Raw genomic sequence first — 55,150 nt, 5'->3', positions numbered from 1 at the left:
GCCGAGGTCGGTTACGACCTGCTGGTCTCGTTCCAGAATGTCGAGAACAACTGGCAGGCCGATTATGAGGACAGCCACCGCGCCGACGGGCTGATCCTGCTGGGTTATGGCGACTATGCCGATTATCGCGAGCAGCTGGACCAATTGGTGGCGCGCGGCACCCATTTCGTGCGCTGGGGATCGGTGACGCCGGACCAGCCGGGGCTGACCATCGGATGCGACAATCATGCGGGCGCGCTGGCCGCGACCCGGCATCTGATCGCGCAAGGCCGACGGCGTATCGCCTTTCTGGGCGACGCGACCGACCATTATCCCGAATTCCACGACCGCTATCGCGGCTATCGCGACGCGCTGGCCGAGGCGGACCTGCCTTGCGACCCCGCGCTTCAGGTCGGCGCGATTTCCAGCGAGGAGGAGGGCGAGCGCGCGGCGCGCGCGCTGCTGGCGCGGGGGCGGGCGTTCGACGGGATCATGGCGGCCAGCGACCTGATCGCGCTCGCCGCGATGCGCGTGCTGGCCGAGGCGGGGATGCGCGTGCCCGCCGATGTGTCGGTGGTCGGCTTCGACGATATTCCCGCCGCCAGCTTCGCGCACCCGCCGCTGACCACCGTGTTGCAGGACGCCTCCGCCGCCGGGCGATTGCTGGTCCGCGCGCTGCTGGCGGAGATTGCGGGCAAGCCGCGTGTCACCGCGCTGCTGCCCGCGACGCTGGTCGTGCGCGGATCGAGCATCCGGCCGTAAAGACAAATAAAACAAATGATTGGGACAGGATATGGAGAAGCCGCGTCAGGGCTTTTGGGGCTTGTGGAACACCTCGTTCGGCTTTTTCGGCATCCAGATCGGCTTTGCCCTGCAAAATGCCAATGTCAGCCGCATCTTCCAGTCGCTGGGCACCGCCGAGAAGGATCTGGCGTTTCTGTGGATCGCGGCCCCGCTGACCGGACTGCTCGTCCAGCCGGTGATCGGCCATTATAGCGACCGGACCTGGGGGCGTTTCGGGCGGCGGCGGCCCTATTTCCTGGCGGGGGCGGTGCTGGCGACGCTGGCGCTGGTGGGCATGCCCAATGCCGGTGGGCTGGTCGCGGCGGCGATGCTGCTATGGCTGCTCGACGCGTCGCTCAACGTCTCGATGGAGCCGTTCCGCGCCTTTGTCGGCGACATGCTGCCCGGTCGGCAGCGCACGGCGGGCTATGCCTTCCAGACCGGGTTCATCGGTGCGGGCGCGGTGCTGGGATCGCTGGCGCCGATGGTGCTGACCGATGTCTTTCACGTCGCCAATGTCGCCGAACCGGGCGAGGTGCCTCCCTCGGTGCGCTACGGCTTCTATATCGGCGCGGCGGCGCTGTTCGTCGCGGTGATGTGGACGGTCCTGACCACGCGCGAATATTCGCCCGAACAGATCGCCGCCTTTGCCGATGGCGATGCGCAGCAGGCCAGCCATGGCGACGCCCCGCCGTCTCGCGCCATGGGGGCGGCGGCGCTCTGGATCGCGGCCGGGCTGGCGATCGTCGCAGGCGTCGGCTGGCTGGGGCTCGACAAGCCGGTCTATCTGCTGGGCGGCGGGCTGGTCGCCTTCGGCCTGGCGAAGATCGTCAGCGCCGCGCTGGTGCGCAGCGGGCGCGGCGGCAATGCGCTCAGCCAGATCCTGGCCGATCTCGCGGCGATGCCCGCGACGATGAAGCGGCTGGCGCTGGTCCAGTTCTTCACCTGGTCGGCGCTGTTCATCATGTGGATCTATACCACCCCGATCGTCGCCGATCGGGTGTTCCATACCAGCGACCCGAGCAGCGCGGCGTTCAACGAGGGCGCGAACTGGGTCGGGGTGCTCTTTGCGGTCTATAGCGGGGTGGCGACGCTCTGGGCCTTTGTCCTGCCCCGGCTGGCGCGGGCGATCGGGCGGCGCAATACGCATGTCCTGGGGTTGCTGTGCGGCGCGGCGGGGTTCGCGTCGTTCCTGGTGATCCGCGATGCCTGGTGGCTGCTCGGCGCGATGGTGCTGGTGGGGATCGCCTGGGCGTCGATCCTGACCATGCCCTATGCGATCCTGTCAGCCGCGCTTCCGGCGGAAAAACTGGGTATCTACATGGGGTTGTTCAACATCTTTATCGTGCTGCCACAGCTTATCGTATCGTCGGTGATGGGCGCTGTGGTCGGGCATTTCTTTCCCGGCAACCTGGTCTGGGCGATGGCGATCGCGGCGGGGGTCATGGTGCTGGCGGCGGCGGCGATGCTGCGGGTGGCGCGCGACGCCTGATCAGCGGGGCAGGGTGATCGTCGCCGCCAGCCCGCCTTCGGGCCGGTTGGCCAGGCGGATATCGCCCCCCGCCTCGCGCACGATCGACCGCGCCAGCGCCAGCCCCAGCCCGATCCCGCCGGTATCGCGGTTGCGCGAATGCTCCAGCCGGATGAAAGGGTCGAACACCGTTTCCAGCTGGTCGACGGCGATGCCGGGGCCGCGATCGGCGACGATGATCGCGATCCGGTCGGGCAGCGCGTCGATGCGGACATCGGCGGAATGGCCATATTTGACCGCATTCTCGATCAGGTTGCGCACCGCACGCCGCATCAGCGAGGGCCGCAGCTTCAGCCGAAGCCGCCCGCGCTCCTCGAAGCTGACATCCTGCCCCAGGTCATGGAAATCGGCGACCACGGCATCGACCAGCGCGTTCAGGTCGACATCGGTTTCCGCCTCGCTGGGCCGCCCGACGCGCGCGAGCGAGAGGATGTCCTCCAGCGTCTTGTTCATCTCGGCGATGGTATCGGCCATGCGCAGCCGGTTGTGTTCGTCCTCGACCGACTCGATCCGCACGCGCAGCGCGGCCAGCGGGGTGCGCAGGTCGTGGCCGATCGCGCCGAGCATCCGGTCCTTCTCCTCCAGCATCGCGCCGATCCGCAGGCGAAGGGCGTTGAACGCGGCGATCAGCGCCGACACGTCCAGCGGGCCCTGTTCGGGCATGGGCTCGCCCTTCTCGCGCGGATCGAAGCCCTCTGCGGCGCGGGTCAGGTCGCGCAAGGGGCGCGAGATGCGACGCCCGATCCACAGCACGGGCAGCAGGATGACGCCGTAGAGGATCAGCGTCTGCGCGATCAGCCGCCAGACCAGGAACAGGCCGTCATGCGGCCAGAAGGATCGCGTGACCAACCAGCCGCCGCCCTTGCGCTCGACCGCGATCAGCAATTCCTCGGCGGGGATGCGACGGCGGTCGCCCCGGCGGCGGGGCCAGTCGAAATCCTCCGGATTGAAGGGGCGCACGCCGGTCACCACCCGGACGACGGGATGGCCGGTCTCGGCGAGCCCGTCGCGGATCAGCGCCTCGACCTCCTTCACGCGCGGCAGGTCGGGGCGGATCGGATTGGTCGCCGAGGCCCGCACCCGCCCGCGATCGGGGGGAAGCGGCTTGCCGCTGGCGGCGCGCTCAATGGCGTCGTTCAGGCGCGCGATGGCGGGGCCGGAGGTCTGTTCGAGCTGGAGGCTGCGCCGCTCGCGCAGCAGCAGGGTGAAGCTGATCGCCTGCGCCACGAACAGCGCGATGGCGAGCAGCAGCGCCATCTGCCCCGCCAGCCGACGCGGCCAGAGCCGGACGGTCATCGGCGGGCGGTCACAGGCGGGTGACTTCGGCGGCCAGCGTATAGCCGCCGCCCCAGACCGTCTTGATGATCTCGGGCGATTTGGGATCGGTCTCGATCTTGCGGCGCAGGCGGCTGACCTGATTGTCGATCGCGCGGTCGAAGGCAGCGGCCTCGCGCCCTTGCGTCAGGTCGAGCAGCTGGTCGCGGGTCAGCACCTGGCGCGGGCGGCTGACCAGCGCGAGGAGGAGGTTGTATTCGCCGGTCGACAGCATCACCGACACGCCCTCGCGATCGACCAGCGACCGCTCGCCCGATTTCAGCACCCAGCCCGCAAAGGCATAGGAGCCGCTGTCGGGCGCATGCAGCCGCGCGCCACCGGACTGGGTCCGGCGCAGCACGACCTTGGCGCGGGTCGCCAGTTCGCGCGGGGAGAAGGGCTTCACCACATAATCGTCCGCGCCCATCTCCAGCCCGACGATGCGGTCGGTCTCCTCGGCGCGCGCGGTCAGCAGGATGACCGGCACCTCGCTGGTCGCGGCGATATGGCGGCACAGCGACAGGCCGTCCTCGCCGGGCATCATGATGTCGAGGATGACGAGGTCGATCGCATAGGCGGCCAGCCGCGTCCGGGCCGAGGCGGCATCGCCCGCCTGGGTCACGCGAAAACCCTGTTTGGTCAGATAGACGGCCAGCGGTTCGCGGATCGAACGCTCGTCGTCGACGAGCAGCAAATGCGGCGTATCGGACATGATCTCTGGGTCTAGCATGGCGGGCGCGGCTCGCAAGCGGGGCGGCCGTTGGGAGAATCGGTCGCCCCGCCTGACGGCTCAGTGGTCCTGCGGCGCAGGCTGAGGGGGAGGGGGCAGGTCGCCCGGACGGTCATGGCCGAAGCGGCGGCCGCCGAAACGGGGCGCGGCGGCGCGTTCCGTCGCATCGATCCTGCCGTCGTGATTGGTGTCCAGCCGGTCGAATATGACGAGCGCGCGCGCCCGGAACGCATCGGCGGTGATCGGTCGCGGTGCGGGCCTGCCGGGGCGCTCCCCCTCGGGGCGCTCGCCCCTGGAGCTGGGCCCTTCGGGGCGGCGCTGCTGCCATTCGGCGCGACGCCGGGCGTGATAGGCCTGCATTTCCTCGGGCGTGACCGTGCCGTCATGATCGGCATCCATGTCGGCGAAGCGCCGGTCGGCGTCGGCGATGGCGGCGGCGCGGGTGATATTGCCGTTCGCGTCGGGTCGCACCCCCATCATGCCGCCGGGCGGGGGAGGGGGCATGTCGTCCTGCGCATAGGCGGCGGTGCTGCCGAGCAGCGCGGCGAAGGAAAGGCCGATCAGGGTCTTTCGCATGGAGGGAGCATTCCTTCTGGACGGAAGGGCCATTCCCTCCGGTCATGCCCCCTTGTCGCACCGTCCTGTCGCCGGATCATGTCGCGCCGCCCGGCATATTGTCGCAAAATGTGCGGAGAGGGCGCGGCGTCAGTCCAGCAGCCGGTCGTCGAACAGGCCGTAGAGGATGGTCGAGGCATAGAGCGCGATCGCATGCGGCCGCTCCATGGTGCTGGCCCATTTGCGCATGTCGAAGGCGGCGTTCTGGAGCGCCATCAACGCCTGTGCGGCGATCAGCGCATCGACCGGGCGCATCGAGCCCTCGGCCACGCCGTCCATGATCGTCCCCGCATAACGGCGTGCGATCCGGTTGGACCGTTCGACCATCGCGGCGCGCTCGTCCCCCGCCAGGCTGGACAGCGCCGAGGTGCGCAGCAGCGGCCCGCGCTCGGCGAACTGGATGTCGAGCAGCGTGGCGATCGCGCTCGACAGCCTGTGCCAATGGCTGCCCCCCGCCGCATCGGCCAGTTGCTGCGCGCCGGTGATCGTGTCGAAGCTGCGGCGATAACAGGCGGCGACCAGATCGTCCTTGGCGTCGAGATGGTGGTAGAAGCTGCCCTTGGTCACGTTCAGCTCGGACGCGATCCGCTGCACGCTGGCGCCGCGATAGCCGAGCTGGTTGATGAGCCGCGTCGCCGCCAGCAGGAACGCCTCGCGCCCCGGCTCCGACGCGCTGGCCCGGTGTTGCTCCAGGTCGAGCAGGGTGGGACGCCAGGCCGATCCCCGTGCCGCGACGCCATGGGTCAGCACGTCGAGCAGCCGCGCCTCGACCCGGTCATATTGGTCGGGTTCGTACCGGCCCAGCCATACGGGCAGCCAGAAGGTGTTTTCGAGCAGGACATGCGCCCGCGCGCCGTACAGGTCGGTATGCGCGCGGCTGGCGGGCGGGCCCCACAGGCTGCGCGTGGCGCGGAAGACTTTCTGCCACCCGGCCATCAACCGGCCGCGAATGGGCTCCTCCATCGCGCGCAGGTCGGACAGCACGGCGAAGGGCGTTTCCTCGCCCCGCTCGATCCGTGCCAGCCGGGCCATGTTGATCGAGACATAGCGCGCGACCCGCGCCTGCGGCGTCGGCTCCTCGGCGGCGGTCGCCAGCATCTCCAGCAGCCGCTCGAGCGTGTTCTCGAACGCGGCGGCGGCCAGTTCCTCCTTGCGGCGGAAATAATAGGTGACGCTGGTGGTGTTCAGCCCGACCCGGCGCGCGACATCGGCGAAGGTCATGCCCTTGGCCGACTGTTCGTTGATCGCCTGCGCCGCCGCCGCCAGGATGGCGTCGCGCTTCTGGCGATAGCGTTCGGTATTCAGCCCTTCGCCGACGGGCATCGCGGTCATCGCGTCGAGTTCCTCATGGTCGTGTAACGGGGTCGTGTAATCGCCGATTAGAAGAAAAAGTGTTGCCGGTCATCGCCCTTCTTGCCGTTTCGCGGGGCAGGTGGGGCAGGGACGGCGGCGTTTCCAAAGATCGGGTATGTCCGGCGGGCCTTTAGTCGCGCAGCCGGATCAGCCCCTCCTGCGCGACGCTGGCGACCAGTCGGCCCTCGGCGGTGAAGATGCGCCCCCGGTTGAACCCGCGCGCATGGCCGGCCCAGGGGCTGTCGGTGGTGTAGAGCAGCCACTGGTCGGCGCGGAACGGCTCGTGCAGCCACAGCGCGTGGTCCAGGCTGGCGGTCTGCATATTGTCGATCAGCCAGTTCACCCCGTGCGGCAGCGTCGAGGTGCCGAGCAGCGCGAAGTCGCTGGCATAGGCCAGCACCGCGCGGTGCAGCGTCGGATCGTCGCCGATCGGCGCCACCAGCCGGAACCAGATCGCCTGGGTCGGCTCGCGCGGTTCGGGCTGGAGCAACTGGCGCGGATCGACCGGGCGCAGCTCGATCGGACGCGGTCGGCTGAGAAAGGCGCGGATCGGTGCGGGCACCCGGTCGCCCAGCGAGGCCAGGAGATCGCGTTCGGATGCCAGACTGTCCGGCATCGGGACATCGGGCATCGCGTCCTGATGGTGCAGACCGTCCTCGGGCGTCTGGAACGAGCAGGCGAGGTTGAGGATCGGCTTGCCCTTCTGCATCGCGATCACGCGCCGCGTCGCGAAGCTGCGTCCCTCGAAATCCCGCTCGACCCGGTAGATGATCGGATAGCGTTCGTCCCCTGCGCGCATGAAATAGGCGTGGAGCGAATGCGCCGCGCGCGGGACCTCGGTCGAGCGTTGTGCGGCCTGGAGCGCCTGCGCGATCACCTGTCCGCCAAAGACCCGGCCCTCGCCGCCCGGTCGGCGGGCGCCGCGATACAGATCGGTGTCGATCTCCTCGACGTCGAGCAGGGCGACCAGCCCCCTGGCAAGCGCTTCGGGCGAGGGGGCGGAGGGCTTGGCATGGTCCATCCGTCCTTGATGGATTCCGCTAACGTAAACGTCAATGGAGCGATGGGCAAAAGATACTATCGCGCCCCTGGGGTGCCCGCTACACAGTTCGCGTCGACGAGAAGATCGGGAGATGGCGATGGAAGTCTTGAACGAAGATGGCGCCTCGGAGCGTGCCGAGCTGCACTTCCTGGCCGCGTTGACCGACGAATTGATGCGGCACCTGATGGATGCGGGTGTGTTGAACCGCACCCAGCTCCAGTCGATCGAGAATGCGGTCGCGGAGCGGACGGGCGGGATTCCCCGCGCCTGGTGACGGTGCCGCCGCCCTCCGTTGGCGGCAGGGTGCGGACCCATGCGCGCCGCATGACGCAAACGTCATGAAACGGCGCGGTTAGCGGCTTTTCAGCTTGGGGAAAGCCGCTAACGTGACCGGATGAGTGACGCGCAAGATGACGGGGTCGGCACGGGTCGGCCGGTCGGTGATTCGATCCTGGGGGTGCCGGTCGGCATGGGGCAGCGCGATGCGGTGCGGATCGCGATGCGCCGTGACCGGCTGCTCGCCGGGCTGACCCTGACGGCGGGGGCGGGGTTCATCCTCGCGCTGCCGTTCGCGCTGAGGGAAGGGGCGGAGTTCTTCCTGCCGCTGACCACCGCGCTGGTCATCGCGATCGCGCTGGTGCCGATCCTGGAGTGGCTGGAGCGGCGTCGCGTGCCGTCGCCGCTCGCCGCATTGCTGTGCGTCCTGCTGTTCCTGGTGGTCGCCAATATCGCGCTGGCGGCGATCGTGGTGCCCGCCACCGACTTCTTCCGCCTGCTGCCCAGCCGGATCGGGCGGATCCAGGACAATCTGGCGCCGCTGCTCGATCTCTATTCCAGCCTCGAACGCTATGTGAACAAGGCGCTGCGGCAGGTCGCCGCGACCCCGATCCGCCAGGCGCAGACGGCGGCCGTCTCGCCGCCCAGCTCGATCCTGGAGCTGGCGGCGACCTCCGCGCCGGGGCTGATCGTCCAGTTCCTCTTTGGCGTCCTCGTCGTCTTCTTCGTGCTGTCGGGCTGGACCCGGATGCGGCGCGAGACGATTCGTGGGCGGACGAGCTTCGACGGCGCGATGGCCACCGCGCGGGTGATCCAGGACGTGGTCGACGACGTGTCGGCCTATCTGGGCACCATCACCATCATCAACCTGGCGCTGGGCGGTGCGGTGGCGGGGGCGCTGTCGCTGTTCGGCATGCCCTATCCGTTGATGTGGGGCGGTATCGTCGCGCTGCTGAACTATATCCCCTATTTCGGGCCGGTGATCGGCGCGCTGTTGCTGGCGGTGGGCGGGCTGATGACGTTCAGCGACATCTGGGTCGCGCTGGCGCCCCCCGCCATCATGTACGGCATGCATCTGGTGGAGGCGAATTTGATCACCCCGCTGATCGTCGGGCACCGCCTGACCATCAGTCCGATCCTGATCCTCGTCTCGCTCAGCTTCTGGGGATGGGTGTGGGGGACGCTGGGCGCGTTGCTGGCCGTGCCGCTGCTCATCATCCTCCAGACCGTGCTCAAGGCGGCGGGCAAGCCCGACATTGCGGGCTTCCTGTTCGAGCATGGAACGCTCACCCATCTCGACCGCGACAGCGACCCGGCGGACGTTCCGCAAGAAAAATGAAATGATGCGTTGACAGGTCGGGAACGCTCGCCTAGTTGGCGCGCCTCGACGCTTTCAGCGGGTGTAGCTCAGTTGGTTAGAGCGCCGGCCTGTCACGCCGGAGGTCGCGGGTTCGAGCCCCGTCACTCGCGCCACTCTCCTCGGAGAATGGCTGAAAATATCGAAATCCCCACTAGGGGCCGATGCCGATCTTGGTTGGCATACCATGGCTTTCAAGCGGGTGTAGCTCAGTTGGTTAGAGCGCCGGCCTGTCACGCCGGAGGTCGCGGGTTCGAGCCCCGTCACTCGCGCCATCCTTCGGGATGGCGCTTTTGTTTTCAGCACAGACATTGCCGGTTTGGTTGTGAGCGCAGGGCATGCGCTTCGACTTCGCTCAGCGCGAACGGGCGTTGGTCTTCGTGGCCGATGGCTTTCCGGAAAACCCGCCTCCTGTGCCCATCCCTCCCTTCGGCCTCAGTGAACGGGGTCGGCGAGCGAAGATGCGGTGGCAGGTGCAGCAGGCAGGGCTGGTTCCCTGGCGCCCCCTCAGCCCCCTCCACCCTCCATCCAGCGCAGCAGCGGCTTCATCGGCGTGATCCACACGATCCCCGCGACGACATAGAAAAGCAGCTGCAACACCCAATGCCACCCCCCGACCACGCCGGACAGGCTGGCGACCAGCATCGCCCAGACGATGATGATTGCGACGATCAGCAGCATTCCGGCGGGTTTGCGCCAGCTGGGGGTCATGGGACGATCCATTCCGATTCGGTGGCGATGGCGTGGAGCGGCACGTCCCAGCTGTCGGGCGTCAGTTCCTCGACCTCCTGCGCGCTCCAGGCGATGCCGACCCGCCAGGCGTCGGGATGGGCGGCGAAGGCGCGGTCATAATGGCCGGCGCCCTGGCCCAGCCGATTGCCGTGTCGGTCGAAGCCGACCAGCGGCGTCAGGATGATGTCGGGGGCGCATTCTGGGGCGTCGGGGGAGGGCTGGTGAAGCCCGAAGGCGCCGATGGCCAGATTTTGTCCCTGCGACCACCGCAGGAAGCGGATCGGGCTCGCCCGGTCCACCACATGGGGCAGGGCGATCGTTGCGCCTGCGTGCAGTGCCGCCTCGACCCACAAGGCCGGATCGGCCTCCGACCCCAGCGGTCGATAGGCCGCGACGATCTGTCCGGGCAGCAGCCGGTCGAGAAAAGGGCGTGCGACCGGCAGCAGGCCGGGGCCATGCGCGGCGCGAACCGCCCGCATCCGGGCGCGCAGGGCACGTTTGTCGGTCATGTCGGAAGAAAGCGGGTGGCGGGACCGCCATGGCCGTTTGCCGTAATATCCACCGACGCCCAATACGTCAGGTGGGGACCATGTACGTCGGACCAGGGTCCGGGCAGGGACAGCCCCCTTGGATGAAGAATAGCCTCAGGGATTATCGTGGCTCGTACCGGGCAGAGCCCGCCGCCGACCCATGTAGGCGAGGACTCCGCGTTACTCAAGGGCGGCCGTTCCCGGATCGCCCTTCTTCGTCCAGTGCATCGGCCAGCCCCTCCAGCCGCTCGGCGATCCGCGCGAGCGCGGCCTCGCTGACCGCGGCCCCGGCGGGCGGTCGCCGCTCGGCCTCCTCCAGCGCGTCGGCCAGCATCAGCGAGACGAAGAGCAGCGCCCGTTCGCCATTATGCCCGCCCGAGGCGCGCAGCGCGGCCGACCAGCGCTGGTCGAGCATCTGGCCCAGCATCCGGACGCGCGCCTCGCCGCCGTCCTGGCAATAGACGGTGTGCGGACGGTCGCCGACCAGGATCGTCACTTCGGCCATCAGGCGGCGCTCCCCCGGCTGATCACGTCGTCCAGCGCGGTGACCGCGTCGGCCATGCGCGCCTTCAGCGCGGCATGGCGGCGGGCGAGCGCGTCTTCCTTGGCCGCGCGGGTGCGGATCGCCTGTTCGATACGGGCGATCGCGCGGTCGATCCGCTCGACGGAGGAGAGGACATCGTCGACAATGGGTTCGGGCATGAATGCGGCTTAGCAGGATGGCTCCATGCGGCAACCCGGAATTGGATCGTCCGGGGCCGAGGGGCGGTTGACAGCGGCCCGATCGGCCCCGAAAGGCGAGCGCGAACGGTGGAATTCGGCGGCACGGGCCGCTACATCCCCCACCGAACCCGGGGCCGGGCGTCCAGTCATCGGCCCGACGTGAAAGACAGGAGATTGCTGGCATGACGGTCAAGGTTGCAATCAATGGCTTCGGCCGCATCGGCCGCCTGGTCGCGCGCGCCATCCTCGAGCGGGGCGGCGACGCGCTGGAACTGGTCGCGATCAACGATCTGGCCGATGCCAAGTCGAACGCCTGGCTGTTCAGCCGCGACAGCGTCCATGGCCGCTATCCGGGCGAGGTGTCGGCCGACGGCAACGACATCGTGATCGACGGCAAGCGCATCCGCGTCACCGCCGAGCGCGATCCGGCGAACCTGCCGCACAAGGAACTGGGCGTCGACCTGGTCCTGGAGTGCACCGGCTTCTTCACCGACAAGGCGTCGTGCGAGAAGCACATCGCGGCGGGCGCGAAGAAGGTGCTGATCTCGGCCCCCGGCAAGAATGTCGACCTGACCGTCGTGTACGGCGTCAACCATGACAAGCTGACCGCTGATCACACCATCGTGTCGAACGCCTCGTGCACCACCAACTGCCTGGCGCCGGTCGCCAAGGTGCTGAACGACGCGATCGGGATCGAGCGCGGCCTGATGACCACGGTCCACGCCTATACCAACGACCAGAAGATCCTCGACCAGATCCACCCCGATCTGCGTCGCGCCCGCGCCGCCGCCATGTCGATGATCCCGACCACCACGGGTGCTGCCCGCGCGGTGGGCGAGGTTCTGCCGGAACTGAAGGGCAAGCTGGACGGCTCGGCCATCCGCGTGCCGGTGCCCGACGTCAGCCTGGTCGACCTGACCTTCACCCCGGCGCGCGACACGACCAAGGAAGAGGTCAACGCGATCCTGAAGGCGGCGTCGGAAGACGGTCCGTTGAAGGGCGTGCTGGTCTTCTCGGACGAGCCGCTGGTGTCGATCGACCTGATGCACTCGCCGCAGTCCTCGACCGTCGACAGCCTGGAGACGGCGGTGATCGACGGCAAGCTGGTGCGCGTCGTGTCCTGGTACGACAATGAATGGGGCTTCTCGAACCGCATGGTCGACACCGCGACCGCGATGGCGAAGTTCCTCTGATGACGACGGGGCGGGCGATGACCGGGCATCTGGCCGGCATCGCCCGCCATGCCGTACCCAAGGGGCCGATGGAGGTGATCGACACCGCCAGCGTCACCCTGGCGGGCGGCGTCGAAGGCGATTGTCGCGGGCGGGTCAAGCCCGGCGGGCGCGGGCGGCGTCAGGTGACGCTGATCGAGCGGACCGACTGGGACGCCGCACTTGCCGAGATCGACCGCGACATCCCCTGGCAGGCGCGCCGTGCGAACCTGCTGGTCGAGGATTTCGACCTTCCCCAAATTCCGGGCACCCGGCTGCGTATCGGGCCCGTCCTTCTGGAAATCACCATGGAATGCGATCCGTGCCACCGCATGGACGCGATCGCCGACGGATTGCAGGCGGCCCTCAGGCCCGACTGGCGCGGTGGCGTATGCACCCGCGTGATCGAGGGCGGCACGATCCGCATCGGCGATAACATCAGGATCGAGGAATCATGACCAAGGCCTTCAAGACGCTCGACGATATGGGCGATGTCCAGGGCAAGCGCGTGCTGGTCCGCGAGGATCTGAACGTGCCGATGGCCGATGGCCGCGTGACCGACGACACGCGCCTGCGCGCGACGATCGCGACCGTGACCGAACTGGCCGACAAGGGCGCGATCGTCTTGGTCCTCGCCCATTTCGGCCGCCCCAAGGGGCAGCGTAACCCCGACTATTCGCTGGCGATGCTGACCCAGCCCTATAGCGACGTGCTGGGCCGTCCGGTCCGCTTCATCGACGATGTCGCGGGCGAGGCGGCGGAGGCGGCGGTCGCGACGCTGAACCCCGGCGATATCGCGATCCTGGAAAACACCCGCTTCCACGCGGGCGAGGAAAAGAACGACCCCGAACTGGCGGCGCAGATCGCGAAGCTGGGCGACCTGTACGTCAACGACGCCTTCTCGGCGGCGCACCGCGCGCATGTCTCGACCGAGGGTCTGGCGCGCCAGCTTCCGGCGTTCGCGGGACGCGCGATGGAGGCCGAACTCGACGCGCTGGAAAAGGCGCTGGGCAATCCGCAGCATCCGGTCGCGGCGGTGGTCGGCGGGGCCAAGGTCTCGACCAAGCTCGCCGTGCTCAAGCATCTGGTCGGTAAGGTCGACCACCTCATCATCGGCGGCGGCATGGCCAACACCTTCCTGGCCGCGCGCGGGGTCGATGTGGGCAAGTCGCTGTGCGAGCATGACCTGACCGGCACCGCCGAGGAGATCCTCGACGCCGCCGACAAGGCGGGCTGCACCGTCCACCTGCCCTATGACGTGGTGGTCGCCAAGGAGTTCAAGCCGAACCCCGCGACGCGCACCGTCAACGTGCACGAGGTCGCCGCCGACGAGATGATCCTCGATCTCGGCCCCAATGCGGTCGAGGCGCTGGGCGATGTGCTCAAGAACTGCCGCACGCTCGTCTGGAACGGTCCGCTCGGCGCGTTCGAGACGCCGCCCTTCGACATGGCGACCGTCGCGCTCGCCAAGACGGCGGCGGCGCTGACCCAGGATGGCAGCCTCGTCTCGGTCGCGGGCGGTGGCGATACCGTCGCCGCGCTGAACCAGGCGGGCGTGGGGACGCAGTTCAGCTTCGTGTCGACCGCGGGCGGCGCGTTCCTGGAATGGATGGAAGGCCAGGACCTGCCCGGCGTCGCCGCGCTGATCGCGGGGTAATATCGCCGCCCCGGCTGTGCCGGGGTGACGCCGGGAAATTACGACCCCGCCGCCTCTGGCGGCGGGGTTTCTTTCAACAGCGGCACGAGCAGCGCGTTGAGTTCCTGAAGGTCGAACGCCGCCGCTTTGGCGTAGCGAACCCTCCCGCTGCGATCGATAATGTAATTGGTCGGCACGGCCCCCAATATATCATAAGGCCCCTTGATCCGCCGCGCGGAGGGGATCGCCATGGCGGCGAACAGCGGCTTCAGCTGATAGAGGGGCAGGGAGTCCTCGGTCGCGACCGCGAAGACCTTCAGGCCGTGCTTGCCCTGGACCCGGTAGTAATTGTCGAGCAGCGGCAGTTCCGCCCGACACGGCCCACACCATGTCGCCCAGAAGTTCAACACGACCACCTGCCCACGCAGGTCCGACAGGCGGACATGGCTGCCGTCGATCAGCGTCAGGTCGAAATCGGGCGCGATGTCGCCGACCTTGGGCGTGGATCTGGCGAGGGTCGGGGACGCAACGGGCGTCACGGCCAGCATCGCGGCCCCTGCAAAGCGCAACCATTTCATCCCGAGACTCCCCCATCTGCCCCGCATCAGAATGATCGTGCACACTTTATGCCGTCAAGGGCGCTTGATCCGACTTGTCGGACTTGCTACGTTGAACGTGTTAAACGAAGGAATGGCGATGCTCGGCGTTCGTCTCGACACCGAATTGGAAGAGCGGCTGGCGGCCGTCGCGCGGACGCAGGGCCGCAGCAAGAGCGACATCGCGCGCGAGGCGGTGCGGCGCTATGTCGACCTGCATGACGAGGCGTATCGCCGCGAGGCCCGTCGGCAGTCGACTCGCGCGTCGAAGCGCGACACGCCGGAGGATTTCGCCTTCTGGAACGCGCTGGCGCAGGAGGCGGAGGCGTGAAGATCTCGCACGCCGCCATCGTGCTCGCGACAACGGGCGAGGGGGGCGACCACCGCCCGTTCCTGGTCGTCCAGTCCGACCTTTACAACGAGACGCACAGTACGATCACCGTCTGTCCGATGACCTCGGTCGTCGGCGGCGAGGCGCTGTTCCGCGTCGCCTTTTCCCCGCGCGAGCATACCGGCCTGACCGTCGAGTGCGAGGTGCAGGTGGACAAGATCCTGTCCATCCCGCGCAATCATATCGTCAAACTGCTCGGCCATGCTTCGCCCACCCGGATGGAGCAGGTCGACCAGGCGCTGCGCCGCTGGCTGATGCTCTGACCTATTCCCCGAACCCAATCCGGAGAGAATCGATGACCCCGATCGTGAAGGCCATTCTCGACAAGTACGAAGCCACGCCGGCGGCCGTGAAGGCCAATCTGGCGCGTATCCTGATGCAGGGGCGGCTGGGGGGCACCGGCAAGCTCATCATCCTGCCGGTCGACCAGGGGTTCGAACACGGGCCCGCGCGCAGCTTCGCGATCAATCCGCCCGCCTATGACCCGCATTACCATTTCCAGCTGGCGATCGATGCCGGGCTGTCCGCCTATGCCGCACCGCTGGGGATGCTGGAGGCCGGGGCGGACACGTTCGCGGGCCAGATCCCGACCATCCTGAAGATCAACAGCTCGAACAGCTGGGGTACCTCTATCACGCAGGCCGTGACGGGCAGCGTGCAGGACGCGGTGCGGCTGGGCTGCGCGGCGATCGGCTTCACAATCTATCCCGGTTCGGACGGCATTTTCGACGCGATGGACCAGATCGCGATCCTGACGGCCGAAGCGCGCGAGGCGGGGCTCGCCACCGTGATCTGGAGCTATCCGCGCGGCGGCAAGCTGACCAAGGACGGCGAACTGGCGCTCGACGTCGGGGCCTATGCGGCGCACATGGCCGCGCAGCTCGGCGCGCACATCATCAAGGTGAAGCTGCCCACCGACCATATCGAACAGGCCGAGGCCAAATCCGCCTATGAGGGCACCGACTGGTCCCACCAGGCCGACCGGGTGCGCCACGTCGTCCAGTCCAGCTTCGCGGGCCGTCGGATCGTCGTCTTCTCGGGCGGCGCGGCCAAGGGGGCGGACGCCGTCTATCAGGATGCGCGCGACATTCGCGACGGCGGCGGCAACGGCTCGATCATCGGCCGCAACACCTTCCAGCGTCCGCGCGACGAGGCGCTGGCGATGCTCGACAAGCTGGTCGCGATCTACAAGAACGAGGAATAAGTTCTTGGCAGGCTTGGGCGTTCCGGTTGGGGAACCGGGACGCCCATTCCACCATGCGCCGCCCCCAGGTGACGGACGCCGCGTCACGCGCTAGGGGGACAGGCATGACGCTTGAAGACGATCCCCTCGGTCCGCTCGATCCCGAATTCGCCCGCGCCTTCGTGCGCGACATGCGGCGGCCGCCATGCCAGCTCTATCTGATCTCGCCGCTCGACGTGGCCGGGGCGTTCCCCGACCGTCTGGCGCGCGCGCTCGACGCGGGGCCGGTCGCGGCATTCCAGTTCCGCGTGAAGGACATGGACCAGCACGCCGCCGCCAAGCTCGCCGAGCCGCTCCAGCGTATCTGCGCGGATCGCGAGGTGGCCTTCGTCGTCAATGACAGCATCAGCCTGGCCAAGCGGCTCGGCGCGGATGGCGTCCATCTGGGGCAGGAGGATGGCGACGCGCGCGAGGCGCGCGACGTGCTGGGCCCGACGGTGCAGATCGGCTTGACCTGTCACGACAGCCGCCATCTTGCGATGGAAGCGGGCGAGGCGGGCGCGGATTATGTCGCGTTCGGCGCCTTCTACCCGACCACGACCAAGGAAACCAAGCACCAGGCCGAGCCGGTCGTCCTGTCCTGGTGGTCGACGCTGTTCGAGCTGCCCTGCGTCGCGATCGGCGGGATCACCCCGGCCAATGCCGCGCCGCTGGTCCGGGCGGGGGCCGATTTCCTCGCCGTGTCGGGCGCGGTGTGGAACGGCGACGAGGCCGCCGCGGTGAAGGCCTTTGCCGAGGTGCTGAAATAATATCGCCGCTTCGCCCCCACCCTGTGGCGGGGGCGAAGGGTGGTCGAGAACCCTCCCATCCGTTGCGTTTCGGAAACAAGCGTCCCTCCTCGCGTTTGCTTGGGGATGGGCGGCCGGATTCGAAGGAGGGGGCATGAAGCAGAGCGGGGGCAGGGGGCCGTTATCGCGCTTCGGCTGGGTGATGCTGGCGCTGATCGTGATCGGGGTCGGCGGCTTCCTGTCGATGCTGTCGTTCGGGCCGGGCCGGGTGGTGGTGCCCGAGGTCGCGGCCCCCGCCCGCCAGGCGGTGGCGGGCAGTTCGGCGGCGCTGGCCATGCCGATCGCGCATTATCCGCTGGGGTCGCTGCATCATGATTGGGGCGATCCGCGCGAAGGCGGCAAGCGCAAGCATGAGGGGATCGACCTGATCGCCCCCGCCGGTACCCCGGTCGTCGCGGCGCTGGCCGGCACGATCGAGAAGCTGTTCGACAGCGATCGCGGCGGGCATACTCTTTATATCCGTTCGCGGGACGGCCGCTGGAGCCTCTATTACGCGCATCTTCAGGGCTATGCGCCGGGCATTGCGGAGGGCGTGCCGGTCCGCCAGGGGCAGGTGGTCGGCTATGTCGGCGACAGCGGCAATGCCGGGGCGGGCAACACCCATCTCCATTTCGCGATCAGCTGGATGCGCGCCGGGGACGGCTGGTGGCAGGGCGAGCCGGTCGATCCCTATCCGCTGCTTGCCGGAAAGACCGCTTCGAGCTAAGGCAGGCCACACGGACTGCCGTGCGGCGCCACGCCCCGGCATCCTTTGCTCTTTCCAGCAGGTTGAAGACCCATGAAGATCAGCGGCGTGGACATTCGTCCCGGCAACATCATCGAGTATGAAGGCGGCATCTGGCGCGCCGTGAAGATTCAGCACACCCAGCCCGGCAAGGGCGGTGCGTATATGCAGGTCGAGATGAAGAACCTCATCGACGGCCGCAAGACGAACGTCCGCTTCCGCTCCGCCGAGACGGTCGAGCGCGTTCGCCTCGACACCAAGGACTTCCAGTTCCTGTTCGCCGAGGGTGACGACCTGACCTTCATGGACAAGGAAAGCTACGAGCAGATCACGCTCCCGCGCGACCTGCTGGGCGACGCCGCCGCGTTTCTTCAGGACGGCATGGACGTCGTGATGGAACTGCACGAGGAAAAGCCGATCTCGGTCCAGCTTCCCGACCAGATCGAAGCCACCATCGTCGAGGCGGACGCGGTGGTGAAGGGGCAGACCGCTTCCTCGTCGTACAAGCCCGCCATCCTCGACAATGGCGTCCGCGTGATGGTGCCGCCGCACATCGCCAGCGGCACGCGCATCGTCGTCGACGTGTACGAACAGACCTACGTCCGCCGCGCGGACTAATCGGTATCGGCGGATGACCGGCGCGGCTTGAGCGCGACACCGTCATCCGCCGTCCCGGCCCGTCGTTCGCGGCGGGCCTTTTCACTTCCAGCGCCCGAGATGCAGAGGCGCCACCGAAAGGACGATCATGGCCTCGCACTCCGGGCTTCTCACCATCATGGAACGCGCCGCGCGCAAGGCCGCGCCGCGTCTTCGCCGCGACTTCAACGAGGTCCAGCACCTCCAGGTCAGCCGCAAGGGGCCCGCCGACTTCGTGTCGATGGCCGACAAGCGCGCCGAGGAAACCGTCTTCGAGGAACTGAAGAAGGCGCGTCCCGACTGGAACTTCCTCATGGAGGAGGGCGGCGAGATCAAGGGCGATCCGTCCAAGCCGCGCTTCATCATCGATCCGCTCGACGGCACCTCCAACTTCCTGCACGGCATCCCGCACTTCGCCATCTCGATCGCGGTCGAGGAGCCGCTGGCGAACGGCAAGCGCGAGGTGACGACCGGCCTGATCTATCAGCCGCTGACCGACGAGAGCTTCTGGGCCGAAAAGGGCCGGGGTGCCTGGTTGCAGGACGGCCGCCTGCGCGTGTCGTCGCGCCGCGATCTGTCGGAGGCGCTGATCGCCACCGGCATCCCGTTCCTGGGGCATGGCGATTTCGTCCAGTGGAGCCGCATTTTCGGTGCGATCGCGCCGCAGGTCGCCGGTATCCGCCGCTTCGGCTCGGCCGCGCTCGACCTCGCCTGGGTCGCCGCCGGTCGTTACGACGGTTTCTGGGAGTCGGGCCTGAAGCCCTGGGACGCGGCGGCGGGCATGCTGCTGGTGCGAGAGGCGGGCGGTTTCGTCAGCGACTTCCGCGGTTCGGACAAGTCGCTCGAGCGCGGCGAGTATCTGGCGGCCAATGAGGGCCTGCATTCCAAGCTGCACAAGCTGCTGGCCAACGCGCTGCGTTAAGAATTTGGTGGGATTTGAACGCAAGGGGCCATGCCTCTTGCGTTCAAGCCACTGAATTACCATCTGAAAATTCGAGGATGAGGGCGGGTGAGGGCGTTCACTTGCGATTCATTCTCATGCCTCCGCTGGCTTGCTCCGGCCGACCCATCGGCCTAAAGCCAATCGCATCCAGTTCCGCATCTGCGAGAGAAAAACTTGGTCGATCTGTCGCAATATCTGCCGATCCTCCTGTTCCTGGGCGTTGCCCTGGTTCTGTCGACGGCCTTCGTGTTTCTGCCGATGCTCGTGGCGCGCCTGACGGGTGCCCATAAGCCCAACGAGCAGAAGCTGTCCGAATATGAATGCGGCTTCCCCGCGTTCGAAGACCCGCGCAGCCAGTTCGACGTGCGTTTCTATCTCGTCGCGATCCTGTTCATCGTCTTCGATCTGGAAGCGGCGTTTCTGTACCCCTGGGCGGTCAGCGTCTTCAGCCTCGGCTGGACCGCCTGGTTTTCGATGATGATCTTCATCGGCGAGCTCGCGCTGGGTCTCGTCTATGCGTGGAAGAAGGGAGCGTTGGATTGGGAGTAAATCTTCACTCCGGTCCGGTTGAGTTCAAGCCGCAGGCCCATGGCGGACCCGCCCATGATGCCCAGGCCGTCATTCAGCCCGATCAGGGCTTTTTCGACGGGCTGAACGGCGAGCTGACCGACAAGGGCTTCCTCGTCACCTCGACCGAGGAGCTGTTCCAGTGGGCGCGCACCGGCTCGCTCTGGTGGATGACCTTCGGTCTGGCGTGCTGCGCGGTGGAGATGATCCACGTGAACATGCCGCGTTACGATCTGGAGCGCTTCGGCGCCGCGCCGCGCGCGTCGCCGCGCCAGTCGGACGTGATGATCGTGGCGGGTACGCTGTGCAACAAGATGGCCCCGGCGCTGCGTCGTGTGTACGACCAGATGTCGAACCCGAAATACGTCATCTCGATGGGCAGCTGCGCCAACGGCGGCGGCTATTACCATTACAGCTATTCGGTGGTGCGCGGCTGTGACCGGATCGTGCCCGTGGACATCTATGTCCCCGGCTGCCCGCCGACCGCCGAGGCGCTGCTGTACGGTGTGATGCAGTTGCAGCGGAAGATCCGCCGTGCCGGGAGCATCGAACGGTGAGGGCGCCTGCTCCCCGTTTCGCCGCGAATGACGGCGTGATCGATGCGGCCCGCGCCGCGCTCGGCCCCTGGCTGCTCGACGCGCGCGAGCATGTCGGCGAGGTCGCGCTGGTCGTCGACCGTGCGAATCTGGTTCCCGCGATGATCGCGCTGCGCGACACCAAGGGGCTGGAATATCAGCAGCTGATGGAGATTGCGGGCGTCGACTATCCCGAGCGCGACGAGCGTTTCGAGGTGGTCTATTGCCTGTTGTCGCTGACCCGTAACCACCGCCTGCATGTCCATGTCTCGACCGACGAGGACAAGCCGGTGCCGTCGGTGACGGGCCTGTGGCCGGTCGCGGGCTGGCTGGAGCGTGAGGTCTATGACCTGTACGGCGTGCTGTTCTCAGGCAATAGCGACCTGCGTCGCATCCTGACCGATTACGGCTTCCGCGGCCATCCGCTGCGCAAGGACTTCCCGCTGACCGGCTATACCGAGCTGCGGTACTCGGAAGAAGAGAAGCGCGTCGTCTATGAGCCGGTGAAGCTGGCGCAGGACTTCCGCAACTTCGACTTCCAGAGCCCGTGGGAAGGCGCCGAATATGTGCTTCCCGGCGACGAGAAGGGCGCGCAGCCCGAAGGCAAGGGCGCGCAGACCCCGGCCAGCGCCGATGCGGTCAAGAAGGCCGGTGCCGAGCCGGACAAGACCGCCGCGCCGCGTGCCGCCGACGTGAAGACTACCGAAAGCCCCAAGCAGACGGGTGCGGGCGAACCGCATCCGGGCAACAAGGCCGAGGGCAAGCCCCAGGATCCGGACGTCGTGCCGGGCAAGGGTGGAGGACAGAATCAGTGAGCGACTACGTCGACGAACTGCTCCACAAGACCGACGCCGTCGACCCGACCACGGGTGACGTGTCGATCCAGAACTATACGATCAACTTCGGCCCGCAGCATCCGGCGGCGCACGGCGTGCTTCGCCTCGTCATGGAGCTGGACGGTGAGATCGTCGAGCGGGTCGATCCGCATGTCGGCCTGCTGCATCGCGGCACCGAGAAGCTGATCGAATACAAGACCTATTCGCAGGCGCTGCCCTATTTCGACCGCCTCGATTACTGCTCGCCGATGTGCATGGAGCACAGCTATGTGCTCGCGGTCGAGAAGCTGCTCGACCTGGAAGTGCCGCTGCGCGCGCAATATCTGCGGACGTTCTTCGCGGAACTGACGCGCATCTCGAACCACATGCTCAACATCGGCAGCCACGTCATGGACGTCGGCGCGATGACGCCGAACCTGTGGCTGTTCGAAATTCGCGAAGACTGCATGAACTTCTATGAGCGGGCCTCGGGCGCGCGCATGCATGCGAATTACTTCCGCGTCGGTGGCGTCCATCAGGACGTGCCGCTGAAGCTGCTGACCGATATCGCCGACTGGCTCGACACCCGTCTGCCGCGCCTGTTCGAGGACGCGATCGGCCTGGTGGCGAACAACCGCATCTTCAAGCAGCGCAACGTCGACATCGCGGTGGTCAACCGCGAGGACGCGATCAAGTGGGGCTTCTCCGGCCCGATGATCCGCGGCTCGGGCATCCCGTGGGACCTGCGCAAGTCGCAGCCTTACGACGCCTATGACAAGGTCGACTTCGACGTGCCGGTCGGCACCAGCGGCGACTGCTATGACCGGTTCATGGTGCGCGTCGAGGAAGTGCGCCAGTCGGCCCGGATCATGAAGCAGTGCCTGGCGCAGATGCCCGAAGGTCCCGTGCTGGCCAGCGATCGCAAGGTCGCACCGCCCAAGCGCGGTGAGATGAAGCGCTCGATGGAAGCGCTGATTCACCACTTCAAGCTCTATACCGAAGGGTATCACGTCCCCGCCGGTGAGGTGTATGTCGCGACCGAAAGCCCCAAGGGCGAGTTCGGCGTGTATCTCGTCTCCGACGGATCGAACAAACCCTATCGCTGCAAGATCCGGCCGACCGCGTTCAGCCATCTCCAGGCCATGGAGTTCATGTCCAAGGGGCATATGCTGGCCGACACGACCGCGATCCTGGGCGCGATGGACATCGTGTTCGGGGAGTGCGACCGTTGAGCGAGGTCGACACCGCCCGGCGCGTCGCGATCGCGCGTGAGATGATCGCGCATTACAATGCGCAGGACGCCGATGCCTATGTCGCGCTGATGACCGAGGATGCCTGCGAAGCGGGCTATCGCGGTGCCGTCCTGCGCGACGGGCGCGAGGGCGTGCGTTCGGGGCTGAAGGCGATGTTCGCGCAATTCCCGCAGAACCGCGCCGAGATCGTCGCCGACCAGGCATTCGGCGAGACCGTGCTGCTGCATGAAAAGGTCGAACGCGCGCCAGGTGGCGAGGCGTTCGAGGTCATGTCCATCTATTCCTTCGAGAACGACAAGGTGTCGCGCGTGGAGTTCATTCGCTAATGGCCGACGCAGCCATCATTCCCGACGAGGCCGAAGTTCGCGCCCGCTGGGGCAATTTCGCCTGGACGGACGAGAACCAGAAGAAGGCGAACGAGATCCTCGCGCGCTATCCCAAGGGTCGCGAACAGTCCTGCTCGATCCCGTTCCTCGATCTGGCGCAGCGCCAGGTGGGGGCGGAGACGCAGACGCAAGGCTGGTTGCCCGTGCCGGTGATCGAGTTCGTCGCGCGTCAGCTGGGCGTCGCCTATATGCGCATCTATGAGGTCGCGACCTTCTACACGATGTTCAACCTGGCGCCGGTCGGCCGCTATCACGTTCAGGTGTGCGGCACGACGCCGTGCATGCTGCGCGGGTCGGACGACGTGCTGGCGGCGTGCAAGAACAAGGGGCTGATCAAGGGCAAGACCACGCCCGATGGCCTGTTCACGCTGACCGAGGTCGAGTGCATGGGCAATTGCGCCTCCGCGCCGATGGTCCAGATCAACGACGACAATTACGAGGATCTGGATTACGACCGCACGGTCACGATCCTGGAAGCGCTGGCACGCGGCGAGAGCCCCAAGACCGGCACGCAGGAGCCGGGTCGCCACACGGTCGAGCCGCTGGGCGGTCCGACCACGCTGACCGCCATGGTCGGCGACAATCACGACTATCGCGGGGAGTGGGGCGCATAATGCTCGCTGACAAGGACCGCATTTTCACCAATCTCTACGGCTATCAGCCGTGGAACGTCGACGCGGCGATGAAGCGCGGCGATTGGGACAATACCAAGGCGCTGCTCGAGCTGGGCCAGGACAAGATCATCGACGTCATCAAGGCGTCGGGTCTGCGCGGGCGCGGCGGTGCGGGCTTCCCGACCGGCATGAAGTGGAGCTTCATGCCCAAGGAACCGCGCCCCGACCGGCCGAGCTTCCTGGTCATCAACGCCGACGAGTCCGAGCCGGGTTCGTGCAAGGACCGCGAGATCATCCGCCACGATCCGCACAAGCTGATCGAGGGCGCGCTGGTCGCGGGCTTCGCGATGCGCGCGCGGGCGGCCTATATCTATATTCGCGGTGAATATATCCGCGAGGCCGAGACGCTGTTCGCAGCCGTGGCCGAGGCGTATGACCGGGGTTTCCTGGGCAAGAATGCCTGTGGCTCGGGCTATGACTTCGACGTCTTCGTCCATCGCGGCGCGGGCGCCTATATCTGCGGCGAAGAAACCGCGATGATCGAAAGCCTGGAGGGCAAGAAGGGCCAGCCGCGCCTCAAGCCGCCTTTCCCGGCGGGGGCGGGCCTTTATGGCTGCCCGACCACGGTCAACAATGTCGAGTCGATCGCGGTCGCCCCGACGATCCTGCGGCGCGGCGCCGAGTGGTTCTCCTCCTTCGGGCGCGAGAACAATAAGGGCACCAAGCTCTTCCAGATCTCGGGCCATGTCGATCGTCCCTGCGTGGTCGAGGAAAGCATGTCGATCAGCTTCCGCGAGCTGATCGAGCGCCATTGCGGCGGCATTCGCGGCGGCTGGGACAATCTGCTCGCGGTGATCCCGGGCGGTTCGTCGGTGCCTTTGGTGCCCGCCGCTGAGATCATGGATGCGCCGATGGATTTCGACGGCCTGAAGGCGGTCGGATCGGGTCTCGGCACGGCGGCCGTGATCGTCATGGACAAGTCGACCGACATCGTCCGCGCGATCAGCCGTCTGTCCTATTTCTACAAGCATGAGAGCTGCGGCCAGTGCACCCCGTGCCGGGAAGGCACCGGCTGGATGTGGCGCGTGATGGAGCGGATGCGCACCGGCGATGCCGACGTCTCCGAGATCGACACGCTGTTCCAGGTGACGAAGCAGGTCGAAGGCCACACCATCTGCGCGCTCGGCGACGCGGCGGCCTGGCCGATCCAGGGCCTGATCCGCCACTTCCGCCCGGAGATGGAACGCCGCATTCGCGAACGCAAAGGCGAGACGGGCGGCAACGCCCCGATGATGGAAGCTGCCGAATAATGCCTAAGGTCAAAGTCGACGGCGTCGAGATCGAGGTGCCCCAGGGCGCCACCGTGCTGCAGGCCTGTGAGCTTGCGGGCAAGGAAATCCCGCGCTTCTGCTATCATGAGCGGCTGTCCATCGCGGGCAATTGCCGCATGTGCCTGGTCGAGGTGAAGCCTGGGCCCCCCAAGCCGCAGGCGTCGTGTGCGCTTCCGGCGGCGGAGAATCAGGAAATCTTCACCACCACCCCAATGGTGAAGGCCGCGCGCGAAGGCGTGATGGAATTCCTGCTGATCAACCACCCGCTGGACTGCCCGATCTGCGATCAGGGCGGCGAGTGCGACCTGCAGGACCAGTCCATGGCCTATGGCAAGGGCCATAGCCGCTATGACGAGAACAAGCGGGCCGTCACCGAGAAATATATGGGTCCGATCGTCAAGACGGTCATGACCCGCTGCATCCAGTGCACCCGCTGCGTCCGCTTCGCCGAAGAGGTCGCGGGCGTGGAGGAAATCGGCGCGATCTATCGCGGCGAGAACATGCAGATCACGTCCTATCTCGAACAGGCCGTGTCGAGCGAGCTGTCGGGCAATGTCGTCGACCTGTGCCCGGTGGGCGCGCTGACGTCCAAGCCCTATGCGTTCGAGGCGCGTCCCTGGGAGCTGAAGAAGACGCTCGCCATCGACGTGATGGACGCGGTCGGCACCAATATCCGCCTCGACAGCCGTGGTCGTCAGGTGCTGCGCTGCGTGCCGCGCATCAACGACGAGGTGAACGAGGAGTGGGCGAGCGACAAGACGCGTCACGCGATCGACGGCCTGGTCCGTCGTCGTCTCGACCGTCCGTTCATCCGCCGCGACGGCAAGCTGGTGCCTGCGACCTGGGACGAGGCCTTCGCCGCGATCCGTGACGTGAATGCCGGTTCGAGCGTTGCCGCGATCGCCGGCGATCAGGTCGATTGCGAGACGATGTTCGCCGCGAAGGCGCTGCTGGCCAAGATGGGCTCGAGCCTGCTCGAGGGCCGCCAGACCGGCATGGATTATGACACGTCGAGCCTGGCCGCGGTCAACTTCAACACGACCATCGCGGGCGTCGAGCGCGCCGATGCGATCCTGCTGATCGGCACCAATCTGCGCTGGGAAGCGCCGCTGGTGAACACCCGTATCCGCAAGGCGATCAAGAAGGGCGCCAAGGTCTTCGCGATCGGCCCCGAAACCGACCTGACCTACAAGGTCGAGTGGTTGGGCGCCGACCTGTCGGTGCTGGGCAACCTGCCCGAGGCGGTGACCGAGCTGTTCGGCAAGGCCGCGCGTCCGATGGTCATCCTCGGTGGCGGTGCGATCAAGGGCGCGCATGGCGCGAGCCTGAAGCTGGTCGACCAGTTCAATCTGGTGCGGACGCTGGAAGACGGTTCGGCCTGGAACGGCTATAATGTCGTCCACATGGCGGCCGCGCGCATGGGCGGGCTGATGCTCGGCTATGCGCAGAAGGGCGGTATCGCCGACGTGGTCGCGGCCGCGCCGAAGCTTGCCTTCTTCCTGGGCGCCGACGAGGTCGACTTCGCCAAGTTCGGCAGCAGCTTCAAGGTGTTCGTCGGCCATCATGGCGACAAGGGTGCGCATCACGCCGATGTCATCCTGCCGGGCGCGACCTATGCCGAGAAGTCGGGCACCTGGGTCAACCTCGAGGGCCGGGTGCAGCGCGGCGAGCGCGCGGTGTTCGCACCGGGCGACGCGCGCGACGACTGGACGATCTTCCGCGCGCTGTCCGAGGTTCTGGGCCAGACCCTGAAGTTCGACACGCTGGACGAACTCCGCGCCGCCATGGCCGCCGAGGTTCCGGCGCTGGGCCAGGTCGGTCTCGTCACCTTCGACTGGGCCGCGCCGTCGCTGAACGCAACCGCGTCGGGCACGATCGAGGGCTATCCGATCAAGGACTTCTACCTCACCAACGCGATCTGCCGCGCCAGCCCGACGATGCAGCGCTGCTCGGCCGAACTGGTCCATGGTGAGAGCTATGCGGAGGCAGCGGAGTGACCGCGTTTTTTAACACGACGCTCGGCCTTCCTTATGGCTGGGCCTGGACGATCGCGACCTTGGTCGGGATCCTGGCGATCGCGCTGCCGCTGATGCTGGCGGTCGCGATGGTCATCTATGTCGACCGCAAGATCTGGGCCGCGATGGCGCTGCGCCGTGGTCCGAACGTGGTCGGCCCCTTCGGTCTGCTCCAGTCCTTCGCCGACGGTCTGAAGGTCTTCCTTCAGGAGACCATCGTTCCGGCCGCCGCCAATCGCGGGCTGTTCCTGCTGGCGCCGATCATCACCTTCACGGTTGCGCTGATCGTCTGGGCGGTGGTGCCGTTCCAGCCGGGCGTGGTCGTCGCCAACATCAATGTCGGCCTGCTGTACGTCCTCGCCGCCTCGTCGCTCGGCGTGTACGGCGTGATCCTGTCGGGCTGGGCCTCGAACTCGAAATATCCCTTCTACTCGGCGCTTCGTGCGGCCGCGCAGATGGTGTCCTATGAAGTCGCGATCGGCTTCATCCTGATTTCGGTCGTGATGTGGTCGGGCAGCTTCAACCTGACCGACATCGTCGAGGCGCAGAAGAGCGTGTTGGGGATTCCGGTCAACGGCTTCTTCCTCAACCCGCTGCTGTTCCCGATGGCGGTGATGTTCTTCATCTCGGCGCTGGCCGAGACGCAGCGCGCGCCGTTCGATCTGACCGAAGCGGAGTCGGAGCTCGTCGCGGGTTACCAGACCGAGTATAGCTCGATGTCGTTCGCGCTGTTCTGGCTGGGCGAATATGCCAACGTCATCCTGATGTGCGCGCTGAACGCGATCCTGTTCTGGGGTGGCTATCTGCCGCCGCTCGACTGGGCGCCGCTTTACGCCGTGCCGGGGATCGTCTGGCTGCTCTTGAAGATGTGCTTCTTCTTCTTCGTCTTTTCGTGGGTGAAGGCGACCGTACCGCGCTATCGGTACGACCAGCTGATGCGGCTGGGCTGGAAGGTGTTCCTGCCGGTGTCGCTGTTCTGGGTATTCTTGGTGTCTGGCGTGCTGATGTATGCGCGCGTGGGAGTTCCGGCATGAGCGTCGCTCAGTACGTCAAGGCTTTTACGCTGTGGGAGTTCGTGAAGGGGCATGCGCTGACCCTTCGCTACTTCTTTAAGCCGAAGGCGACGATCAACTATCCGTTCGAGAAGAACCCCATCTCTCCGCGCTTCCGGGGGGAGCACGCGCTGCGTCGCTACCCCAATGGCGAGGAGCGGTGCATCGCGTGCAAGCTGTGCGAGGCGATCTGCCCCGCCCAGGCGATCACGATCGAGGCGGAACCCCGCGACGACGGCAGCCGCCGCACGACGCGCTATGACATCGACATGACCAAGTGCATCTATTGCGGGCTGTGCCAGGAGGCTTGCCCGGTCGATGCGATCGTCGAGGGTCCGAACTTCGAATTTTCGACCGAGACCCGCGAAGAGCTGATCTACGACAAGTCGAAGTTGCTCGATAACGGTGACCGCTGGGAAAGCGCGATCGCGGCGAACCTTGCCGCCGATGCGCCGTACCGTTAAAGCCCGCGACCAACGGTTCGGGGCGGACAGAAAAGGGGCCTGACAGGCAGTGATACAGGCTATCGCCTTCTATATTTTCGCGACCGTGGTGATCGTGTCCGCAGGGCTCACGATCGCGTCGCGCAATCCGGTGCACTCGGTCATGTGGCTGATCCTGGCGTTCTTCAACGCTGCGGGCCTCATGGTGCTGTGCGGGGCCGAGTTCATCGCGATGCTGCTCGTCATCGTCTATGTGGGCGCGGTCGCGGTGTTGTTCCTCTTCGTCGTCATGATGCTCGATATCGAGGTCGCGGCGATGCGGGCGGGCTTTGCGCGCTATCTGCCGCTGGGCCTGGCACTCGCCGTCGCCCTGCTGGCCGAGGTCATCATCGCCTTTCAGGCCTGGAGCGTCGGCGGCGTGCAGCTGGCGGCCCGTGCGGCCCCGATCGCGCCCGAGGTGTCCAACATCCAGGCGATCGGCAACCTGCTGTACACGCGCTACCTGTTCATCTTCGAGGGTGCGGGGCTTGTCCTGCTCGTCGCGATGATCGGTGCGATCGTGCTCACGCATCGCAAGCGCGGCGGTGTCCGTCCGCAGAATATCGCCAAGCAGAATGCGCGTCAGCCGCATGAGGCGATCCGCAACATCAATCAGCCCATCGGGCAGGGGGTGGAACTGTGACGATCGGTCTCGTCCATTATCTGGTCGTCGCAGCGATCCTGTTCACCATGGGGGTGCTGGGTATCTTCCTGAACCGGAAGAACCTGATCGTCATCCTCATGGCGATCGAGCTCATCCTGCTCGCCGTGAACCTGAACCTCGTCGCCTTCTCGGCCGCGCTTCAGGATCTGGTGGGGCAGGTCTTCGCCATGTTCGTGCTGACCGTAGCCGCCGGTGAATCGGCGATCGGTCTGGCGATCCTGGTCATCTATTTCCGTGGCCGCGGCACCATCGCGGTCGACGACGTCAACCGGATGAAGGGGTAATCGGGTTGATCCTCGCTATCGTCTTCCTGCCGTTGCTGGCCGCCGCCATTGCGGGGTTCGGCAACAAGGCTATCGGGAACGTGCCCGCCAAGGTCGTCACGACCGGCGCGCTGTTCATTTCCTGCGCGCTGTCCTGGCCGATCTTCATCGGCTATCTGTCGGGCGCCAATGTCGCGACGGTCACGCCGGTGCTCCACTGGATCACCAGCGGCGACATGTCGGTCGACTGGGCGCTGCGCGTCGACTCGCTGACCGCGATCATGCTGGTGGTCATCACCAGCGTCTCGGCGCTCGTCCACCTCTATAGCTGGGGCTATATGAGCGAGGAGCCGGATCAGCCGCGCTTCTTCGCCTATCTCTGCCTCTTCACCTTCGCGATGCTGATGCTCGTGACGGCGGACAATCTGGTCCAGATGTTCTTCGGCTGGGAAGGCGTGGGTCTCGCGTCCTACCTGCTGATCGGCTTCTGGTTCCGTAAGCCGTCGGCCAACGCGGCCGCGATCAAGGCGTTCGTCGTCAACCGCGTCGGCGACCTGGGCTTCATGCTCGGCATCTTCGGCACCTTCCTGGTGTTCAAGACGGTGTCGATCCCCGAAATCCTGGCGGCCGCGCCGACCATGGCGGGGTCGACCATCGGGTTCCTCGGCTATCGCTTCGACACGATGACCGTGCTCTGCCTGCTGCTGTTCGTCGGTGCGATGGGCAAGTCGGCGCAGCTGGGTCTCCACACCTGGCTGCCGGACGCGATGGAAGGCCCGACCCCGGTGTCGGCGCTGATCCACGCCGCGACCATGGTGACTGCGGGCGTGTTCATGGTGTGCCGCCTGTCGCCGATGTTCGAGACGTCGCCGACCGCGTTGGGCGTGATCACCGTGATTGGTGCATGCACCTGCTTCTTCGCCGCGACCGTCGGCACGGTGCAGACCGACATCAAGCGCGTCATCGCCTATTCGACCTGTTCGCAGCTGGGCTATATGTTCTTCGCGGCCGGCGTCGGCGCGTATGGCGCGGCGATGTTCCACCTGTTCACCCACGCCTTCTTCAAGGCGCTGCTGTTCCTGGGGGCCGGCTCGGTGATCCATGCGATGCATCACGAGCAGGACATGCGCTATTATGGTGGCCTGCGCCGCCACATCCCGCTCACCTTCTGGGCGATGATGATGGGCACGCTGGCGATCACCGGCGTCGGTATCCCGGCTCTGTTCGGCAATCCGATGGCGTTCGGTTTTGCGGGCTTCCACTCGAAGGACGCGATCATCGAGGTCGCCTATGCGGGTGGTTCGGGCTTCGCGTTCTGGGCGGGCGTGATCGCCGCGCTGCTGACCAGCTTCTATTCGTGGCGCCTGATGTTCCTGACCTTCTGGGGCAAGCCGCGCTGGACCGGGTCGGAGCATATCCAGCACGCGCTGCACGACGCGCATGGCCATGGCCATGACGATCATGCGCACGGGGCGGCTCATGATGCGCACCACAATGACGCGCATTCGGAAGATGCCGGTCATGAGCCGCACGTCCACAGCGCGGGCCATGCCGATATGCCCGAGGGCACCGGCGGCTATCACCCGCATGAAAGCCCGCTGGTCATGCTGATCCCGCTGATCGTCCTGTCGATCGGCGCGATCGCGGCGGGCTTCGTCTTCCACGGCTGGTTCATCGAGCCGGAGGCGGGCGAGAGCTATTGGAAGGGCGCGATCGCCTTCAATGAGCACCTCATGCACTCGATGCACGGCGTGCCGGTGTGGGTGAAGCTGTCGGCGACGGTGGTGATGCTGCTCGGTCTGCTGACCGCGTATCTGACCTATATCCGTGCGCCGGAATTCCCGGCCAAGTTCGCGGACCAGTTCCGCATCCTGTACCGCTTCCTCCTCAACAAATGGTATTTCGACGAGATCTACCATTTCCTCTTCGTGCGCCCCGCCTTCGCGATCGGCCGGTTCCTGTGGCACCGTGGCGACGAGAAGACGATCGACCGCTTCGGCCCCAACGGCGTTGCCTGGCTTATCCAGCAAGGCAGCAAGGGTGCGGCGCGCTTCCAGACGGGATACCTCTACAGCTATGCGTTCGTCATGTTGATCGGCCTGACCGCGGCCGTCACCTGGGCCATTTTGGGTTGATCGCGTGATGCAGGGCTTCCCGATCCTCTCCGTCATGCTGGCGGTCCCGGCTGTTGCCGCGATCGCCTGCCTCTTCCTCAACGCGCAGGGCGCGCGCATGCTGGCGCTGGCCGCCACGCTGGTCGACTTCGTCCTGGGCATCGTGCTCTGGACGCAGTTCGACGTGGGCGGCGCGCAGTGGCAGTTCGTCGAACATGCCCCCGGCATTTTCGGTCCGTTCGGCTGGTCGCTCGGCATCGACGGCTTCGCGCTGCTGCTGATCATGCTCAGCGTGTTCCTGATGCCCATCTGCATCGGCGCGAGCTGGCGCGCGATCGACAAGCGCGTTCCCGAATATATGGGGCTGTTCCTGTTCACCGAGGTGCTGATGATCGGCACCTTCGCGGCGCAGGACCTGTTCCTCTTCTACGTCTTCTTCGAAGCCGGCCTGATCCCGATGTATCTGATCATCGGCATCTGGGGCGGGGCGAACCGCATCTACGCGTCGTACAAGTTCTTCCTGTACACGCTGCTCGGCTCGCTCCTCATGTTCGTCGCGATGCTCTATATGGCACGCACGGCGGGCACGACGTCGATCCCGGCGCTTCTCGCCTATGACTTCCCGGCCTCGGTCCAGACCTGGCTGTGGATCGCCTTCTTCGCCTCGTTCGCGGTCAAGATGCCGATGTGGCCGGTCCACACCTGGCTTCCCGACGCACACGTGCAGGCCCCGACGGCGGGTTCGGTCATTCTGGCGGGCGTGCTGCTGAAGCTGGGCGGCTATGGCTTCCTGCGCTTCCTGCTGCCTATGTTCCCGGAGGCGAGCGGGCAGCTGACCTGGCTGATCTTCGCGCTGTCGGCGGTGGCGGTGATCTATGCCTCGCTGGTCGCGCTGGTGCAGTCCGACATGAAGAAGCTGATCGCCTATTCGTCGGTCGCGCACATGGCGATCGTGACCATCGGCCTCTATGCCTTCAACCAACAGGGCATCGAAGGCGCGATGATCATGATGCTCAGCCATGGTCTGGTGTCGGGCGCGCTCTTCCTGTGCGTCGGCGTCATCTACGACCGGCTGCACACCCGTGAGATCGCGCGCTATGGCGGGCTGTCGATCAACATGCCGAAATACGCCGTGTTCTTCCTGTTCTTCACCATGGCGTCGATCGGTCTGCCGGGCACCAGCGGCTTCGTCGCCGAGTTCCTGTCGCTGATGGGTACCTATCAGGTGTCGACCTGGACCGCGCTGCTCTGCACCACGGGCATCATCCTGGGTGCGGCGTATATGCTCTATCTCTACCGGCGGATCGCTTATGGCGAGATCAAGTCGGATGAGGTGGCGGCGATGCCCGACATGTCGGCGCGCGAGCTCTGGCTGCTGGCCCCGATCGCGGCGGTGACTTTGTGGATGGGCGTCTATCCGGAAAGCTTCCTGGCGCCGATGCGCAAGGACGTGACGATCCTGCTCCAGCGGATCGACCGGGCCAACCCCGGTTCGGACAGCCGCCCCACCGCCGGTAATCCGGCGCTGGTCACCACCCATGCCCCTGAGCACCAAGCTGCGCACGGGGAGGCGCACTGATGAGCTATTCGTTGAACCTCTTGATGGTCCTGCCCGAGCTGGTGCTGACCCTCGGCGCGATCGCGCTGATGCTCGTCGCCGCCTGGGGCGGAACCGCCTCGACGCGCGGGATCTCCATTGCGGCGGTGTTCGTGCTGGCGGGGGCGATGGTCGCGCTCGCCGGTCCGGCGACCACGGGCGGGCTGGCCTTTGGCGGGCTGTACCGGGCGGATGCCTTTGCCGGTTTCGCCAAGGTCCTGATCTATCTGGCGACCGCGGTGGCGATCATCATGGCGCCGCGCTTCTTCGCCCGCTCGCCGGGTGAGGATCTGCGTCCCGAATATCCGATCCTGATGCTGCTTTCGTCGGTCGGCATGGGCATGATGGTGTCGGCGGGCGACCTGCTGACGCTCTATGTCGGTCTGGAGCTGCAGAGCCTGTCGGCCTATGTGCTGGCCAGCTTCATGCGGCGCGATGGCCGCTCGGCCGAAGCGGGTCTGAAGTATTTCGTGCTGGGCGCGCTGGCTTCGGGCATCCTGCTCTACGGCATTTCGCTCGTCTATGGCTTCACCGGCTCGACAGACTTCGCGCAGATCGCAGGCGCCTATGGCCGTGACGCGGCGATGGGCACGCGCTCGCTGGGCCTGATGTTCGGCCTGGTGTTTGTGTTCGCAGGCCTCGCGTTCAAGATGTCGGCGGTGCCGTTCCACATGTGGACCCCGGACGTCTATGAGGGCGCGCCGACCCCGGTGACCGCCTTCTTCGCCTCGGCCCCCAAGGTCGCGGCGATGGCGCTGGCGATCCGCGTCGCGGTCGAGGCCATGGGCTCGGCGGTGCAGCAGTGGCAGCAGATCGTGACCTTCGCCGCGCTGGCGTCGATCATCCTGGGTGCGGTCGCGGCCATCGGCCAGACCAACATTAAGCGGCTGCTGGCCTATTCGTCGATCAACAATGTCGGCTTCGCGCTGATCGGTCTGGCGGCCGGCACGGCGCAGGGCGTCGCGGCGGTGCTGACCTATCTGACCATCTACGTTATCATGACGCTGGGTGCGTTCCTGATCGTGATCCGCATGCGCGACGAGCAGGGCAATCCCATGGAGTCGATCGCCAGCCTGTCGGGTCTGTCCCGCACGCGTCCGGCACTCGCCTGGGCGATGGCCTTCTTCATGTTCTCGGTCGCGGGCATTCCGCCGCTGCTCGGCTTCTATGCCAAGTTCGCGGTGTTCAACGCGGCGGTCGCGGCGGGGCTGTTCCCGCTGGCGGTGATCGGTGTCGTCGCCTCGGTGATCGGTGCCTATTATTATCTCCGCATCGTCAAGACGATGTTCTTCGACGAGCCCGTCGGGGCCTGGGACAATAGCGATGCGCAGCCGGTCGAGAATGGCCTGATCGCGCTGTCGGCGCTGTTCGTCTCGCCGGTCGGCTATCTGCTGATCCCGGTGCTGGGCGCCTGGTCGCTCGCGGCGGCGCGGGCTCTGTTCTGAGCCGAGTGCTGCACGTCCCGGAAACGGGATCGACCAATGCCGATCTTCGCCAGCTTGCGGAAGCGGGCGGCGAAGACGGTCTTTGGCTCCGCGCCGACCGCCAGACGGCGGGGCGCGGACGCCAGGGGCGGGACTGGTCCTCGCCCATCGGCAATTATTACGGATCGACGCTGGTGCGGTTGCAGCCGGGCGATCCGAGCCCCGCGACGCTGGCGCTGGTCGCTGCGGTGGCGATCGAGGAGGCGGTGCGATCCTGCCTCCCCGCGATCGAAGACCGGCTTCGCCTCAAATGGCCCAACGACCTGCTGATCGACGGCGCCAAGCTGTCCGGCATATTGCTGGAGCGGGTGGGGGACGCGGTCATCATCGGCATGGGCATCAACCTGGCCTCCGCGCCCGACCTGCCCGACCGGGCGACGACGTCACTTGCGGCCCAGGGCGCAGCGGTCGGCGTGGCGGCGATGCAGGACCGGCTGTCCGAAGCCATGGCCTGCTGGGTCGAGGCGTGGCGGACCTGGGGTCTGTCCGCCGTGACCGCGCGCTGGGAGTCGCGGGCGCATCCGCGTGGCACGCCCTTGAATGCCCGCTTGCCCGACGGGCAGAGCCTGGACGGCGTCTTCGACGGGCTGGCGGGGGACGGGGCTTTACGGCTCGGCTTGGCGGATGGCTCGGTGCATGTCATCCATGCCGGTGATATTTTCCTGATCTGAAGGACCCCCATGCTGCTTGCGATCGATGCCGGGAACACGAATGTGGTCTTCGCGCTGCTCGAAGGGCGGACGATCAGGGGCCGCTGGCGGATCGCGACCGATCCGCGTCGGACCGGCGACGAATATGCGGTCTGGATCAACCAGTTGCTCGCACTGGAAGGCTATGCGCGCGAGGATGTGACTGGCGTCATCATCGCGACCGTGGTGCCGCGCGCGCTCCACAATCTGGAAGTGCTGGCGCAGAAATATTTCAAGGTCGACCCGCTGATCGCCGGTCGCGGCGCCGCCGAATGGGGCATAGAGATCGACGTCAACGAGCCCGCCTCGCTGGGTGCGGACCGCGCGGTGAACACCATTGCGGCGCACGCGCTCTATCCCGGCGATCTGATCACCATCGATTTCGGCACTGCGACAACCTTCGACATCAGCGATTATCAGGGCGCCTATAAGGGCGGGATCATCGCGCCGGGCATCAACCTGTCGCTCGACGCGCTCGTCACCGCCGCCGCCAAGCTGCCGCGTATCGCGATCGAGGCGCCGGAAAGCCGCAATGTCATCGGCCGCAACACGGTCGACCAGATGCATATCGGCATCTTCTGGGGCTATGTCGCGATGATCGAGGGGCTGGTCGCGCGATTGAAGGCGCAGGTCGGGCGGCCGGTCAAGGTGCTCGCGACCGGCGGTCTCGCCGCGCTGCTGAGCCCGCATACCGACGTATTCGATCATATCGAACCCGATCTGACCATTCAGGGGCTGGCGATCCTGTGGGAACGCGCCCATATTCGGTAATAAGAGTTTCGGATCGTGCAGCCCGCGAAATGCCGCAGGGCGCATGGTTCGTGGAGAGATGACCGCGCCCTGACCGGCGCACCCCTATCGCCCCGGACCCGCTTTCAGCGGGATGGGCGCTCATTGTCAGGAAGTGAATGACTCCCAAGAAAGAATTGCTGTTCTGCGCGCTCGGTGGCTCGGGCGAAATCGGCATGAACGTGAACCTGTACGGCACCGAAGGCAAATGGGTGATGGTCGATTGCGGCATCACCTTCGCCGATCCGGCCTATCCCGGCATCGACGTGATCCTGCCCGACCTGTCCTTCATCGAGGACCGGCTGGACGATCTGGTCGGCATCGTGCTGACCCATGGGCATGAAGATCATATCGGTGCGCTGCCCTATCTGGCCGAAGATCTGGGCGTGCCGATCTATGCCACCGCCTTCACCGCCGGGCTGGTCCGTGGCAAGCTGGAGGAAGAGGGCAGCGCCAGCCGCGTCAAGCTGCGCGTGATGGAGGCGGGCAAGGCGTTCGAGGTCGGCCCGTTCGACTTCACCTTCGTTCCGCTGTCGCACTCGATCCCCGAGGCCAATGCGCTGCTGATCGAGACCGCTGTCGGCCGCGTGTTCCACACCGGCGACTGGAAGATCGACCCGACCCCGGTGATCGGCAAGCCCGCCAGCCCGGCGCAGCTGTCGTCGATCGGTGACCGGGGTGTCGACATCCTGGTCTGCGATTCGACCAACGCCTTCAACACCGAAGCCTCGGGCTCGGAAGCCAGCGTTCGTCCGGGCATCGCCGAGACGGTCGCCAAGGCCAAGGGCCGGGTGGTCGTCACCACCTTTGCCTCCAATGCCGCACGGCTGGTGACGCTGGGCGAGGTGGCCAAGGAGACCGGGCGCAAGCTGTGCGTCACCGGCCGCTCGCTCGACCGGATCCTGAAGGTCGGCAAGGCCTGTGGCTACTTCAAGGGCTTCCCCGAAACGGTCGATCCCGAAACCGCGATGCGGCTCCCCAAGGACCGCGTGCTGATCGTCGCGACCGGCGGGCAGGGCGAGCCGCGCGCCGCGCTGTCGCGCATCGCCGAGGGTAGCCATACGATCCGCCTCGACACGGGCGATACGGTGATCTTCTCCGCGCGCCAGATTCCGGGCAACGAGACCGCGGTCGGTCGTATCCAGAACATCCTGGCGGGCAAGGGCGTCCGCATGGTCACCGAGCGCCAGGCGCATGTCCATGTGTCGGGCCATCCCGGTCAGCCCGAACTGGCCCAGATGTACAAGTGGCTGCGCCCCCGCACGCTGATGCCGGTGCATGGCGAGATGCGGCACATGATGGAACATGCCCGCTTCGCGACGACGCAGGGCGTGCCGCAGACGCTGGTCCAGTCGGACGGCGACATCGTCCGACTGCTGCCGGGCAACGCAACCAAGATCGGCAACGCGCCGGTCGGCCGTCTGGTGCTGGACGGCGACGTGATCCTGCCCTCGGACGGGTCGACGATGAACGAGCGCCGCAAGCTGGCGATCAACGGCCAGATTTCGGTCGGCGTCGCGGTCGCCAAGGGGCGGCTGGTCGGCAGCCCGCAGGTGCGGGTGCAGGGCGTGCCCGTCGAGGACGAGCGCGATGCCTTCATCGCCGAAGCGGTGGCCGCCGCCGCCAAGGCGGTGGACGGCCCGCGCCGCGCCACCGACAAGCTGCGCGAGGATATTCGCCTGTCGGTGCGGCGGGTCGCGACCCGCTGGACCGGCAAGAAGCCGATCGTCGACGTCCTCCTGATCGAGGGCTGATGGCATGCACTGGACGTCGGCGCTTGCGATCTACGTCCTGTTCTGGTTCCTGTCGGTGTTCCTGGTCCTGCCCTTCGGGGTCAGGACCGCGCATGAGGCCGGGGAGGCGCACATCCCCGGCACCGCCGAAAGCGCCCCGCACGTCTTTGCCGTCGGGCGCTTCCTGCGGCGCACGACGATCACCGCGACGGTGATGTTCGCGCTGTTCTATCTCAACTACGTCTATGGCTGGATCACCGCCGATATGCTCGATTGGAGCGGGATGAGCCGGGGCCTCTGAGTCTGGTTTGGCCGGTGGCCGTGGCGATGCGTGGCCTTCGACTTCGCTCAGGCTGAACGGAGGTCGGGATAGGACGCGGGGCGGTGTTGGCACCTCCGTTCGCACGGAGCGAAGTCGAAGGCCACGCGGCCAGGCTACGCGCCCGTTCCCGCCTACCGCAGCCGCTCGATCGCTTGGGCCAGCGCGACATAGAGCTTGCCCATATCCGACGACAGCAGGGTCACGCCCAGCGGCGATCCGTCCCGCTGGGCCAGCACGCCGCGCAGCATCGCCTCGAAATCGTGGATGTAGCGGTTCACATGCTCACGGAATTTAAGGTCGTCGTCATACAGCTCGGCGATATCGCGCGCCTGATGCGAGTCGAGGATGCGCACCGCGCGCCGGGTGAAGACGCCGCGATCCCCCTTAAGATAGGCCGCCCAGGCGCTGTCGGTGACCTCGGGTGCATAGATTTTGGCGATGTCGATCGACGCCGAATTGAGCGATTCGACCAGCAGCGACGCGCGGCGGGCGAAGCTGTCGCGGTCGGCCTCTTCCCGCTCGGTGCGGGCCTCCTCGATCCGGTTTTCGACCAGGGCCGTCTTCTCGGCGATCTGCTCGGCCTGGCGGGCCAGCCTTTCGGTGGCGCGAGTGGCGGCCTCGACCGCGCCCTGCGTCGCCTCGACGATGGCGTGGACCTGACGCTCGACGGTGTCGCCGGTCGCGCGGCGCATCGCCTCGGCACTGGCGATCTCCAGCGCATGGGCGGCTTGGGGAATGACCTCGGCCAGCGTCTCGCGGGCGCTTTCCGCCGCGGTCGCCGCCGTCTCGCGAACGCGCAGCAGCGCATCGACCAGCTTGGGCGCGGCTTCGTCGGCGAAGCGGTGCGAGCGGTCGATCGTCTCGTCGACCATCATGCCCAACGCATCGGCCTTCGCACGGCCGGTCGACAGCGTCTCGATCAGCGACCCCGACAGCGTTTCCAGCGTCTGGCGCTGTTCGGCGATGACGTCGGCGATGGCGGCGATCGCCTCATGCGTGCTCTCGGCCGCCGCGACCAGCGCGAGCAGCTCGGGCTTGGTCTCGACCACGACCTCATGGCTGGCGTGCATCCGCTGGTCGAGCCGGCCCAGCGCCTCGGGCAGCGTCTCGTCGATCTCGCGCGCGGCGGCGTCGAGCGCGATCAGCAGCGTTTCGGTGGTGGCGATGACGCGGTTGGCCATCGTCTCGCCCGCTTCCAGCGCGCCGGTCATCGCATCCGCCGATCCGCCGAGCGCGCTGATCGAGGCGGCCAGCATCTGCGACTTTTCGGTGCCCTGGGTGTGAAGCACGGCCATGCGCGCCTCCACCCGGTCGAGCTGCGCGTCCAGCGCGTCGATCATCGCTTCGCCCGCGATCCGCTGCCCCTCCAGCTCGGCGGTTAGGCGGGCAATGGCCTGGTCGACGCTTCCCACCCGCTCGGCCAGCGCGTCGGCGCTATCGCGTGCGGCGCTTTCGAGCGCGGCCTGATTGGCGCCGACCATCGCCAGCATCGCGTCACCCTGTGCGGCGATGCCCTTGCGCGACTGGTCGATCGCCTCGGCGGTGCGGTCGAGCAGCGCGTCGATCGTCGTCGCGACGCTGGCCGTCACCGTTTCCAGATGCGCGCTGGCGGTCCGGCTGGTCGCCTCCATCTGTTCGATATGGGTCGCCAGACGCTGTGCCGCGCCGCTGGCGATGGTGTCCGCATCCTGCCCCCGGCGGCCCAGCGCGACCAGTTGCGCATCGAGCGCGGCGGCATGGCTTTCGGCCGATCGCGCCGCCTCGGCCATGCGGTCGCCCGCCTCGCCGACCTCGTCGACGGCGCGGGGCAGCGCGTCGAGCAGGTGCGCAAGCGAGGCCTGGCTGGTCCCGGCGACATCGCTCAGCACGCGGCCATGCGCTTCGACCATCTGGATATCGTCGGACAGGTCGCGCGCGATCGCGTTGAACCGGGTTTCGGCGGCCTGCGCCATTTCGCCCAGCGCGATCGCCTGTGCCGACAATTCGGATCGATTGGCCTCCAGCGCGCGCCCGATCATCCCGACCGCACGCTCCAGCGCCATCGCCTCGCGGCGCATGTCATGCGCGGTCATCGCGAAACGCCGCTGCTCGGCAGAGCTGCTGCGCTGGGCGAGCAGCCACAGGATCGCGATCAGGATCGGGCCGGCCAGCGCCAGCGTGGCGAACGAGGCCAGCCCCTCGGCCGACGGGGCGTTCGCGCCCAGCAGTCCCCATGCCAGCATGCCGCCGAACCATAGCACCGACGCCCCGATCGCCAGGATCATCGGCCAGCGCGGGGCGGGTTCCTCGGGCGGGGGCAGGGGGCCGTCGTCCAGCCACGGGCTGGCGGGCGGCGCCGCCACGGGCTCGGCAAAGACCGGATCATAGCGCCCGTCATGGCTTTCCACGTCGGCGATATCCGGCCTGTCCTGACGCTCCGCGCGCATATCCACGATCATCCGAGCCCCCGTGTCACAATGGGTCGGTTTATCACGTTTGCCGACGGCAGAAAGTCATTTGCGCTGTTCCGTGTCGTGGGCAATCCGGGTAAGCGGCCATGAATGACCTATGAACACGGAACAATCGATTCCGCGCTGGCGGCGGTGGCCGGTGATGAGCCTGCGGTGATCCAGGATTTGCGCCGGGCCTTTGTCGACGGCGTAAACCATGCGGTGGAAACGCTGCACGCGGCAGAGGGCGGGCAGGGGTGGCGCGAGGCGGCGCTTCGCCTGAAGGGGCTGGCGGCCAGCGTCAATGCGCTGCCGCTGATGACGCTGGCCGCGCAGGCGGCGACGCGCGATGCGCCCGATGCCGAACTGCTCGTCCGGATCGGCGAGGTCGTCGCGCGGCTCTGACGCCCGCGCCGATCCGTTCATCGGCGCTCGGGGCTGGCATGGGCCGCGCCAAGCGCCTAACAGCGGGCGATGTTATCCGGCCTTTTATTCGCGATTGACGATGCCGACGACCGTCCCGGACGGTTGACGGCCACCTTGCCGTTCGCGGGCGTGACCCTGATCGAGTATCAGGCGCGGCTGCTGATCGCGGCGGGGGCGGCGCAGATCATCATCGTCGTCGCGCGCCTGACCCCCGAATTGCTCGGCGCAATCGCCCGAATCGCACAGCGTGGCGTGGTGGTCGACACGGTGCGCAGCGCGGTCGAGGCGGCGGAAAAGCTGCATCCGCTCTCGCGCCTGGTCGTGCTGGCGGACGGGCTGATCACCACCGAGGACACGATCGCGCATGTCCTGCGCGACACCGGCCACGACGCGCTGATGGTCGTGCCCGAGGCGGGGGCCGAGCCGGGGCTGGAGCGGGTCGGCAGCCAGATGGCCTGGGCGGGGGTCGCGCGGCTCGATCCGCGTCGCGTCGCCGAGGTGGCCGCGCTGCCGCGCGACTATGATCTGCAATCGACGCTGCTCCGCCTCGCCGCGCAGGCGCGGGCGACGCATATCCTGCTGCCCGCCGATGCGGAGAAGGCCGGGCACGGCATCGTCCACCGCGCCGAGACGCTGGACGCGCGGGGGCGGGCGGTCGTCGCGCGGCTGGTGTCGGGGCGGCGGAGCTGGTTCGATCGCTATATCCTGGCGCCGATCGCCCGGCTGGCGCTGCCCCGGCTGGTCGAACGCTCGGTGCCCGCCCATGTCGCGGGCGGGGTCGGGGGCGGCGCCGGGCTGCTCGGGCTGATCCTGATCCTGACGGGCTTTCCGGGGCTTGGCCTGTTCCTGGCGATGATCGGCACGCTGGGGCTGGGGCTGGGCGAGACGCTGGCGGGGTTGCGCGACGAACAGGGGGCAGCGCGCGCGCTGTCGGCCGCGATCGCGGTGCTGACGGCGCTCGCCATCATGGCGCTGGGGTGGCAGCATTACCGGGCCTGGGCCGACGATCTGGGGCTGGCCATGGCGCTGGTGCTGGTCGTCCTCGGCATACTGGCGGAGCGCGCCGCGCTTTATCGTTTCCGCCGCCGCTGGTGGGCGAGCCCGCCCGCCTATCTGCTGGTGATCCTGCCCGCCACGCTGCTCGGCATCGGCCTGTGGGGGCTGGTGCTGGCCAGCATCTATGCGATTGCGACCCTGGCGTCCGCAATCGAGACATTACGCGCGCAAGTTTAGTGTCGCATTAAGATCAAACGGGTTAGCGGTTCGGAATGGCGGTCGACCCGGACCCTTATCATGCCGTGCATTGGCAGGGCGCGCGATTGTCCGCGCGGGTCGCCTCGGCGCGCGCGCGCGATACGCGGCGGCGGCGGGCGGCGCTGGTCGATCTCGCGCTGGATGACGATGGTCGGTTGAGCGAACGCATCCGGCTGACCGTGATCGCGCGGCTGCACGATCTGGTCGAGGGGGTGGCGCGCGACCTGCGGCACCAGGCGGGGCTGTATATGGAGGGCGAGGTCGCATGGCGCAGCCCCGTGGCCGCCACCGTCGAGCGGCTGCGCCGGGCCGGGCTGCTCGCCGATCCCGAACTGGTGACCGAACTTGTCGCGCAACTGCGCCAGCGGCTGCTGGCCGACGCCCTGCCGACCGAAGCGCTGGCGAGCGACGGCACGAGCCTGCTCGTACGGCTGGCCGAGGCACCCGACCCCAATGTCTCCGATGCCGCGCGGGCGGTGCTGCTGGCCGAGGGGGCGAGCCGGGCGGCCGGGCAGGGGGGCGTCGCACCCTGTCTGCCCGAAGCGCTTCACCGCCAGCTGGTCTGGACCGTGGCCGCCGCGCTGCGTGATGGTGACGACCCCACGCTCGACCGCGCGCTGACGCTGGCGGCGGATCATCTGCTGGCGGCGCAGGCGGACGGGATTCGGCCGGACGTGGCGGCGCGTCGCCTGGCGGCGGCGATCGATGCGCGGGCCGGGGAATTGCCCGATCTGCTGGTCGAAAGTCTGTCCGACCGGCAACTGGGCCTGTTCATCGCCTTTCTCGCGCGCGGGACGGGCATCGACGATGCCGATATGCGCGACATCGTGCTGGAGCCGGAGGGGGATCGCCTCTGGCTGGTACTGCGCGCGCTCGACATGAACCGGGCGACGCTGGGACGGATCGGGCTGGCGCTGAGCGAGGCGGATGGCGCCCGCGATATCGAGGGGTTCGCCGACGCGCTGGACGCGATCATGACGGTGACGGCCGAGGATGCCAGGCGTGCGCTCGCGCCGCTGACCCTGCCGCGCGGGTTTCGCGAGGCGATCGACCGGCTGGACGGGGCTGTCCGCCGGTGAGCGCGATGAGCGGCCCCGGCGAATCGATGGTGGCGCGCGCCATTCTGGATGGCAGCGACCGTATCCTGTCGGCCGACCCGCCGATCGAGCTGCTGCACATCCGCGCGGGCGGCGACTCGTCGGACCGGCTGGCGGTGGCGCCGATCGCAAGGATCGCCCGACTCGCACGGCGGCTGGGCGTCGCGGTGTCGCGCCGGGTCGTCGTCGCCGATGACGAGGGCGATCTGGACCTCTGGGTCCAGGCCCGGCCCGAGACGGGGCAGATCCGGCTGAGCGTCAGCGGCTGGCGCGACCGGGCGGCGTGGAAGCCGCGCGCGACGCCCCCCGATTATGCGACGGCGGGTGCCGACTTCCGCTGGGAAACCGACGCCGCGCTGCGTCTGACATTCCTTTCGCCCGAAGCTGGCCTGCATCATGGCATCGACGCCGCCGCGCTGCTGGGGCGTCCGCTCAGCGCGCTGTTCGCCTTCGATACCGGCGAGGCGGGGTTGTTCAACGAGGCGGCCCCGCTCGACGGACGGGGCGCGCGGCTGGTGCCGACCGATGCGGCGGTCCGGCTGTCGGCGGCGGTGCGCCATGACGGGATGGGCGGCATAGCGGGGCTGATCGGCGCGACCTATCTGGTCGATCCGGAGGGCGGGGACGAGGATCCGGCCGCCATGCTGGGCGATCCGCCGCTGACCGAGAGCTTCACCGCCGGGCTGGACCGTGCGCTGCGCACGCCGCTGGCGCGGATCGTCGCCAATGCCGACAGCATCGCCGCACGGGCGGACGGGCCGATCGCGGCCGATTATGCCGAATATGCCAGCGACATCGCGCATGCCGGTCGGCATCTGCTTGGGCTGGTCGACAATCTGGTCGAGTTGCAGGCGGTCGAGCAGCCCGATTTCACGCTGCCCGCCATGCCGATGGACCTGGCCGACGTCGCCCGCCGGGCGGCCGGGCTGCTCGCGGTTCGCGCCGATGCGGCGGGGGTCCGGGTGCGCCGCCCCGATCCGGCGGAGACCATGCCCGCGACCGGCGATTTCGGCCGTTCGCTCCAGATCCTGATCAACCTGATCGGCAATGCGCTGCGCTATTCGCCGGAAGGCGGCGAGGTGGTCATCGGCGTCACGCGCGAGGAGGAATGGGCTCTGGTCCGCGTCACCGACCAGGGCAAGGGGATCGCCCCCGAGGATCAGCGGCGCATCTTCGAGAAGTTCGAGCGGGTCGATCCGTCCGAGCCCGGCGGCAATGGCCTGGGCCTCTATATCGCCCGCCGTCTGGCGCGCGCGATGGGGGGCGACCTGAGCGTCGAGAGCGTGCCGGGCGAGGGTGCGACCTTCACCTTCGGGCTGCGCGCCCAATAAAAAGGGCTCCCGAAGGAGCCCTTTCCTGTCGTCGCTATCCATTCAGCGCCGCCGCCGGGGCAGCCTGCGCGCGATCAGGATCATCAGCAATCCCGCCACCGCGACAAAGGCCCCGCGATCGGCCCACTGGCCCTGGCCGAGCATGAAGCTCTGTTCGGGCCAGTGGATATAGCCCAGCCCCTGACCGATCCATAAAAGCCCGGTCAGCGTCAGCATGACACCGATGGCGATCAGGATCGGCCGGAACCGGTTCATGGCTTAGCGCTGCTCGACCGGAACGTACGAACGCTGCGTCGGGCCGGTGTACAGCTGACGCGGGCGGCCGATCTTCTGGTCGGGATCGGTGATCATCTCGTTCCACTGCGCGACCCAGCCGACGGTGCGGGCGAGCGCGAACAGAACGGTGAACATCTCGGTCGGGAAGCCGATCGCCGACAGGATCACGCCCGAATAGAAGTCGACGTTCGGGAACAGCTTCTTCTCGACGAAATAATCGTCGCTCAGCGCGATCTCTTCGAGGCGGAGCGCCGTCTCGAACAGCGGATCGTTGACCTTCAGCGCGTCGAACACTTCGCGCACGGTCTTCTGCATCACGGTCGCGCGCGGATCGTAGTTCTTGTACACGCGGTGACCGAAGCCCATCAGGCGGAACGGATCATTCTTGTCCTTGGCGCGCGCGATGAATTCGGGGATGCGATCGGGCGTGCCGATCTCGCGCAGCATGTTGAGCGCGGCTTCGTTCGCGCCGCCATGCGCCGGGCCCCAGAGGCAGGCGATACCCGCCGCGATGCAGGCGAACGGATTGGCGCCCGACGAGCCCGCCAGACGGACGGTCGAGGTCGAGGCGTTCTGCTCGTGATCGGCGTGCAGGATGAAGATGCGGTCCATCGCCTTTTCGACGGCCGGGTTCACCTCATACGGCTCGGCGGGGACGCCGAAGGTCATGCGCAGGAAGTTGCCGGTGTAGGACAGCGAGTTGTCCGGGTACAGGAAGGGCTGGCCCACGCTGTACTTGTACGCCATCGCCGCGATCGTCGGGATCTTGGCGATCAGGCGGTGCGAGGCGATGGTGCGCTGCACCGGGTCATGGATGTCGGTCGAGTCGTGATAAAAGGCCGACAGCGCGCCGACCACGCCGCACATGATCGCCATCGGGTGCGCGTCGCGGCGGAAGCCACGGAAGAACGCCGCCAGCTGCTCATGCACCATGGTGTGGCGCGTGATGGTGTTGGTGAAACCCGACAGCTCGTCCTGGTTCGGCAGTTCGCCGTTCAGCAGCAGATAGGCGACTTCCATGAAGCTGCTATTCTCGGCCAGCTCGCCGATCGGATAGCCGCGATGGAGCAGCACGCCCTCGTCGCCGTCGATATAGGTCAGCTCCGACCGGCACGAGGCGGTCGAGGTGAAGCCGGGGTCATAGGTGAACGCGCCGGTCTGTGCATAGAGCTTGCGGATATCGACCACGTCCGGGCCGATCGAACCCGACATGACCGGATAGTCGAACTCTTTGCCTGCGATGTTGAATTTCGCGGTGTCGCTCATGCTCAATTATCCTTCCTATCTGCGGTCATCTGGTCCGCGATCCGACCCAGGCTTTCTTCACGGCCCAACAGGCTGAGCACGTCGAAGATCCCCGGTGACGTCTTGCGTCCGGTCAAGGCAGCGCGGAGCGGCTGGGCGACCTGGCCGAGCTTGACGCCCTCTGCCTCGGCCACCTTGCGTACCGCGTCTTCCAAAAGCTCCGTATCCCAGTTGTGCACCGCGTCAAGCGCGGTGTGTACGGAAAAGAGAATGTGCCGTGCCTTTTCATCGAGAAGACCGGCGGCGGCATCATCCATGGTCAACGGACGGGTCGCGAAAAGGAACCGCGCGCCATCGGCCAATTCGTTCAGATTGGTGGCGCGCGGCTTCAGCGAGGGCATCGCGGCGGTCAGCAGCGCGACGTCCTCCACGCCCATGCGGCCTGCGGTCAGCGCGGCGAGGCGCGCGTCGTCGGCTTCGCGGATATAATGGCCGTTGAGATTTTCCAGCTTCTTCAGGTCGAAGCGCGACGGCGCCTTGCCCACGGCGGCGAGGTCGAACCACTTCACCGCTTCGTCCCGCGCGATGATCTCGGCATCGCCATGACCCCAGCCCAGGCGGAGCAGATAATTGTCGAGCGCTTCCGGAAGGATGCCCATCTCGTCGCGATACGCCTCGATCCCGACCGCGCCGTGACGCTTGGACAGCTTGGCGCCGTCCGATCCGTGGATCAGCGGGATATGCGCATAGATCGGCTCGGCCCAGCCCATCGCCTTGTAGATGGGCAGCTGGCGGAAGGCGTTGTTGAGGTGATCGTCGCCGCGGATGACATGGGTCACGCCCATGTCATGGTCGTCGACCACCACCGCCAGCATATAGGTCGGCGTGCCGTCCGAGCGGAGCAGGACCAGATCGTCCAGCTCGGCATTCTGCACGGTGACGCTGCCCTGCACCCGGTCCTCGATCGTGACCGCCCCTTCGCGCGGGGCGCGCAGGCGGACGACGAAGGGCTGGCCCTCGGGCGCGGTCGCGGGATCGGCGTCGCGCCAGGGCGAGCGGATGCGCAAAGGCTGCTTGGCGGCCTGCGCCGCCTCGCGCTGGGCGGCGATCTCTTCCTGCGTCATGTAGCAGCGATAGGCATGGCCCTTGGCCATCATCTCGTGCGCCACCTCGGCATGGCGGTCGGCGCGGGCGAACTGGAACACCGCCTCGCCGTCCCAATCCAGGCCCAGCCAGCGCATGCCGTCCAGGATCGCGTCGATCGCGGGCTGGGTCGAGCGGGCGCGGTCGGTATCCTCGATGCGCAGCAGGAACTTGCCGCCATTCGCCTTGGCGAACAGCCAGTTGAACAGCGCGGTGCGCGCGCCGCCGATATGGAGGAAGCCGGTCGGCGAGGGCGCGAAGCGGGTGACCACTTCGCCTGCGGCCGACCCGGTGGCGATATCATCTGTTGCGCTCAACCGCGCATACTCCCAATCATGAATTTCGATGGCCTATTCAGCCGCCGCAGCCCCTAGCATCAAGCGCGGCCCTCGCCAAATGCCGCGCTGGACGGCGTTGGAACTTTGGGCGGAACGCGAGCGGACGCAGCTGGCGCTGTGGATGCCGGTGGCCTGGGGGCTTGGCATCGCCTTGTGGTTCGTCCTGCCCGATCCGCACGGCTGGGCGGCGTTGATCTGTGTGGCGGGCGGGGTCGGGCTGGCGGCGTTCACCCTGTCCGGGGGCGGTCGCGTGACGCGCGCTATCGGCATGGCTGCGCTGCTGGTCGGCGGCGGTGCGGCGCTGGCCTGGGCGCGGGCCGAGTCGGTGGCGGCGCCGGTCCTGACCCGCCCGGTGCTCGCGACCATGACGGGCGCGGTGGAGGGCATCGACCGGCTGGCGGCGCGCGGGCTGATGCGGCTGATGCTGAAGCCGTCGAAGGCCAGCGACGGGCGCGGGCGGGCGATGACGCTGCCGCCCCATGTCCGGGTGTCGCTGCCCATCGAGGATGTCCCGGCCGGTCTGGGGCGCGGGGCGATCGTCCGCCTGCGCGCGCGACTCATGCCGCCTGCCGGACCCATTGCGCGCGGCGGCCATGACTTTGCCCGTGCCGCCTGGTTTCAGGGGATCGGCGCGACGGGGCGTGGCTTCGCGCCGGTCGAGGTCCTGCGGCCATCGAGCCGGGGGGTGGGGCTTCGCCAGCGGCTGTCGTCCCATATTTCCGCACAGATCGAGGGAAGTGTGGGTGGTATCGCAGCCGCGCTCGCAACCGGCGATGTCGGCGGCATCGGCGAGGCGGATGCCGAGGCGATGCGCCGGGCGGGGCTCGCGCATCTCCTGTCGGTCAGCGGGCTGCACATCACGGCGGTGGTCGGGATCGTCATGGTCCTGACGATCCGGCTGCTCGCGCTCTGGCCGTGGCTGGCGCTGCGTGTGCGGTTGCCGCTGGTCGGGGCGCTGGCGGGTGCGGTCGCGGCGATCGGCTATACCGCGCTGACGGGGGCGGAGGTGCCGACGATCCGGTCCTGTGTCGCCGCCATGCTGGTGCTGGCGGCGCTGGCGCTGGGACGCGAGGCGATGACGCTGCGGCTGGTTGCGGCGGGGGCGTTCATCGTGCTGCTCTTCCGGCCCGAGGCCCTGATGGGGGCGAGTTTCCAGCTGTCCTTCGCGGCGATCACCGCCATCGTCGCGCTGCACGAACATCCCGCGATGCGGCGCTGGTTCGGCCCGCATCCCGACTGGCGCTGGTCGGCGGCGCGGCAGCTGGGGGCGTTGCTCGTCACCGGGCTGGTGGTCGAGGCGGCGCTGATGCCGATCGCCATCTATCATTTCCACAAGGCGGGGCTGTACGGTGCCTTTGCCAATATCGTCGCCATTCCCTGGACGACCTTTGTCGCCATGCCGCTGGAGATGCTGGCGCTGCTGCTCGATCCCGTGGGGCTGGGCGCGCCCTTCTGGTGGCTGCTCGGTCATGCGCTGGGGGCGCTGCTCTGGCTGGCGCGGCAGGTGGCGGCGATGCCGGGGGCAGTGATGGCGCTGCCGGTCGCGCCGGACGGGGCCTTCGCCGTGACGATCCTTGGCGGACTCTGGGTGGCGCTGTGGCGGACGCGGTGGCGATGGCTGGGCGTGCCGGGCGTGGCGATCGGCGTGATCGCCATGCTGGCCGCGCCTGTGCCCGACCTGATCGTGACCGGCGACGGTCGCCATGCCGCGATCCGCACCGGCGGCGGCATGGCGCTGCTGCGGGAGCGGGCGGGGGATTATGTCCGCAATGCGCTATCCGAAATCGGCGGCAGCGACGATGCACCGCTCGCGCTGGTCGACCAGGCGGAGGCGCGGTGCGGCGCCGATATCTGCCTGACCCGGATCATGCGGGACGAGCGCGTCTGGCGGGTGGCGGCGACCCGGAGCGGCTATACGCTGCCCTGGGCCAGCCTGATCGCGCTGTGCGACCGCGTCGACATCATGATCGCCGACCGGCGGCTGCCCGAGGCGTGTCGCCCGCACTGGCTGAAACTCGATGCCCCGGCCTTGCGCCGCAGCGGCGGCGTGACGATCCGGCTGTCGGGACCGGTCGCCGAAACCGCGCGGAGGCCGGGGGACAGGCACCCCTGGATCGTGGCGAGCGAGGCGCGTGGCCGCTGACCCGCTCGCCCCCTTGTCAATCGTAGCGGCGCAGAATGCCCGACAGCTTGCCCTGCACCCGCACCTGCGCGGGCGCGTAACGCTGCGGATCATAGGCGCGGTTGGCGGGGTCGAGCCGGATCATCGAGCCTTCGCGCCGGAAATATTTCAGCGTCGCCTCCGCCTCGTCGATCAGCGCGACGACGATCTGGCCGTCACGGGCGATGTCGGTGCGGCGGATCAGCGCATAGTCGCCGTCGAGGATACCCGCCTCGACCATCGAATCGCCCGACACTTCCAGCGCATAATGCTCACCCGTGCCGAGCAGGGCGGCGGGGACGGCCAGGGTCGAGCTGCCCTCGAACGCCTCGATCGGGACGCCCGCGGCGATACGGCCGTGCAGGGGGATCTCGACCACGTCATTGGCGGGCTCGGCGACCGGCTTCGCGGCGGGCGGACGCGCATCGGCCGCGCTGGGGGCGGCCGCGACCGGCTTTTCCGGCCGATCGGGCATCCGCAGCACCTCCAGCGCACGGGCGCGATTGGGCAGGCGGCGGATGAAGTTGCGTTCCTCCAGCGCGGAGATCAGGCGATGGACGCCCGACTTGGACTTGAGGTCCAGCGCCTCCTTCATCTCCTCGAAGGAGGGCGAGACGCCGGTTTCCCGCAAACGGTCGTTGATGAAGCAGACAAGCTCATGCTGCTTTGCGGTGAGCATCGCGATCCTCCGTCCAGAACAGACGTGGAACTTATATGGAACGGAAAGGCTTGCGTCAAGCGAGCATCAGGATTTCCGCCGAGTCGCCCGCACGGGCCGGGGGCGCGTGCGGCGGGCGGATCACCAGGCACGTCGAACGCGCCAGGGTCAGCAGCATCGAGCTGTCCTGGATGGCCGCCGCATGGATGCGCCCGTCGATCATCGCGGCGCGCAGATAGTCGATGCGCGGACCGTTGGCGGGCAGATCCTCGCCCAGAATGGCGGGGATCGCGCTGGGGAAGGGATCGCCCGCGCCCGCCATATGCGCGACCAGCGGCTTGACGAACAGGATCGCGGTCACGAAGGCCGACACCGGATTGCCGGGCAGCCCCAGCACGACCATGTCGTTCAGCCGCCCCGCCATCATTGGCTTGCCGGGGCGGAGCGCGATCCGCCAGAAATCGATGCTGCCGCCCGCCGCCTTCAGCGCGGGCTGGACCAGATCATGATCCCCCACCGATGCCCCGCCGGTCGTGACCAGCAGGTCGGCCGCGACCCCGGCAAAGGCATCGCGCAGCCGTTCCAGATTGTCGGGCAATATGCCCAGGTCGATGATCTCGACGGGGAGGTCGGCGAGCAACGCGGCCAGCATCACGCCGTTCGACTCTGGCAGGGCGTCGGCATCCCCTTGGCCGGGGGGCACGAGTTCGTCGCCGGTCGCGGCGATCGCGATCCGGACGCGCGGACGGACGGGCAGGGTGCCATGGCCGCCGGTCGCCGCCACCGCGATCCGCGCGGGCGTCAGCCGCTGCCCCGCCGCGATCAGCCGGTCGCCCTCCGCAAAATCCAGCCCGCGCCGCCGGACATTGCGCCCGCGATGCGCCGGGCCTTCGCCGGTCAGGGTCAGCGTCCGGTCCTCGCGCCCCGCTTCTTCCTGGACCAACACCGTGTCGGTGCCCGGTGGCAGCGCGGCGCCGGTGAAGATGCGCGTCGCCTGTCCGGCCTCGACCGTCTCCGGAAAGGGGCGCCCGGCGGCGCTTTCGCCGATCACCGTCCACGGCCCCGGCATGTCGTCGAAGCGGATCGCATAGCCGTCCATCGCCGACAGGTCGCGCGACGGTTGGGTCCGCTGCGCCAGCACGTCCCGCGCTGCCCAGCGCCCGGCGGCGTCGCGCAGGGCGAGCTCGATGACGGGCCGGTCGGGGGCGAGCGCGAGCAGGCGCTGTTGGGCTTCGGCAACGGGTAGAAGAATGGCGGTCACTCCTGTTGGCGACAAGACGCGTCGTCGGCGCTGGCGTTCCCGCAGGCGGGCCGGTCAGGCGTGCCAGTCACCCGACTTGCCGCCGGTCTTGGAAAACAGGCGAATATCGCCGATCGTCATGCGCTTATCGAGCGCCTTGGCCATGTCATAGACGGTCAACAGCGTGACCGACACGGCGGCCAACGCCTCCATCTCCACCCCGGTCTGGCCCGCCGTGGCGGCGGTGGCGGTCGCGGTCACGCCTTCGGCATCCAAGGTCAGTTCGATCTCGACCTTGCTGAGCGGAAGCGGGTGGCAGAGCGGGATCAGGTCGCTGGTCTTCTTGGCGGCCATGATCCCGGCGACCCGCGCGACGGCCAGCACGTCACCCTTCTGGACGCTGCCCGCCGCGATCGCAGCGGCGGCCTCGGCCGACATGGTGATCCGTCCCTGCGCCACCGCCTGCCGGGACGTCACCGCCTTGGCCCCGACATCGACCATCCGCGCCGATCCGGTCTCGTCCAGATGGGTGAGGCCGGTCATCCGATCAGTTCGCGGGTCGCCGCCTCGACATCCTGCTGGCGCATCAGCGCTTCGCCGATCAGGAAGCAGTGAATGCCATGCTCGGCCATCGCGTCGAGATCGGCGCGCGTCGTCAGCCCGCTCTCGGCGACGAAGGTGCAACCCTGCGGCGCGCGCCCGACTAGTTCGTAGGTCCGCTGAAAATCGACCGAGAAGTCCCTGAGATCGCGATTGTTCACCCCGATCAGCCGCGACTTCAGCCGGGCGGCGCGTTCCATCTCGGCGGCGTCGTGCACCTCGACCAGCGCGTCCATGCCGCACTCGATCGCGGCGGCCTCGATCTCCTGCATCTGGCCGTCGTCCAGCGCGGCGACGATGATCAGGATGGCGTCGGCCCCCAACGCGCGGGCCTCATGCACCTGCCAGGGATCGACCATGAAGTCCTTGCGCAGTACCGGGATCGACACCGCCGCGCGCGCCTGTTCCAGAAACAGGTCCGCCCCCTGGAACCAGCGTTCGTCGGTCAGCACCGACAGGCACGCCGCGCCCCCGGCCTCATAGGCGCGGGCATGGGCGGGGGGATCGAAATCGGCGCGGATCAGGCCCTTGGACGGGCTGGCCTTCTTCACCTCGGCGATCAGCGCATGGCCGGTCTTGGCGTCGAGCGCGGCGCGAAAGCCGCGCGGGGCGGACACCGTGTCGATCTTGGCGTCGAGATCGGACAGCGACATCGTCGCCTTGCGCGCGGCGACATCGGCGCGCTTGGTTTCCAGGATGCGGTCGAGCATCGTCATCGGTAAGCAATCCATCGATCGAGAAGCGCCGAAGCCTCGCCGGTATCGATCGCGCGGGCAGCGGCCACGGCCCCCTGGGCCAGATCGGCGCTATGCCCCGCGACCAGCAAGGCGGCGGCGGCGTTGAGGAGAACCGCGTCGCGATACGCGCCCGGCTCTCCGGCGAGAAGGCGGCGAAGCGCCTCGGCATTGTGCCGAGCGTCGCCGCCGCGAATGGCGGTGATGGGATGGCGGGGCAGCCCCGCATCCTCGGGCGTGATCGTCGCGGGCGCGGCGACATCGCCGACCGACACCGCGATGCTGGGCCCGGCGCCCGACAGTTCGTCCAGCCCTTCCTCACCCGACACGACCAGCGCCGCCGTCGCGCCCAGCTGGTCCAGCGCCTCGGCATAGACCGACGCATAGTCGGGCCGCGCGATGCCGATCAGCTGGCGGCCGACATGCGCGGGATTGGCGAGCGGGCCCATCAGGTTGAAGATCGTCCGCCGCCCGATCCGCCGCCGGATCGGGGTGATCCGCGCCATGGCGGGGTGGTGGTTGGCGGCGAAGAGGAAGGCGATGCCGATATCGCTCAGGCTGGCCTGTGCCACCTGTCCGGCGCGCTCCATGTCGAGGCCCAGCACCTCCAGCGTGTCCGCCGCGCCCGCCTTGGACGAGGCGGCGCGGTTGCCATGCTTGGCGACCGGCACGCCGAGCGCCGCCACGACCAGCGACACGGCGGTCGAGACGTTGAGCGTGTGATGCCCGTCGCCACCCGTCCCGCATACGTCGATCGTGCCGGGCGGCGCCGTGATGGGGATCAGCCGCTCGCGCATGGCCCGCGCGGCCTCGGCGATCTCGATCGAGGTCTCGCCGCGCTCGGCCAGGTCGGTCAGGAAGGTCGCTGTCGCCTCGTCGCCCGCGCGACCGTCGAGAATGTCGGCAAAGGCCGCATAGGCCGTCTCGCGCGACAGCGGGCTGACGGGATCGGGCAGCAGCGCGATGGTGGTCACGCGGGCGTCTCGACCGGCGGACGCAGCCGCTCGGGCAGGTCGTGCGCCACGCCCGCTTCGCGCAGGAAATTGGCGAGCATCGCATGGCCATATTCGGTGGCGATGCTTTCCGGGTGGAACTGGACGCCGTGGATAGGCAGCGTGGCGTGGCGGAAGCCCATCACCGTGCCGTCCTCGGCGCGGGCATTCACCACCAGGCTGTCGGGCACGTCGTTGACGATCAGCGAGTGATAGCGCGTCGCGGTGAAGGGCGAGGGCAGGCCCCGGAACAGCCCGGTACCGTCATGATGCACGGGCGAGGTCTTGCCGTGCATCAGCCCGCCGCGCTGGACCAGCCCGCCGAAATGCTGGCCGATTGCCTGATGACCGAGGCATACGCCCAGCAGCGGACGGCCCGCATCGGCGGCGGCGGCGACCAGGTCCAGGCTGACGCCCGCCTCGGTCGGGGTGCAGGGCCCCGGGGAGATGAGAAAGGCTTGCGCCCCCGACGAGAGCGCTTGGCCCGCCGAGATCGCGTCGTTGCGGACCACCTCCACCTCGCTGCCCAATTCCTGAAGATAATGGACGAGGTTCCAGGTGAAGCTGTCGTAATTGTCGACGACCAGGATCATGATCCCGCCATAGCCGATCGCACGGATGGTGCAACGCCCGCCGCGCCGCACCGGGCGGCCGGAGGTGCGAAATTGTCGGGCCGCGCGACACATGGCCCTAAATTTGCCGGAATTCGGCCGTGGGGAGAGGCCGTTCAGCGTGGAGCCATGCGCGGCGTTCGACGTTGTCGTCTCAAAGGAGTTTCGTCGCCATGGTTCGTGCCGCCCTGATCGCCGCCCTGCTGTTGACCCCCGGCGCGGCGCTTGCCCAGCAAGCGGGGCAGGATGCGCAGGCCGCCTCCGGCCAACCGCCCAAGCGGGTGCGCCAGGTGACGCTGACGGGCGACCAGAAATGTCCGCCCAGCACGTCCGAAGAGGTGGTGGTCTGCGGTCGCGTCGACGAGCCCTACCGCATCCCCAAGGCGTTGCGCGACGACAAGCCGATCCCCGCGCAGAACCAGAGCTGGGTCAACCGTGCCGCGACGATCGATCAGGTCGGCAGGGTCGCGGGGGGCATCCCCGACACCTGCTCGCCGGTTGGCACCGGCGGGCAGAGCGGGTGCAGCATGACCTGGAACCGCCAATATTCCGACGAACGCCGCGCCCGCCGCGCCGAGGCGACCCCGCCGTCCGCCGACGGGCAATGAGGGCGGTGGCCTAGGGCCGATGGACGTGCGGGATTGCGTCTTCTTCCCTCTCCCCTGGACAGGGGAGAGGGTTAGCGAAGCTTGCCAGCCTGCTGGCTAGCGCAGCTTGGGTGAGGGGTTGAGCGAGCC

Annotated in this window: 59 protein-coding genes and 2 tRNA genes (1 of these 61 cut by a window edge); 41 read left to right on the top strand and 20 right to left on the bottom strand. The window is 67.6% G+C overall.

The genetic code is table 11. The features are described from left to right. Positions 1 to 741 carry the 3' portion of a LacI family DNA-binding transcriptional regulator gene (locus ABIC44_RS08195; protein WP_307099756.1) on the top strand. It extends 291 nt beyond the left edge of the window, so only the last 741 of its 1,032 coding nucleotides appear in the window; its start codon lies beyond the left edge, outside the window; its stop codon occupies positions 739 to 741. A 31-nt stretch (positions 742 to 772) separates the two neighbouring features. Next, positions 773 to 2,254: an MFS transporter gene (locus tag ABIC44_RS08190; protein ID WP_354294760.1), complete on the top strand. Its 1,482-nt coding sequence runs from the start codon at positions 773 to 775 to the stop codon at positions 2,252 to 2,254. On the opposite strand, the gene ABIC44_RS08185 is transcribed toward ABIC44_RS08190, so the two are convergent. The 5 genes from ABIC44_RS08185 to ABIC44_RS08165 form a co-directional block, all read right to left on the bottom strand. Further along, the gene (locus tag ABIC44_RS08185; RefSeq protein ID WP_354294758.1) at positions 2,255 to 3,589 is read right to left on the bottom strand and encodes a sensor histidine kinase; all 1,335 of its coding nucleotides are present in this window, start codon (positions 3,587 to 3,589) and stop codon (positions 2,255 to 2,257) included. A gap of 10 nt (positions 3,590 to 3,599) precedes the next feature. Then, the gene (locus ABIC44_RS08180; protein ID WP_307099751.1) at positions 3,600 to 4,319 is read right to left on the bottom strand and encodes a response regulator; all 720 of its coding nucleotides are present in this window, start codon (positions 4,317 to 4,319) and stop codon (positions 3,600 to 3,602) included. A gap of 78 nt (positions 4,320 to 4,397) precedes the next feature. Then, the gene (locus ABIC44_RS08175; RefSeq protein ID WP_354294756.1) at positions 4,398 to 4,913 is read right to left on the bottom strand and encodes an EF-hand domain-containing protein; all 516 of its coding nucleotides are present in this window, start codon (positions 4,911 to 4,913) and stop codon (positions 4,398 to 4,400) included. A gap of 129 nt (positions 4,914 to 5,042) precedes the next feature. Beyond that, entirely contained in the window at positions 5,043 to 6,284 is a 1,242-nt protein-coding gene (locus tag ABIC44_RS08170; protein WP_354294755.1) for a TetR/AcrR family transcriptional regulator, read from the bottom strand. Between the two features lie 151 nt (positions 6,285 to 6,435). Further along, positions 6,436 to 7,326: an acyl-CoA thioesterase gene (locus ABIC44_RS08165; RefSeq protein ID WP_354294754.1), complete on the bottom strand. Its 891-nt coding sequence runs from the start codon at positions 7,324 to 7,326 to the stop codon at positions 6,436 to 6,438. Positions 7,327 to 7,438: 112 nt separating this feature from the next. On the opposite strand from ABIC44_RS08165, the gene ABIC44_RS08160 reads away from it, so the two are divergent. From ABIC44_RS08160 to ABIC44_RS08145, 4 genes are all read left to right on the top strand, one after another. Next, positions 7,439 to 7,621, top strand: coding sequence for a hypothetical protein (locus ABIC44_RS08160; RefSeq protein ID WP_309701828.1), 183 nt, complete (start codon positions 7,439 to 7,441; stop codon positions 7,619 to 7,621). A gap of 195 nt (positions 7,622 to 7,816) precedes the next feature. Beyond that, positions 7,817 to 8,962 (top strand): AI-2E family transporter, encoded by a 1,146-nt coding sequence (locus tag ABIC44_RS08155; RefSeq protein WP_354294846.1) that lies wholly within the window; start codon positions 7,817 to 7,819, stop codon positions 8,960 to 8,962. A gap of 57 nt (positions 8,963 to 9,019) precedes the next feature. Beyond that, positions 9,020 to 9,096, top strand: a tRNA-Asp gene (locus tag ABIC44_RS08150). An 82-nt stretch (positions 9,097 to 9,178) separates the two neighbouring features. Next, positions 9,179 to 9,255: transfer RNA gene (locus ABIC44_RS08145), tRNA-Asp, on the top strand. A gap of 232 nt (positions 9,256 to 9,487) precedes the next feature. On the opposite strand, the gene ABIC44_RS08140 is transcribed toward ABIC44_RS08145, so the two are convergent. From ABIC44_RS08140 to ABIC44_RS08125, 4 genes are all read right to left on the bottom strand, one after another. Then, complete coding sequence (locus tag ABIC44_RS08140) at positions 9,488 to 9,691, bottom strand: DUF2842 domain-containing protein (protein WP_354294752.1); 204 nt, start codon at positions 9,689 to 9,691, stop codon at positions 9,488 to 9,490. Continuing rightward, positions 9,688 to 10,221 (bottom strand): 5-formyltetrahydrofolate cyclo-ligase, encoded by a 534-nt coding sequence (locus ABIC44_RS08135; protein WP_354294751.1) that lies wholly within the window; start codon positions 10,219 to 10,221, stop codon positions 9,688 to 9,690. Before ABIC44_RS08135 ends, ABIC44_RS08140 begins: the two co-directional genes overlap by 4 nt. Before the next feature lie 205 nt (positions 10,222 to 10,426). Further along, a complete protein-coding gene (locus tag ABIC44_RS08130) occupies positions 10,427 to 10,747 on the bottom strand; it encodes a cell division protein ZapA (protein ID WP_307099741.1) in 321 nt (106 codons plus the stop codon). Next, a complete protein-coding gene (locus ABIC44_RS08125; protein ID WP_307099739.1) occupies positions 10,747 to 10,944 on the bottom strand; it encodes a hypothetical protein in 198 nt (65 codons plus the stop codon). The genes ABIC44_RS08130 and ABIC44_RS08125 overlap by 1 nt, the downstream gene beginning before the upstream one ends. Before the next feature lie 203 nt (positions 10,945 to 11,147). Here ABIC44_RS08125 and gap point away from each other — a divergent pair, with 203 nt between their 5' ends. From gap to ABIC44_RS08110, 3 genes are read left to right on the top strand one after another with little or no spacing between them, the layout of a single operon-like run. After that, positions 11,148 to 12,158 carry a type I glyceraldehyde-3-phosphate dehydrogenase gene (gene gap / locus ABIC44_RS08120; protein WP_309696371.1) on the top strand — a complete coding sequence of 337 codons (1,011 nt, stop codon included), beginning with the start codon at positions 11,148 to 11,150 and terminating at the stop codon, positions 12,156 to 12,158. Continuing rightward, entirely contained in the window at positions 12,158 to 12,634 is a 477-nt protein-coding gene (locus ABIC44_RS08115; RefSeq protein WP_354294748.1) for an MOSC domain-containing protein, read from the top strand. The genes gap and ABIC44_RS08115 overlap by 1 nt, the downstream gene beginning before the upstream one ends. Then, positions 12,631 to 13,833 (top strand): phosphoglycerate kinase, encoded by a 1,203-nt coding sequence (locus tag ABIC44_RS08110; protein WP_354294746.1) that lies wholly within the window; start codon positions 12,631 to 12,633, stop codon positions 13,831 to 13,833. The genes ABIC44_RS08115 and ABIC44_RS08110 overlap by 4 nt, the downstream gene beginning before the upstream one ends. A gap of 38 nt (positions 13,834 to 13,871) precedes the next feature. Here ABIC44_RS08110 and ABIC44_RS08105 read toward each other — a convergent pair whose 3' ends face one another. Beyond that, positions 13,872 to 14,360: a TlpA family protein disulfide reductase gene (locus tag ABIC44_RS08105; protein WP_354294844.1), complete on the bottom strand. Its 489-nt coding sequence runs from the start codon at positions 14,358 to 14,360 to the stop codon at positions 13,872 to 13,874. A gap of 148 nt (positions 14,361 to 14,508) precedes the next feature. On the opposite strand from ABIC44_RS08105, the gene ABIC44_RS08100 reads away from it, so the two are divergent. The 26 genes from ABIC44_RS08100 to ABIC44_RS07975 all read left to right on the top strand — a co-directional run bounded on the left by ABIC44_RS08100 (position 14,509) and on the right by ABIC44_RS07975 (position 37,857). Next, a complete protein-coding gene (locus tag ABIC44_RS08100; RefSeq protein ID WP_307099731.1) occupies positions 14,509 to 14,739 on the top strand; it encodes a ribbon-helix-helix protein, CopG family in 231 nt (76 codons plus the stop codon). Then, entirely contained in the window at positions 14,736 to 15,062 is a 327-nt protein-coding gene (locus ABIC44_RS08095; protein WP_354294744.1) for a type II toxin-antitoxin system PemK/MazF family toxin, read from the top strand. The genes ABIC44_RS08100 and ABIC44_RS08095 overlap by 4 nt, the downstream gene beginning before the upstream one ends. Positions 15,063 to 15,094: 32 nt before the next feature. After that, positions 15,095 to 16,003 (top strand): class I fructose-bisphosphate aldolase, encoded by a 909-nt coding sequence (locus tag ABIC44_RS08090; protein WP_309696357.1) that lies wholly within the window; start codon positions 15,095 to 15,097, stop codon positions 16,001 to 16,003. 104 nt (positions 16,004 to 16,107) lie between these two features. Next, the gene (gene thiE, locus ABIC44_RS08085) at positions 16,108 to 16,791 is read left to right on the top strand and encodes a thiamine phosphate synthase (RefSeq protein ID WP_354294742.1); all 684 of its coding nucleotides are present in this window, start codon (positions 16,108 to 16,110) and stop codon (positions 16,789 to 16,791) included. A 133-nt stretch (positions 16,792 to 16,924) separates the two neighbouring features. Continuing rightward, positions 16,925 to 17,536: a M23 family metallopeptidase gene (locus ABIC44_RS08080; protein WP_354294741.1), complete on the top strand. Its 612-nt coding sequence runs from the start codon at positions 16,925 to 16,927 to the stop codon at positions 17,534 to 17,536. 72 nt (positions 17,537 to 17,608) lie between these two features. Then, positions 17,609 to 18,172 (top strand): elongation factor P, encoded by a 564-nt coding sequence (gene efp, locus ABIC44_RS08075; protein WP_007403968.1) that lies wholly within the window; start codon positions 17,609 to 17,611, stop codon positions 18,170 to 18,172. 127 nt (positions 18,173 to 18,299) lie between these two features. Beyond that, positions 18,300 to 19,112: an inositol monophosphatase family protein gene (locus ABIC44_RS08070; RefSeq protein WP_056438117.1), complete on the top strand. Its 813-nt coding sequence runs from the start codon at positions 18,300 to 18,302 to the stop codon at positions 19,110 to 19,112. Positions 19,113 to 19,307: 195 nt separating this feature from the next. Next, positions 19,308 to 19,682 carry an NADH-quinone oxidoreductase subunit A gene (ndhC, locus tag ABIC44_RS08065; protein ID WP_307099722.1) on the top strand — a complete coding sequence of 125 codons (375 nt, stop codon included), beginning with the start codon at positions 19,308 to 19,310 and terminating at the stop codon, positions 19,680 to 19,682. Further along, entirely contained in the window at positions 19,673 to 20,257 is a 585-nt protein-coding gene (locus tag ABIC44_RS08060) for a NuoB/complex I 20 kDa subunit family protein (RefSeq protein WP_502959832.1), read from the top strand. Before ndhC ends, ABIC44_RS08060 begins: the two co-directional genes overlap by 10 nt. After that, positions 20,254 to 21,090 (top strand): NADH-quinone oxidoreductase subunit C, encoded by an 837-nt coding sequence (locus ABIC44_RS08055; RefSeq protein WP_307099719.1) that lies wholly within the window; start codon positions 20,254 to 20,256, stop codon positions 21,088 to 21,090. The genes ABIC44_RS08060 and ABIC44_RS08055 overlap by 4 nt, the downstream gene beginning before the upstream one ends. Then, positions 21,087 to 22,322, top strand: a complete 1,236-nt coding sequence (locus tag ABIC44_RS08050) for an NADH-quinone oxidoreductase subunit D (RefSeq protein WP_309696345.1) — start codon at positions 21,087 to 21,089, stop codon at positions 22,320 to 22,322. Before ABIC44_RS08055 ends, ABIC44_RS08050 begins: the two co-directional genes overlap by 4 nt. Positions 22,323 to 22,363: 41 nt before the next feature. Then, positions 22,364 to 22,669, top strand: a complete 306-nt coding sequence (locus ABIC44_RS08045; RefSeq protein ID WP_309698210.1) for a nuclear transport factor 2 family protein — start codon at positions 22,364 to 22,366, stop codon at positions 22,667 to 22,669. Continuing rightward, a complete protein-coding gene (locus ABIC44_RS08040; protein ID WP_307099716.1) occupies positions 22,669 to 23,343 on the top strand; it encodes a complex I 24 kDa subunit family protein in 675 nt (224 codons plus the stop codon). The genes ABIC44_RS08045 and ABIC44_RS08040 overlap by 1 nt, the downstream gene beginning before the upstream one ends. Then, positions 23,343 to 24,653 (top strand): NADH-quinone oxidoreductase subunit NuoF, encoded by a 1,311-nt coding sequence (nuoF, locus tag ABIC44_RS08035; RefSeq protein ID WP_007404054.1) that lies wholly within the window; start codon positions 23,343 to 23,345, stop codon positions 24,651 to 24,653. Before ABIC44_RS08040 ends, nuoF begins: the two co-directional genes overlap by 1 nt. Beyond that, positions 24,653 to 26,671 (top strand): NADH-quinone oxidoreductase subunit NuoG, encoded by a 2,019-nt coding sequence (nuoG, locus tag ABIC44_RS08030; protein WP_307099712.1) that lies wholly within the window; start codon positions 24,653 to 24,655, stop codon positions 26,669 to 26,671. Before nuoF ends, nuoG begins: the two co-directional genes overlap by 1 nt. Beyond that, positions 26,668 to 27,723: an NADH-quinone oxidoreductase subunit NuoH gene (gene nuoH, locus ABIC44_RS08025; RefSeq protein WP_307099710.1), complete on the top strand. Its 1,056-nt coding sequence runs from the start codon at positions 26,668 to 26,670 to the stop codon at positions 27,721 to 27,723. Before nuoG ends, nuoH begins: the two co-directional genes overlap by 4 nt. After that, entirely contained in the window at positions 27,720 to 28,205 is a 486-nt protein-coding gene (gene nuoI, locus ABIC44_RS08020) for an NADH-quinone oxidoreductase subunit NuoI (RefSeq protein WP_042483186.1), read from the top strand. Before nuoH ends, nuoI begins: the two co-directional genes overlap by 4 nt. A 49-nt stretch (positions 28,206 to 28,254) precedes the next feature. Next, positions 28,255 to 28,866 carry an NADH-quinone oxidoreductase subunit J gene (locus ABIC44_RS08015; protein WP_007404217.1) on the top strand — a complete coding sequence of 204 codons (612 nt, stop codon included), beginning with the start codon at positions 28,255 to 28,257 and terminating at the stop codon, positions 28,864 to 28,866. Next, positions 28,863 to 29,171 carry an NADH-quinone oxidoreductase subunit NuoK gene (gene nuoK / locus ABIC44_RS08010; RefSeq protein WP_007404079.1) on the top strand — a complete coding sequence of 103 codons (309 nt, stop codon included), beginning with the start codon at positions 28,863 to 28,865 and terminating at the stop codon, positions 29,169 to 29,171. The genes ABIC44_RS08015 and nuoK overlap by 4 nt, the downstream gene beginning before the upstream one ends. A gap of 5 nt (positions 29,172 to 29,176) precedes the next feature. Continuing rightward, entirely contained in the window at positions 29,177 to 31,285 is a 2,109-nt protein-coding gene (gene nuoL, locus ABIC44_RS08005; protein ID WP_502959831.1) for an NADH-quinone oxidoreductase subunit L, read from the top strand. A gap of 7 nt (positions 31,286 to 31,292) precedes the next feature. Continuing rightward, positions 31,293 to 32,843, top strand: coding sequence for an NADH-quinone oxidoreductase subunit M (locus tag ABIC44_RS08000; RefSeq protein WP_354294841.1), 1,551 nt, complete (start codon positions 31,293 to 31,295; stop codon positions 32,841 to 32,843). Continuing rightward, on the top strand, positions 32,843 to 34,306 hold the full coding sequence (nuoN, locus tag ABIC44_RS07995; protein WP_354294737.1) for an NADH-quinone oxidoreductase subunit NuoN: 1,464 nt from the start codon (positions 32,843 to 32,845) through the stop codon (positions 34,304 to 34,306). The genes ABIC44_RS08000 and nuoN overlap by 1 nt, the downstream gene beginning before the upstream one ends. Before the next feature lie 5 nt (positions 34,307 to 34,311). After that, entirely contained in the window at positions 34,312 to 35,016 is a 705-nt protein-coding gene (locus tag ABIC44_RS07990; protein WP_354294735.1) for a biotin--[acetyl-CoA-carboxylase] ligase, read from the top strand. A 9-nt stretch (positions 35,017 to 35,025) separates the two neighbouring features. Continuing rightward, a complete protein-coding gene (locus tag ABIC44_RS07985) occupies positions 35,026 to 35,805 on the top strand; it encodes a type III pantothenate kinase (RefSeq protein WP_354294733.1) in 780 nt (259 codons plus the stop codon). 137 nt (positions 35,806 to 35,942) lie between these two features. Beyond that, the gene (locus ABIC44_RS07980) at positions 35,943 to 37,577 is read left to right on the top strand and encodes a ribonuclease J (RefSeq protein ID WP_307099701.1); all 1,635 of its coding nucleotides are present in this window, start codon (positions 35,943 to 35,945) and stop codon (positions 37,575 to 37,577) included. 4 nt (positions 37,578 to 37,581) lie between these two features. Further along, a complete protein-coding gene (locus ABIC44_RS07975) occupies positions 37,582 to 37,857 on the top strand; it encodes a DUF1467 family protein (RefSeq protein WP_354294732.1) in 276 nt (91 codons plus the stop codon). Between the two features lie 152 nt (positions 37,858 to 38,009). Here the strand turns inward: ABIC44_RS07975 and ABIC44_RS07970 are convergent, their stop codons facing one another. Beyond that, positions 38,010 to 40,316, bottom strand: a complete 2,307-nt coding sequence (locus tag ABIC44_RS07970) for a coiled-coil domain-containing protein (RefSeq protein ID WP_354294730.1) — start codon at positions 40,314 to 40,316, stop codon at positions 38,010 to 38,012. Between the two features lie 102 nt (positions 40,317 to 40,418). On the opposite strand from ABIC44_RS07970, the gene ABIC44_RS07965 reads away from it, so the two are divergent. The 4 genes from ABIC44_RS07965 (at position 40,419) to ABIC44_RS07950 (ending at position 44,415) form a co-directional block, all read left to right on the top strand. Continuing rightward, a complete protein-coding gene (locus tag ABIC44_RS07965) occupies positions 40,419 to 40,712 on the top strand; it encodes an Hpt domain-containing protein (RefSeq protein ID WP_309696322.1) in 294 nt (97 codons plus the stop codon). 69 nt (positions 40,713 to 40,781) lie between these two features. Beyond that, a complete protein-coding gene (locus ABIC44_RS07960) occupies positions 40,782 to 41,966 on the top strand; it encodes a hypothetical protein (protein ID WP_309701867.1) in 1,185 nt (394 codons plus the stop codon). A gap of 35 nt (positions 41,967 to 42,001) precedes the next feature. Then, positions 42,002 to 43,066, top strand: coding sequence for a DUF2336 domain-containing protein (locus tag ABIC44_RS07955; RefSeq protein WP_354294728.1), 1,065 nt, complete (start codon positions 42,002 to 42,004; stop codon positions 43,064 to 43,066). Between the two features lie 5 nt (positions 43,067 to 43,071). Next, positions 43,072 to 44,415 carry a sensor histidine kinase gene (locus ABIC44_RS07950; protein ID WP_354294839.1) on the top strand — a complete coding sequence of 448 codons (1,344 nt, stop codon included), beginning with the start codon at positions 43,072 to 43,074 and terminating at the stop codon, positions 44,413 to 44,415. A 42-nt stretch (positions 44,416 to 44,457) separates the two neighbouring features. On the opposite strand, the gene ABIC44_RS07945 is transcribed toward ABIC44_RS07950, so the two are convergent. From ABIC44_RS07945 to gltX, 3 genes are read right to left on the bottom strand one after another with little or no spacing between them, the layout of a single operon-like run. Next, complete coding sequence (locus ABIC44_RS07945) at positions 44,458 to 44,670, bottom strand: hypothetical protein (protein ID WP_307099688.1); 213 nt, start codon at positions 44,668 to 44,670, stop codon at positions 44,458 to 44,460. Between the two features lie 3 nt (positions 44,671 to 44,673). Further along, positions 44,674 to 45,957: a citrate synthase gene (locus ABIC44_RS07940; protein WP_307099687.1), complete on the bottom strand. Its 1,284-nt coding sequence runs from the start codon at positions 45,955 to 45,957 to the stop codon at positions 44,674 to 44,676. A gap of 2 nt (positions 45,958 to 45,959) precedes the next feature. After that, on the bottom strand, positions 45,960 to 47,396 hold the full coding sequence (gltX, locus tag ABIC44_RS07935; RefSeq protein WP_354294727.1) for a glutamate--tRNA ligase: 1,437 nt from the start codon (positions 47,394 to 47,396) through the stop codon (positions 45,960 to 45,962). A gap of 79 nt (positions 47,397 to 47,475) precedes the next feature. Between gltX and ABIC44_RS07930 the strand changes: the two genes are divergently transcribed. Next, positions 47,476 to 49,560 carry a ComEC/Rec2 family competence protein gene (locus tag ABIC44_RS07930; RefSeq protein WP_354294725.1) on the top strand — a complete coding sequence of 695 codons (2,085 nt, stop codon included), beginning with the start codon at positions 47,476 to 47,478 and terminating at the stop codon, positions 49,558 to 49,560. Positions 49,561 to 49,576: 16 nt separating this feature from the next. On the opposite strand, the gene lexA is transcribed toward ABIC44_RS07930, so the two are convergent. From lexA to ABIC44_RS07900, 6 genes are read right to left on the bottom strand one after another with little or no spacing between them, the layout of a single operon-like run. Beyond that, a complete protein-coding gene (gene lexA, locus ABIC44_RS07925) occupies positions 49,577 to 50,257 on the bottom strand; it encodes a transcriptional repressor LexA (protein WP_354294724.1) in 681 nt (226 codons plus the stop codon). A 55-nt stretch (positions 50,258 to 50,312) separates the two neighbouring features. After that, positions 50,313 to 51,497, bottom strand: a complete 1,185-nt coding sequence (locus ABIC44_RS07920; RefSeq protein WP_354294722.1) for a molybdopterin molybdotransferase MoeA — start codon at positions 51,495 to 51,497, stop codon at positions 50,313 to 50,315. Between the two features lie 54 nt (positions 51,498 to 51,551). Further along, positions 51,552 to 52,019 (bottom strand): cyclic pyranopterin monophosphate synthase MoaC, encoded by a 468-nt coding sequence (gene moaC / locus ABIC44_RS07915; RefSeq protein WP_354294720.1) that lies wholly within the window; start codon positions 52,017 to 52,019, stop codon positions 51,552 to 51,554. After that, positions 52,016 to 52,792, bottom strand: coding sequence for an indole-3-glycerol phosphate synthase TrpC (gene trpC, locus ABIC44_RS07910; protein ID WP_307099675.1), 777 nt, complete (start codon positions 52,790 to 52,792; stop codon positions 52,016 to 52,018). Before trpC ends, moaC begins: the two co-directional genes overlap by 4 nt. Next, positions 52,789 to 53,784 carry an anthranilate phosphoribosyltransferase gene (gene trpD, locus ABIC44_RS07905; RefSeq protein ID WP_354294718.1) on the bottom strand — a complete coding sequence of 332 codons (996 nt, stop codon included), beginning with the start codon at positions 53,782 to 53,784 and terminating at the stop codon, positions 52,789 to 52,791. The genes trpC and trpD overlap by 4 nt, the downstream gene beginning before the upstream one ends. Further along, the gene (locus ABIC44_RS07900) at positions 53,781 to 54,395 is read right to left on the bottom strand and encodes an anthranilate synthase component II (protein ID WP_307104562.1); all 615 of its coding nucleotides are present in this window, start codon (positions 54,393 to 54,395) and stop codon (positions 53,781 to 53,783) included. The genes trpD and ABIC44_RS07900 overlap by 4 nt, the downstream gene beginning before the upstream one ends. Positions 54,396 to 54,586: 191 nt before the next feature. Between ABIC44_RS07900 and ABIC44_RS07895 the strand changes: the two genes are divergently transcribed. Continuing rightward, entirely contained in the window at positions 54,587 to 55,021 is a 435-nt protein-coding gene (locus ABIC44_RS07895) for a hypothetical protein (protein ID WP_309696302.1), read from the top strand. Positions 55,022 to 55,150: the final 129 nt, after the last annotated feature.

This window comes from Sphingomonas sp. 1185, assembly GCF_040544655.1.
Taxonomy (GTDB): domain Bacteria; phylum Pseudomonadota; class Alphaproteobacteria; order Sphingomonadales; family Sphingomonadaceae; genus Sphingomonas.
The sequence above is the reverse complement of the archived record's forward strand: the minus strand, read 5'-3'. Positions and strand labels throughout refer to the sequence as shown.

Bases quoted from the DNA above. Each gene is read 5' to 3' on its own strand.
- ABIC44_RS08190 (WP_354294760.1), top strand. From the start codon at position 773: ATGGAGAAGCCGCGTCAGGGCTTTTGGGGCTTGTGGAACACCTCGTTC.
- ABIC44_RS08185 (WP_354294758.1), bottom strand. From the start codon at position 3,589: ATGACCGTCCGGCTCTGGCCGCGTCGGCTGGCGGGGCAGATGGCGCTG.
- ABIC44_RS08180 (WP_307099751.1), bottom strand. From the start codon at position 4,319: ATGTCCGATACGCCGCATTTGCTGCTCGTCGACGACGAGCGTTCGATC.
- ABIC44_RS08175 (WP_354294756.1), bottom strand. From the start codon at position 4,913: ATGCGAAAGACCCTGATCGGCCTTTCCTTCGCCGCGCTGCTCGGCAGC.
- ABIC44_RS08170 (WP_354294755.1), bottom strand. From the start codon at position 6,284: ATGACCGCGATGCCCGTCGGCGAAGGGCTGAATACCGAACGCTATCGC.
- ABIC44_RS08165 (WP_354294754.1), bottom strand. From the start codon at position 7,326: ATGGACCATGCCAAGCCCTCCGCCCCCTCGCCCGAAGCGCTTGCCAGG.
- ABIC44_RS08160 (WP_309701828.1), top strand. From the start codon at position 7,439: ATGGCGATGGAAGTCTTGAACGAAGATGGCGCCTCGGAGCGTGCCGAG.
- ABIC44_RS08155 (WP_354294846.1), top strand. From the start codon at position 7,817: ATGGGGCAGCGCGATGCGGTGCGGATCGCGATGCGCCGTGACCGGCTG.
- ABIC44_RS08140 (WP_354294752.1), bottom strand. From the start codon at position 9,691: ATGACCCCCAGCTGGCGCAAACCCGCCGGAATGCTGCTGATCGTCGCA.
- ABIC44_RS08135 (WP_354294751.1), bottom strand. From the start codon at position 10,221: ATGACCGACAAACGTGCCCTGCGCGCCCGGATGCGGGCGGTTCGCGCC.
- ABIC44_RS08130 (WP_307099741.1), bottom strand. From the start codon at position 10,747: ATGGCCGAAGTGACGATCCTGGTCGGCGACCGTCCGCACACCGTCTAT.
- ABIC44_RS08125 (WP_307099739.1), bottom strand. From the start codon at position 10,944: ATGCCCGAACCCATTGTCGACGATGTCCTCTCCTCCGTCGAGCGGATC.
- gap (WP_309696371.1), top strand. From the start codon at position 11,148: ATGACGGTCAAGGTTGCAATCAATGGCTTCGGCCGCATCGGCCGCCTG.
- ABIC44_RS08115 (WP_354294748.1), top strand. From the start codon at position 12,158: ATGACGACGGGGCGGGCGATGACCGGGCATCTGGCCGGCATCGCCCGC.
- ABIC44_RS08110 (WP_354294746.1), top strand. From the start codon at position 12,631: ATGACCAAGGCCTTCAAGACGCTCGACGATATGGGCGATGTCCAGGGC.
- ABIC44_RS08105 (WP_354294844.1), bottom strand. From the start codon at position 14,360: ATGCTGGCCGTGACGCCCGTTGCGTCCCCGACCCTCGCCAGATCCACG.
- ABIC44_RS08100 (WP_307099731.1), top strand. From the start codon at position 14,509: ATGCTCGGCGTTCGTCTCGACACCGAATTGGAAGAGCGGCTGGCGGCC.
- ABIC44_RS08090 (WP_309696357.1), top strand. From the start codon at position 15,095: ATGACCCCGATCGTGAAGGCCATTCTCGACAAGTACGAAGCCACGCCG.
- thiE (WP_354294742.1), top strand. From the start codon at position 16,108: ATGACGCTTGAAGACGATCCCCTCGGTCCGCTCGATCCCGAATTCGCC.
- ABIC44_RS08080 (WP_354294741.1), top strand. From the start codon at position 16,925: ATGAAGCAGAGCGGGGGCAGGGGGCCGTTATCGCGCTTCGGCTGGGTG.
- efp (WP_007403968.1), top strand. From the start codon at position 17,609: ATGAAGATCAGCGGCGTGGACATTCGTCCCGGCAACATCATCGAGTAT.
- ABIC44_RS08070 (WP_056438117.1), top strand. From the start codon at position 18,300: ATGGCCTCGCACTCCGGGCTTCTCACCATCATGGAACGCGCCGCGCGC.
- ABIC44_RS08045 (WP_309698210.1), top strand. From the start codon at position 22,364: ATGATCGCGCATTACAATGCGCAGGACGCCGATGCCTATGTCGCGCTG.
- ABIC44_RS08040 (WP_307099716.1), top strand. From the start codon at position 22,669: ATGGCCGACGCAGCCATCATTCCCGACGAGGCCGAAGTTCGCGCCCGC.
- nuoF (WP_007404054.1), top strand. From the start codon at position 23,343: ATGCTCGCTGACAAGGACCGCATTTTCACCAATCTCTACGGCTATCAG.
- nuoG (WP_307099712.1), top strand. From the start codon at position 24,653: ATGCCTAAGGTCAAAGTCGACGGCGTCGAGATCGAGGTGCCCCAGGGC.
- nuoI (WP_042483186.1), top strand. From the start codon at position 27,720: ATGAGCGTCGCTCAGTACGTCAAGGCTTTTACGCTGTGGGAGTTCGTG.
- ABIC44_RS08000 (WP_354294841.1), top strand. From the start codon at position 31,293: ATGCAGGGCTTCCCGATCCTCTCCGTCATGCTGGCGGTCCCGGCTGTT.
- nuoN (WP_354294737.1), top strand. From the start codon at position 32,843: ATGAGCTATTCGTTGAACCTCTTGATGGTCCTGCCCGAGCTGGTGCTG.
- ABIC44_RS07985 (WP_354294733.1), top strand. From the start codon at position 35,026: ATGCTGCTTGCGATCGATGCCGGGAACACGAATGTGGTCTTCGCGCTG.
- ABIC44_RS07980 (WP_307099701.1), top strand. From the start codon at position 35,943: ATGACTCCCAAGAAAGAATTGCTGTTCTGCGCGCTCGGTGGCTCGGGC.
- ABIC44_RS07975 (WP_354294732.1), top strand. From the start codon at position 37,582: ATGCACTGGACGTCGGCGCTTGCGATCTACGTCCTGTTCTGGTTCCTG.
- ABIC44_RS07970 (WP_354294730.1), bottom strand. From the start codon at position 40,316: ATGATCGTGGATATGCGCGCGGAGCGTCAGGACAGGCCGGATATCGCC.
- ABIC44_RS07965 (WP_309696322.1), top strand. From the start codon at position 40,419: ATGACCTATGAACACGGAACAATCGATTCCGCGCTGGCGGCGGTGGCC.
- ABIC44_RS07960 (WP_309701867.1), top strand. From the start codon at position 40,782: ATGTTATCCGGCCTTTTATTCGCGATTGACGATGCCGACGACCGTCCC.
- ABIC44_RS07955 (WP_354294728.1), top strand. From the start codon at position 42,002: ATGGCGGTCGACCCGGACCCTTATCATGCCGTGCATTGGCAGGGCGCG.
- ABIC44_RS07950 (WP_354294839.1), top strand. From the start codon at position 43,072: ATGAGCGGCCCCGGCGAATCGATGGTGGCGCGCGCCATTCTGGATGGC.
- ABIC44_RS07945 (WP_307099688.1), bottom strand. From the start codon at position 44,670: ATGAACCGGTTCCGGCCGATCCTGATCGCCATCGGTGTCATGCTGACG.
- ABIC44_RS07940 (WP_307099687.1), bottom strand. From the start codon at position 45,957: ATGAGCGACACCGCGAAATTCAACATCGCAGGCAAAGAGTTCGACTAT.
- ABIC44_RS07930 (WP_354294725.1), top strand. From the start codon at position 47,476: ATGCCGCGCTGGACGGCGTTGGAACTTTGGGCGGAACGCGAGCGGACG.
- lexA (WP_354294724.1), bottom strand. From the start codon at position 50,257: ATGCTCACCGCAAAGCAGCATGAGCTTGTCTGCTTCATCAACGACCGT.
- moaC (WP_354294720.1), bottom strand. From the start codon at position 52,019: ATGACCGGCCTCACCCATCTGGACGAGACCGGATCGGCGCGGATGGTC.
- trpC (WP_307099675.1), bottom strand. From the start codon at position 52,792: ATGACGATGCTCGACCGCATCCTGGAAACCAAGCGCGCCGATGTCGCC.
- ABIC44_RS07900 (WP_307104562.1), bottom strand. From the start codon at position 54,395: ATGATCCTGGTCGTCGACAATTACGACAGCTTCACCTGGAACCTCGTC.
- ABIC44_RS07895 (WP_309696302.1), top strand. From the start codon at position 54,587: ATGGTTCGTGCCGCCCTGATCGCCGCCCTGCTGTTGACCCCCGGCGCG.